Origin of the sequence: Hymenobacter sp., from assembly GCF_036387835.1 — a bacterium.
GTDB lineage: Bacteria > Bacteroidota > Bacteroidia > Cytophagales > Hymenobacteraceae > Hymenobacter.
Genome location: NZ_DASVSY010000027.1, coordinates 1 through 57,671, shown reverse-complemented (window position 1 = coordinate 57,671; position 57,671 = coordinate 1). Strand labels below are relative to the sequence as shown.

Below are 57,671 nucleotides of genomic sequence, written 5' to 3'. Positions count from 1 at the left end.
CACGTAGCAGCTGGGCGGCTAGCCGAAATAGTAGGCCCGGCCCGGCTGGAAACCGACCGGTTTTTCCGGCGTATGGGCTTGCCGTTCGGGGCGCGCAAGTCGCTTGATTCGGCCATGACCGACCCGGTAATCCGCACCGTGCTGACCTCGTACTCCGATGGGGTAAATGCCTATATCAACACGCTCACGCCCAGAACGATGCCTTTCGAGTACAAGCTGCTCGACTACGCGCCCGAGCCCTGGGAGCCACTGAAATGCTCGTTGATTCTGAAATACATGGCCTTCGATTTGAGTGGTCGCTCCGACGACCTGCGCATGAGCAATGCGCTGGCTAAGTATGGCCCGGCAGTCGTGAAGGACCTGTTTCCTGATTACCCCGTGCAGGAAGAGCCCGTTGTACCGGTAGGCACCCCGCTGGATTTCAAGCCGCTACCGCTACCAGCCACGCCGCCCGGCTTCACGGGGGCTATGTCGGGCAAGGTGCCGCAAAATGAGCCCGATCCGGAACTGGGCTCCAACAATTTTGCGGTGAGCGGGGCAAAGTCGGCGACGGGCTACCCGATACTGGCCAACGACCCTCACTTGCAGCTGAATCTGCCCAGCATCTGGTACCAGGTGCAATTGGCGGCGCCCGGCGTAAACGCGTACGGCGTGAGCATTCCGGGGACGCCGTTTGCCATTATCGGCTTCAACGAACAAGTTGCCTGGGGCAACACCAACGTGGGCTCCGATGTGCTGGACTGGTACCAACTCAAGTTCAGGGACAACCGCCGGCGTGAGTATTGGCATGATGGTCGCTGGAAACCGGTGCGCCGCGTGGTGGAGCGCATCAAGGTGCGCGGTCAGCCTGATCAACTCGATACGGTGCTCTACACCCACCACGGCCCCATCGTGTACGATAAGCCGGAGAAGCCTTTTATTGCCGGCCAAACGCCCATCGCCCACGCCATGCGGTGGACTGCGCACGATGCGGCCAACGAGTTCCAGACGTTCTACCGCCTCAACCGCGCCCGCAACTACCAAGATTATACAGAAGCCCTAGGTTTCTACGGCACGCCCGCTCAAAACTTCATTTTCGCCAGCGCCGACAAAGACATTGCTATCTGGCCCAACGGCCGCTTCCCGTTGAAATGGCGCGACCAGGGCAAGTTCATCCTCGATGGCACCGATCCAGCCTACGACTGGCAGGGCTGGATTCCGGCCGCCCAGAACCCGCACGTTAAAAACCCGCCGCGCCAGTTTGTGGCATCCACCAACCAGTTTTCTACGGGTCCTGACTACCCCTACTACCTGAACTGGAACTACGGCGACGGCAGCTACGACCGGGCGCACCGCATCAATGAACGGCTGACCCGCATGAGCCAAGCCACACCGGACAGCTTACGGATGCTGCAAAACGACAACCTCAACGTAACGGCCCAGCTGCTGCTGCCCCGGCTCCTGGAGCTGGTAGAGGGGCCCGCCAACGGCGACACGCTGGTAACGGCGGCCTCGCCCGAAGCCCGCGTACTCACCGAAATGCGCCGCTGGAACTACCAGTACACCGCCAACGCGCTGGCCCCGAGCGTGTACGAGCTGTGGTACGGCAACCTGATTAAGCGTATATGGGCAGATGATTTCGGGCTGAAAGCGACCGGCCTGGAAATGCGCGTCCCCGCCCGCGACCGAAGCAAAGTGCTACTTCTGCACGAAGAAAACAGCCGCTGGATTGATGACCGCCGCACGCCGCAGCGCGAAACCCTGCCGCAGCTGGTGCGCCGCAGCCTACACTTCGCCACCGACTCCCTCACCCGCAAATACGGACCCATCGGCCCCCAATGGGCCTGGAAATACCAGAAAAGCACCGACATTCTGCACATGCTCCAGCTACCCGGCTTCGGCCACATGGACCTTGATTGCGGCGGCGGTGCTGGTATTGTGAATGCCACTACGGAGCGTACGGGCCCATCGTGGCGCATGGTAGTGGCACTGGGGCCGCAGGTGAAGGCCTACGGCGTGTTTCCGGGTGGGCAGAGCGGTAACCCTGGCTCGGTGGCCTACGACGACTTGCTGGAAACCTGGCGCGTAGGCAAGCTCAACGAGCTGGTATTTCTGCGTAGCGCCGGCGAACCGAACCCGCGCGTGCACACCGCTTGGACCCTGGCCCGATAGCCCGGCAGGGCTGCTTATTTTCTAGTACAAAATTTTACTATCGTGTTGCTACCACTCCAAAATCATTCAAGCCACTGGCTGCTGCTAGGGTTGCTGGCGTCTTTACCCCCACTGCCAGTAGCAACTCAACCCCGCACTACCACCGAGAAAAACGTTACCAAAACCACCATCAAGTCAGGTGCTGCCGTTGCCGAAACGGTCTATGACGCTTATCAGGTCCAGATTAGGTTGAATAGCGACAGCAAAGCCCTGCTCCTTAAAGCTCATCGCGCATGAAATCCTTTGGCTGGCTGTTTGCGCTGATCTTGATTAGTGGGGTCCTACTGCAACTCTTCTTGCCCTGGTGGGTGATAACGCCCTTGTGCTTCGTATTAGCCGCTTGGCAGCGACAGTCCGGCGGGCGGTCGTTTCTGGCGGGCTTTCTGGGCATTGGACTAGGCTGGCTGGTTATGGCTGGCTGGCTGAGCTTGCGCAATGATGGGCTTCTGGCGCACCGGGTAGCTCAGCTGTTGCCCCTGGGTGGACAAGGCTGGCTCTTGGTGTTGGTTACTGCAATAATAGGCGGCTTGGTGGGCGGCCTCGCGGCGCTGGCTGGCACCTGGGCTAGCCAGGCCGTGGCACCCAGAACATCCGCAACAGCAGCCTGAATCAGTAGCACAAAGCCGGATTTTTGCGCTCTGCCGGCTACCCTAAAGTACGGGGGCAGCAACGCGGATTTCCTGTGGCTTCCGCGTTGCTGCCCCCGTCGTATTTTACTACTACACTTTAATACTGCGAGATAAACCCTAAGGCTTCCAGCGTGTACTGCGTAACGGAAGTGAAGTGGTTGCCGCCCTGGATGGGCCGCAACGTTACTTGTGTTGCACCGCGGGCTTGCATGGCTTTGTAGGCATCTTCCGAGTTGAAATACGGCACGTAGTCGTCGGCGGTGCCGTGAAAGAGGGCAAGCGGCGCCTTGGGCTTCCAGTCATAGATGTCGTTGTCGCGGAAGGCGGCGGCCATGGGAGCATCTGTGTTGCTGAGGATGCCGGTCCGGAAAGTGCTGGTGAACAACTCACTTGGCGTTTCTGGCACGTCGCTGAACGGATTAGCCTGTAACTGCGTCGCCCAAGGTTGATTGAAATAGTAGCTCGGCGCCCGGTTGATGCTGTACACCCGGTTGTAGGTATCGAGCACCCACACATAAGAGCTGAGGAAGCTAAGCTTCTGGTTGGAACTCAGAATGTACTTGGCAAAGGCCGTTTTGTGGTAAGCCCCGGCACCCGGCGCACTGGCCGTCACGGCAAACTCGGTTGGGTACTTCTCCTCGATGAGCTTGTGCAGCGCCATCGTGGCATAACCACCTTCCGAATACCCGAGCAAGTAGTTCTTCTTGTTGAGAACCACTTTCTCCTTCTCACAAAATTCCTTGGCGGCCCGCATCATGTCCAACGAAGCTGACGCCAGCGACGACGCATGTTCGTAAGGGTGCGGCAAGGCTTTGGCAGCGCCGTAGCCAATATAATCGGGAGCCGACACGATGTAGCCCGTAGAAGCCAGCACCGATACCGCCGAATACACTTCACTGCTGGCGCTGTAGTAGGAAGGAGCCCGCTCTTCGGCGTCGGGGCTGATGGTACCGTGCTGGTAGCTGAGCAGCGGCAACGCCTGGGTAGCTACGGGCACCAGCAAGGCCCCCGAAGCGGTAATCTGCTGGCCGTCGGGGTTGCGCGTGGTATACGTCAGCTTGTACACGCGGACGGGGTAGCGAACCAGTGCCCCCGCCAGCGGAATGCCCGATACGCGGCTGGCCAGCACCGACGGGCTGTATTCCCCGATGAGGGTGCTGTTGACCAGGTGCGTTTCAACGGCGGCTGGTGCTTCGGGCTGGGGTGAGTTGTCTTTGGTGCAGCTGCTGCCAGCTGCTACGCCCAAGCCCGCCCACAGCAAGAAGGTGAGGCGCAGCCGGCGGAAATCAATTTTTTTCAGGAACACAGGAAAAACTTAGAGTTGACTATCACCCCCATAACACCGCCTACAGCAAAAGATTTCCGCAAGAGACCACCAAATCAGAGGTCCTTGCCTTACTACCAGTTTATACACTAAAACTCCTACTCCGGTGGTGAACGTAGCCAACGCAATGCCTTGATGGTTACTAATTTCTTGTCTATACCTAAAGAATTAGTTGTGTAACTAAATAATTAGTTATACCTTCCATTCATTAATCTCTCGCTTATGCAAACCTTCCCCGAACTAACCCGAGCCGAAGAGCAGGTAATGCAGGTGCTCTGGCAGCGCGGCCCTTCTTTCGTGAAGGACGTGCTAACCGAAATGCCGGCCCCGCCGCCCGCCTACAATACCGTATCCACCATCATTCGCATTCTAGAGCAGAAAGGCTTTGTGGGCCACGAAGCCTTTGGGCGCACACACCGCTACCACGCCCTTGTCGCACAGGACGACTACCGGCGCTTCTCGTTGCGCAAGCTGCTCGGGGGCCATTTTGGCGGCTCGTTCAGCCGCCTGGTGTCCTTTTTTGCCAAGGAAGAAGACCTCGATGCCAAGCAGCTGGAAGAGTTGCTCCGGCACGCACAGCAAGACCTTACCTCTGATGACGATGCTGCTCTTCCCAACGACAACCGCCCTACTTGATTGGATGTGGCAAAGCACGCTTTGCCTAGGCGCCTGCTGGCTGCTCTATCGGCTGCTGCTGCGCCAGGAGTCGTACTTCCACTACAACCGCCGGTTCCTGCTTTTCACGCCCTGGCTGGCCCTACTGCTGCCGCTGTTGCTAGCGGGTGCGGCACCCTGGCTAAGCAGCTGGCTACCTTCCGACGCCACCTCTACGCCCCTGCTTACCCCGTCGGTTACGCTGCCGGTCTTAACCGTGGGTAGCGCGGGTGCGGCTTCTGCTTCCTGGTGGACATGGCTGCCGCTGGTTTACATGGCTGGTGTGCTAGCGTGGCTGGTGCGGCTGGGCGGGCAGCTAGTGGCCTTGTGGCAGCAAACTCACCAGCTCCCCCGCAACACACGAGAACATTTCACCTTAGTCACAACCAGTGGCAAGCTGCCCGTCAGCTCCTTTGGGAGACTGGTGTTTTGGGACGAAACTGCCAACCTCACACCTGCCGAAGCCCATCAGGTGCTTCAGCACGAGCTGGCGCACGTGCGACAAGGCCATACTCAGGAGCGGCTACTTCTAGAGTTAGTGCGGACGATGCTCTGGTTCAACCCCTTCGTGCACAGCTACCCCCGCGCCCTGGCCCTGACCCACGAATACATTGCCGATGCGGCCGTCTTACAGGCTATGCCCGCACCGGAAGCGCCCACTGCTTATGCGGCGCTACTAGCTCGCCTCACGCTGCGCCAGCTGCATCCTCACCTATCACTTACCCATTCTTTCACCCAATCGCACACTTTAATTCGTATTGCCATGCTTCAATCTTCTCGTTCCGGGCGCCGCTGGAAACAGTGGCTGCTGCTGCCGGTAGGTACCGTGCTGCTCTTCACCTTCGCCTGCGAGCAGGCTGCCGAACCTACTGCGCCGGAGGCTGCGGCGGCCAACACCCGTCTGACACCGCCCCCACCCCCCGCTCTGCATCCGTATACCGAGCAGAAACCAGAATACATAGACGGTACCGCCGTGTATCAGTATGCAGAGCAGATGCCGGAATACCCAGGCGGCATGACACAGCTCTTGACTGATTTAACCCAACAGTTGCGTTATCCGCAATCAGCATTGGCCGCCAAGGTGCAAGGCCGTTTGTTCCTTTCGTTTATTGTGGCCAAAGATGGTAGCGTGCAGGCAGTTAAAATTCAGAAAAGTCTGACAGCCCCTAATGCTTCAGCAGCAACTATCAAAGAAATGGAAGACGCCTCTGTGGCGGCCGTACGCAACTTACCCGGCAAATGGGCGCCGGGCAAACAAGACGGCAAAGCTGTAGCCGTTTCTTTCACAATACCTGTGAGCTTTGCCTTGCAGCAAGCGAAGGTTACTCTCCCCGATAAATCTGTTGTACCTATCACGTATCCGGTATCACAGCAACAATAACGACCTTCCCAACACAGCAGCTAAACTGTGCAGCCAAAAAGTAAATAGCGCTTTAGCTCCAGGAAAAGGGCGTTACACCGTGGTAGTAAAAGGTTGGGGCGTAACCACAAAACCTACCTGGACGCATAGAAACCAAGTTATTGGCTTAACCCTATGCAGCAGGCCAGTCACTAATTCACCAACTGCCGGTAACTAGTTGGCTTTATTGCGGCTATAAAATTTATTCGCCTTTTCTTTGTCTTAAAGGCCTTGGCAACTGTTTACCCTTTTGCCACCAAAATACTTGTTCTTGATTTCTGCTATTGTATCTGCGGCCCGTGTGGCAGCCTTTCTCCTTTACCCGCTGTGCAGCTTGCTGCTTGCTTTATTTTTAGAGAACTGCGAAGCCACCCGCCCTCAAATTAATGCAGCAGTAGTGGCCCTAAGCAAGCTCGAACTTGTTCGCCTCGACTCGCTGCGGGCCGACTCAGTGGGCCGGGCCGGCGGGCAGCTGCCAGGCGCTATCTTACCCACCAAGCGGATTGTGGCGTTTTATGGCAACCCATTGCACAAAGGCATGGGGGTTCTGGGGCAATACCCCAAAGACGAGATGCTGCGCCGCTTGCGAGTACAGGTGGCAGACTGGCAGAAAGCGGATACTCTGCCCGTGAGGCCAGCGCTGCACCTGATTGCCGTCATTGCTCAGCGCGACTCCGGCGCCGACGGCAAGTACCGCATGGCCCTACCCGATACCACCATCCAACGAGTGGTAGAATGGGGCCAGGAGCAGAACACGCTGGTATTTCTGGATGTGCAGGTGGGCCTAAGTGACTTGCAGCACGAGCTGCCGAAGCTGGAAAAATACCTGCGCCTACCCTATGTGCACCTAGGCATCGACCCGGAGTTTTCCATGAAATCAGGACGGCGGCCAGGGACCGAAGTTGGCGAGTTCGACGCTGATGATATCAACTATGCCCGGTGGTTTCTGGCGCGTCTGGTGAGCGAAAATCAGCTGCCGCCGAAGATACTGGTCGTGCATCGCTTCCGCCAAGACATGGTAACCAACTACCAAAACATCAAGCTCGATCCGCGCGTGCAAATTGTGATGCACATGGATGGCTGGGGCACGCCTAGCATCAAGCGCAACTCCTACCGCAAATTTATCAAGCTTGAACCCGTGCAGTACACCGGGTTCAAGCTTTTTTATAAAAACGACCGGCGCGCCAACTCCCGCCTGATGACCCCGCAGGAGGTAGTTGCTCTGCGCCCCGTGCCGCTTTACATCCAGTATCAATAGCCTGTTTGCCAGCCATTTACTGGCACTAAGCAAGCCACTACCCGGCCCGCTCTAGCGGCTGACTAACCTTGCTTGCCGCGTGCTGGCTTGGCAGCAGGGTCTAAGCGGCTGCCAAGCCAATGGTTTCGCTCAGGCCACTAAAAGCAGGTCTCGGATGGCGTTGGTTGTAGCGGGAAAACAGCAGGCAGCCTGGTCAACAACCTGGGTGAAAGAAACCGGTGCTGCTGCTTTAAACGCCCCGCAACCAGCCCCTTTCTTGCTACTGTCGAGGGAATAAAAGTGTAACTTTCCGCCAAGTTTCTCTTTCATTCTCCTGTTTTCTGTGCGATACATCTCTCCTCTAAGCATCCTATTGTCGGGTTTGGGCCTGGCCCTTACGCTCACCACTTTGCCGGGCTGCAATTCCCCCTCCGGCTCTGAAACCGGTAGCTCTAAAGCCGCTGCTGACTCCGCCAAACCCACTGTAGTCGATACGTTGGCGCTGAAGCGGACCGCCATGCGCCGCGACTCGCTCCGGGCCGATTCTATTACCCGGGCCGGCGGCCAGCTACCGGGGGCCATTTTGCCGGGCCACCGCATTGTGGCGTTCTACGGCAACATCCGGGCAAAAGGCATGGGCATTCTGGGCCGTGAGCCGAAAGACCAAATGTTCCGCAAGTTCGAGAAGGTGCTGAAGGAGTGGCAAGATGCCGACCCCTCGTTGCCTATTCAGCCGGCCCTGCACAACGTAACCATCACGGCACAGGGCGCGGCGGGCTCCGATGGCAAGTATCGCCTCATGAACTCGAAGGCCACCATCGAGGAAGTTATTTCCTGGGCCAAAGAGCATAAGTGCATCATCTTCCTGGATGTGCAAGTGGGCCTCAGCGACCTGGAGCACGAACTGCACAAGCTGGAACCCTACCTCAAAGACCCCATCGTACACCTGGGCATCGACCCCGAGTTTGCTATGGCGACCAAAGGCGTGCGGCCGGGTAAAAAGATTGGCACCTACGACGCGAAGGACGTAAACTACGCCATCAACTTCCTGGCCCGCATCGTGAGCGAAAACAAGCTCCCCCCCAAGGTGCTAACCGTGCACCGCTTCACGCAGGGCATGATTACCAACTACAAAAACCTCAAGCTCGACCCTCGCGTGCAAGTAGTTATGCACATGGACGGCTGGGGCAATCCGACCCTCAAAAAGGACTCGTACCACGACTACATCCAGACGCAGCCCGTGCAATACACCGGCTTCAAGCTCTTCTACGAGTACGACATCAAGCCCAAGGGCTCACACCTGATGACGCCGCCCGAGGTGTTGGCGGAGCTTACGCCCAAGCCGCTGTACATCCAGTATCAGTAGCGCCGAAGCCGCCAACCGGCAATGCGAATTTGACGAGCGGACAGTTCGGGTACTGGTATCGAGTCAGATTATCCAGCCATCTTGCCGGAGTCACCCTTTAATTGACCAAAAAAAATGCCGCTTGTGGCTACGAACGACATTTTTTGTCAACTGTAGCAGCCGTTAAAGGTGTCCTATCTGGCCCAGCACAGCCAGCGACTTAAGCTTTTTAACCGCTACTTTTTTCCGGTTAGCCACCTTTCGGGCCATGCAATACAAGACTAGGCTAAACCCTACTTTGTTGAACACATCGGCGAAGTTGTAAACCAGATTGCGGTTGAGGTGCAGATTTTCAAACAGGTTGAAGGGCATAGTCAGGTAGCCTAGTGGGTAGATACTCCACCCAATCAAAATAAAGTAGCTCATGTAAGCAAAAGCCTGCCCCACATCTTCGTTGGGGCAGCTATCCACGAGCTTAGCCAGGGGGCCAAACCAGATTTCGTGGACAACGGCCATGTAGCCAAGGGTGGAAACGGCGCCCCACAAAATAGACCAGTACGAGGAAGAAGACTCGCCGAAATAGCCGAAGCCGACCATCCAGACGGCGCCTAGAAATAGCCGCCACAACGAGCCGGGCGTAGCGCCTTCAGGCCGCATTAACAGATAGAACTGCGTGCACATCAGAGGCACCGTAAACAGCCAGTCGATGTAGCGGAAGCGGGTAGGCGTGATGTGCAGGTTCAGATACATGCCCTGCATATAGTAGTAACTGATACCGGCAATCAAACAGATAATGCCGGAAACCGTCATGTTTACGCGCCAGCGTCGGGGCACATTGCTACGCTCCGTAAAAAAGAAAATAGCAGCTCCTAGCAGAGCAAACATGCTGAAGAAGAAGGTCGCCCCCACTAGGTCGTGCTCGGCTACATAATAGTACGGCAGGCTAACACCCGGCGACAACGTATTGCTTTGTAGTAATAGAGCTGCTGGCATAGTGCGGCAAATCAGAGATAAATAGAAAAATACAAAATTATAGCTGGCAATACTAATGCCTGTTAACTCTGCAAGATACCGCAAGAGAGCAACTTTTATTGTACCTACACAAATAAAAATGCCCCGTAACAGCTTACTGTTCAGATTTATTAAGTGCAGCTAGTTGTTTTAGGCTGATTGTAGCTTGTAGGGTAGAACCTTACTCCGGTAAAGCAAACAGGAAGTTTATCTTAGCTAAAGGCAAATAATAAGCCGGACCCCATTACTGGAATCCGGCTTTTGCGCTGGTTACTGATAAGGATGGGCTAGTGCGCCGCGTTGAGGTCGATTTTCTCGCCGGTCCGGGCGCGTTTAATTAGAAATACCAGCGGCAGACAGGCCAGGAAGAAGAACCCAAGCATCGAGAAGATCTGGCCGTAGGTGATGATAGATACTTGCTTCATCAGGATACCTTCGAGAGCCGCGTAGGCTTGCTGACGGGCCTGATCGGCCGAGAAGCCACGCGACATAAAGTTCTGGGTGAAGGCCTGAATCCGCTGCACGGTTTCGGGGTTGTAGAGCGAGATGTTAGGCAGCAAGCCCACCCGGTTGTGCACGATGCTCCGCTCTAGAATTGTACCTACAATGGCTACTCCGAACGAGCCGCCTAGCTGACGAATCATGCCGGTGAGGCCAGCGGCCTGGCCGGCATCCTTGCCCTGCAAGCCCGCCAACGACATAGTCGTGATGGGCAGGAAGATCAGGCCAAGGCCAACCCCGCGCACCATCAGCGGCCAGAAAAAGTCGCTCTCGCCGGCAGTGGGCGAAATAACTTTGCTCATCCAGAAGGTGAAGAAAAAGAAGATGGTGAAGCCCACCGGAATCATAAACTTCTGGGGCACACCGGCTTGTAGCATCCTGCCAATCAGCGGCATCATGAAGCCCGAGGCCAGAGCACCTGGCAGCAGCAAGAGCCCGGTTTGGGCGGCCGTGAAGCCGAGAATGCGCTGGGTGAAAATCGGGAATACGAATACCGAAGCAAACAGCCCGAAACCCAGGATGAACGAGAGGAAAGCGCCAACAGCCAAGTTCCGGCTCTTGCCCAGCACCCGCAAGTCTACAATCGGCTGCTTGGCCGTCAGTTCGCGCCAGATAAAGCCGAGCAAACCCGCCGCCGCCAATATGGTGAAGCTGATGATGTAAGTACTCTCAAACCAGTCTTCCGTTTCGCCCTGCTCCAGCACCAGCTGCAACGAGCCTACGCCCATAACCAGCAGGAAAATACCGGCCCAGTCGATTTCGCGCAGTGGCCGCGGAATGGCGTTCCGAATCCGCTCGGGGTCCCGAATGAAGAGGATGGTGAAGATGGACGCCAAAATACCCACCGGCACGTTGACGTAGAAAATCCAGGGCCACCCGAGGTTGCTATCCACAATGTAGCCGCCCAGAGTAGGGCCAATGGTAGGGCCGATAATTACGCCCATGCCGAACAATGCTTGGCCCAAGGCCAGTTGTTTCGGCGGAAATGTGTCGATCAGGATGGCTTGCGAGGTAGCCATGAGTGCGCCGCCGCCGATGCCTTGGATGAAGCGAAACGCCACCAGCTCCCAGATGTTGGTGCTCTGCCCGCAGGCAATAGAGGCCAGTGTGAAGATGACCACCGAGACGAAGTAGTAGTTGCGCCGCCCAAACTGCTCGGCCAGGAAGCCGGTCATCGGGATAACGATAACGTTGGCAATGCCATACGAGGCCACCACCCAGCTTACTTCCTGCTGCGTGGCCGATAGGTTACCCATCATCTGGGTCAGGGCCACGTTTACAATGCTGGTATCAATCAGCTCCAGTAGGCAACAAAGCACCACCGTGATGACGATGATCCACTTGGTAAATCCGGTTTCCATTCGTTGGTGAAATTGTGAAGTTGTGAAGTTGTGAAGTGGCCATTTCTATATTGCAAAAGCCTACTCTCACTTATCACATTTCGTATTATGAGCAATGAATTACAAAATGAATCGACATCGTTTAATGATCATATTCGCACACGAACCAAGCAAGCTTCACTACGAGTGATTCGGCTGTACCAGCAGCTACCACGCACAGGGGAGGCCACCGTGTTAGGTAAGCAATTGCTACGATCTGCTACTTCAGTGGCAGCCAATTTTCGAGCGGCTTGCCCGGGCCGTTCAGCGGCCGAGTGGTATGCCAAACTCTGCATCTGCGTTGAAGAAGCCGACGAAACATTATTCTGGCTAGAGTTACTGGGTGATGCCGGCATACTGTCAAAAGCTCGTCTAAGCGAACTAGAGCAAGAATACCTGGAGCTTGTTTCCCTTCTGGCCTCGACCCGCAAGAAGGCAAAAGCCAATCTTGATAAATGAAATTGTGAGCCGATCAGCGTTTTGCCGTCTCTACTCACAACTTCACCTTTCACAATTTCACCTTTACTTTACCTTCACCGTTGCGACCACACTCATACCGGCGCGGAGGGGATGCTGAGGGTCCACTTCGTTGAGCACGATTTTGACGGGTACGCGCTGGGTTACTTTCACGAAGTTGCCGGAAGCGTTGTCGGGGGGCAGCAGGGCGAAGCGGGCACCGGTAGCAGCGGAGAGCGACTGGATTTTACCTTCGAACTCACGGCCGGGGTAGGCATCTACTTCCACCTTAACGGGCTGGCCTTCGCGCATCTCGCCGAGCTGCGTTTCCTTGAAGTTGGCAATCACCCAAGTCCGCTCGCTGGCTACCAGGCCCATGAGTTGCTGGCCGGGGCTAACTACCTGGCCGGGCTGCACGTTTTTCTTGCTTACTACGCCGTTGCCGGGCGCCGTGATGGTGGTATAGCTCAGTTGCAGCTTGGCGTTGTCGAGGTCGGCTTGGCGCTGCTTTACTACGGCTTGCGCTACGGCCACCTGCTGCTCAGCGGCAGCTACTTGCTGGCGAGACACTTGCACCTGCTGCTGCGCAGTGGAGCGCTGGGCGCTGGTTGCCCGCAAATTGGCTTGAACGGCATCGTACTCGCTTTGCGGGATGATGTCTTCTTTGCGCAGAAACTCGCTGCGCTTCAAGTCTCTTTCCAAACGGGTACGGTTGGCTTCACTAACGCCAATAGTGGCCTGCGAGCTACCTACGTTGGCTTGCGCGGTTCGTACGGCTGCCCGGGCAGCTACCACGTTAGCCTGCGCGGCGGCCAGTGCTGCCTCGGCGGCATTCACGCGCTGCTGGTAGTCGGCCGGGTCGAGGGTTACGAGTACGTCACCTTTCTTTACCTGCTGGTTGTCTTGTACTTTCACGTCCAGCACGGGGGCCCCTACACGAGGCAGGATAGGATACACGTCGCCTTCCACTTGAGCATCGTCGGTTTCTTCGTGCGTTTGGGAAAACTGATATTGCTGCCAGCCAAAGTAGCCGCCAACCAGCAGCACCAGGGCCAACACAATAAATAGGATAGGACGCTTAGAACGACCCTCCGCCTGTACTTCCGTTGGCGCCGCAGCAGGAGCTGCGTTCGAATTAGGAGCTACAGTCGGATTTTGTTGAATGATGGGTGCCATATAAAGGAGTTGCTGTTTTCTTGTTTTCTGGGGACTCTGTTTTACGATGCTTGTTGCTGATTTCGTTTTACTTACCTCTTAATTGGCAACAAAACTTCTAGACTTAGGCTGATTTGCGGTAGGCGCTGGATTCGGTCGGCGACTTCACCAGCAGCGTCACGCAAGGGGCGGTCCGCACAATTACTTCGGCGGTGCTACCCATCAGGAACCGGGTAAGGCCCGTGCGGCCGTGCGCCCCGATAACAATCATATCAACTGAATGGCGGCGCGCTTCCGCTACTATCTCGAGGGCGGCATCGGTGCCGTGCACAAGGACGGTGTTTACCCGGGCGCCGGCTAACTCGGCGCTGGCGTGGTAGCGGGCTAGCTGCTGCGCCAAGTCAAGGTCGGAAAGGCCCGTTAGCACGGGCTGCGGCTCCAACACGTGCAGCAGCCGGAGAACCGCGCCGGTGCCGGCCGCCAATGCCGCCGCATACGCCACCAACGGCCCCGTCGCCTCCGAAAAATCTATCGGACAAAGAATGGTGGAAAGGGTCATGAAAGGAGATTGTGAAGGGGTGAAATTGTGAATTGATGAAGTTGCTAAACAGGCAGTCGACGTTCTATTGGTCGCCAGGACCAACCAAATCATCAACCTCACTATTTCACCACTTCACAGTTTCACCGTTACCAGATCTGTTCACCAACAGCGCGCTTGAGCTGGTATTGGCCGAGGGTGTAATTGTAGACAGCTTGCAGACGAGCCAGGCGAGCCTGAGCCAGCGACGTTTCGGCGTCGAGTACGTCGAGGTTGGTGCCAACGTCGTAGCGGTAGCGGGCTTTAGCGCGGGTAAGCGCTTCGGTTGCCTGCGCAATCTGAACCACCGAGTTGTCGTAGCGGGCGGTGCTGGACTGTATGTTGTTGGTAGCTTGGCGCACATCGGAGCGGATTTGCTCTTGCGTGTCCTGAATGCGCGCCTGCGAGCCGCGGATGTTCGCCAAAGCTTCTACCCGCTGGTTTTTGTTTTTATTACCATCGTAGATGGGCACCGAAAGCTGTACCACGCCTACCGAGTTAGGACGCACTCTGTCGAGGTTGGGCAGGTAGCCGTTCTTGGCTCCGAGCTGCGCGCCTACCCCAAGCGTCGGGGTGTTGGCACGCTCAATCAGCTTCAGGTTCAAGTTGGCCGTATTTTCGGCGTCGCGGGCCAGCTTCACTTCCGGCCGTTTCTCGATGGCTTGCGCCAGCGCGGCGTTGAGGTCAAGAGGCTGAGGCTGGTACGTGAGCGCGCCCCGAACGGGCACCGCTACGTACTCGGGCTTGTGCAGCAGCCGAGCTAGTTGCACCTGTTGGTTGTGCAGTTGATTTTCGAGGTCGATTTTGGTGTTCTGGGCCTGCGTAATACGCACTTGCGTAGTCGTCACGTCGAACCGGGTGCTGACACCGCCTTGCACCCGCTTTTCCATCTCGCGCTGATGCTGCTGCAACGAAGCAATCTGCTCGTCTTGCACCTTGATGCTCTCGCGTACAAAAAGGATATTGTAGTAAGCTTGCACGGCCGAGAAAGCCAGGTCGCGGCGAGTAACCACGATGTTATCGGTGGCCGTGAGGCGGCGGCTTTCAGCCAAATTAGTGGTCGCTTCTTTCTTACCGAAGTCCAGAATGCCGTATTGTAGCGTTATGTGGGCGTCGTAGTTGTTGTTAGGAGCGAGTTGAAATACTGGCGCATCGGGGGTGAGCTGCAACTTCACGACCGGATCGATGCGGGTGTACGTGGCCGTACCCGTTACCTGGGGCAGGAAGCCGCCGCGGCTTTGCGTTACGCGGCTGGTAGCGGCATTCACTTCCTCTTCCAAAGAAGTGATGGCCGGGTTGGCATCCAGCACCGCCTGAATAGTGCCAGTCAACGATAAAGAGTCAGCCACTACTTGCGCGCGAGCCGTAGTAGCTCCCGTAAGCAGGCCAGCTGTTATAAGCGAAGCGGTAAGAGTTGATCGGGAAAGCATTGTGAAGTCAACTTGTTGTGGATGTCTTCTTACCCAATGATGTGCCAAAGGATTAAAAAGCCTTTAATACGCATAAAAAACCTTCTCAGCTGCCTTTAAACGCATAATAATTTTTTTATATTTCAACGGATGAGCTTGCGCGAACAGTCTTAATATCCTGTTATTTGAGGAATTTCTCATTATATTTTCTGATATTTAAGGAATATTTGCAGGCTCCTTCTTTAACTGAACCATGAATAATCAGGACGAATCTTTGCTGCTATATCTCAACGAGGCTATTGCAACCACGCGCAGCAAAGAGGCTTTATTTAAGATAGTAACGGAAAAGCTGCGCCTAATCTTTCCCTTCGACAGCATCGCCATCGTTACGTTCGACAGTACCATGCAGCAAAAGCGCATCTTTTTGCGCGACTTATTGGACGGCGCGCCACCCTTGATGCCAGACGAGTCGGAAGTAACCCCGGTAGTCGGGACGCCCATTGAGCGTTTTTTGCGTGACCCCCGGGTGCAGCAAGTCGACACTCTGGCACTTCTGGCTGAATACCCTGACTACGAGCCGTTTCAGAAAATGCAGAAACGCTCGATGCCGTATTTGACTATTGCGCCGCTTCGCACGAGTGGGCAATTGGTGGGGCTACTGGTTATGGCAGCGCGCCGCCGCCCCACCTTCTCCCCTGATGACTTAAGCTTGCTAGGCAAAATCGGGAGCCTGATAGCCGTAGCCGTCAGCAACGCGCTGGCGTTCGAGGAAGTAGCGCGGCGAGAACAGGAAAAATCGGTGCAGCTAACCATCAACAACGCGCTGCTTAGCAGCAAAAACCGGGAGCAGCTCTTCCATACCGTGGCCACCGAATTAGACCGCATCGTGCCGTGCGACTATTTTGGCTTGCGTATTCAGCGCCAATCTGCGGCCACCGAAAGCTTCGCTGAATTTGCCAAAGCGGACGACGGCACCTTCTATTTTTTAAGCGAAGAGCGTTGGGAAGGAGTGGAAAACCGGACGGCCATGCAGGCCGAGACTTTTGGCTTGTTCAGGGAGCCCGCCATTCACAAGGGCCCTGATTTCTTGTCTATTACCACGCAATACCGCATGCTCCGCCACGCCGCCGAGCAGCACGGCACCCGCTCGATGCTCGGCGTACCGCTGTGGGTGGAACACGACCAGATGGCCGTGCTGGTGCTGGCCAGCCGCAACCCCGACAACTTTACCACAGCAGATCTGGAGTTGATTAAGAGCTTGGTTCCGCAGATTACGCTGGCCATGCAAAACCTGTTTGCCTTCGAGCAGATTGAGGCTTTGCGGGCACAGCTGGAACAAGAGAAAACCTACCTCATCGACGAAATCAACACCACTGCCAAGTTCGAGGACTTCGTCGGGACGAGTACCGTGATGCAGCAGGTGCAGAACCGAATTCGGCAAGTGGCTCCCACCGATACCACCGTGCTAATCCAGGGCGAAACGGGTACCGGCAAGGAGTTGGTGGCGCGCGCACTGCATAATCTGTCGCCCCGGAAGAACCGCGCCCTAATCAAAATCAACTGCGCGGCCTTACCCGCGCAGTTGATTGAGAGCGAGCTGTTTGGTCACGAAAAAGGGGCCTTTACGGGGGCTTTCGACCGACGCATCGGCAAGTTCGAGCTAGCCGACGGCGGCACTATTTTCCTGGATGAAGTAGGCGAGCTGCCTCTCGATCTGCAAGCCAAGCTGCTGCGGGTGCTGCAGGAAAAAGAGTTCGAGCGCATTGGCGGCCGCCGCGTCATCCAAACCGATGCCCGGGTAGTGGCGGCTTCCAACCGGATACTGGAAGACGAGGTAGCGGCTGGCCGCTTTCGCGCCGACTTGTATTACCGCCTCGACGTGTTTCCCATTCGCCTCCCTCCCCTGCGCGAGCGGCCCGACGACATCGAGCCGCTGATGCGGCATTTTCTGGAGCGCTTCACCAAGCAGATGGGCAAGCCGGTACGCGGCCTGCGCGAACGAGACTTGCGGGCGCTACGGCAGTACACCTGGCCCGGCAACGTGCGCGAGCTAGAGCACGTGCTGGAACAGGCCGTCATCGTTAGTCAAGGTCCTTTCCTGGAATTTGCGGGGTTCTCGGCCGCCCGCCCCACCACCGTCCAGCCCGATGCTGGCGGCCCCCTAAAAACGCTTAAGGATCAAGAGCGCGACCACATTTTGGCGGCTCTGCGCCGCACCGGCGGCCGGGTAAGCGGCCCCACCGGCGCCGCCATTCTGCTCGACATCAATGCCAAAACCCTGGAAGCTCGCATGAAAAAGCTAGGCATTCAGCGCACAGTAGGGGTGGCCGAGTGAAACCGGGCGTTAGAGGGTGCGGCTCTTGATTTTGCGAAGTACCTCCTGGTACTGGTCAGTAGGCTGGCCCTCCCGCTTGGCTTGCGCTATTGCTTTCTGCTGCGTTACCTCGGCTTCCGTGGTTAGGTGCAGCGCGTAAAGCAAGTGGGCGAGCGTATCGTAGTAAGGTGCCCGCGGGTCCAGACTTATGGTGCGCTGACTCCACCGCATGGCCTGAGTGAGGTATTCGCTACGCCGGGTGCCAGAGGTATAGACAGCCCACGCCCCATTATTGAGGTCCACTGCATACATATCCGGCATCTGGTCTTTCGATTCCACCCAAACCATTTTCACTGTCGAATCGGGTTTTGCTAAGTTGGGATAAGGCTGTGGGTTTTGAAAGGGCCCTCTCATAGCTTGTTGCGCCGCTTGCTGACGCCGTATAGTGTCTGGCACGCCGGCCATGTAGTGCCGCTCATAAAACCGAGTCAGCATCGGCAAGTATTGGGCAGTATCGCGCAGCGCTTGGTAATAGTGCAACATATTCTGCTCGTAGACGCGCGCCCCCCGGCTGTAGTCACGCGCCGGCCAGGTTCCTCTAGCAAAATTAGCGCCCTGCATGGCGAGGCTCTGGTCGCGGCGAGTTATGGCGGCTCGCATTGTGTTGCTGATAATGAGGTTGTTGAATACCGACCGCCGAGCCAAGGGCAACGTAGCGTACATACTATCCACCAATTTTTTGTTTAGCCGCGCCAGCTTGTACGCTCGGCTTTCTACTATCGGACCGCATTCGTACACGAATACCACTTCCGAAAAATCATCGAAGGCCTTAACTGGAAGCTCCTGCACATACGCATCGAGCAATTCGGGGCTGATGGGCGCGCCCACGCTCCGTTTAGTGGTCAGATATTGACGAAGAAACTGCACGTTTCGCTCCCCCTGCGTGTAGCGCTTCTCCAGCGCACTTAGGTTGTCGGGGCTGGCGAGCTTTTGGCGAAAGGTGGTAATATCACGCAGGTAGCGCTCTGCTTCATGCGTGTTGCCGAAGCTGCGGTGCAGCACGGTGCCATCAGGATGAAGGTAGAGGTAAGTAGGGAATGTGTTGATGTAATATCGGCGCGCCAGCCGCTGACTTTGCAAGCTTCCAAAAGGTGCTTTTACCAACAGGAAATCCCGCTCCAGCACGTCGGCTACGGGGGCATCATCTAGCCCGGTCCCGTATTTTTTCTCCACTTGTTCCTTCGGCTGTCCAGGAGCTGGCGGGGCAGAAGCAAAAAACAGAAACACCGGTTTTTGAAGCCGCTGGGCCCGCTGCAGAACGGCGCCTAGTGAGTCTTTTTCGAATTTAAGTTGCTGAGCTGAAATGGCCCTAGTCGCTAGCAGCAGGAATAACACCGCCAGCTGGCGGAACAACACCGTTTTCATCTGTTGAAAAGATAGCTTAACAGGAGTGGATAACCCGAAAGTACAAACTCTCCATAGAAATGGAATATTAACCTTCGTGTACCTCACATAAGAACTGAAGAAAGCTCGGCAAAACCCGTCTACCCTTTTCCTTCTCCCGTAGTACAGTTTATAACTCATCCATTACCACCTATTTCCATGGCACAGCCCACTGTTACACCCCAGCATACCGACCCTGTTACCAAGAACAAGGAAAAGAAGAACGAGGAAACGGTGAAGGACAAGCCTGATGGCAAGAAGAAAACCACGCAGAGTAAGTAGTTCAACTAGATCTAAGAGCCCGGTCTGCGCCTTGCAGCCGGGCTTTTTCGCGTTTAAAAAAGCTGGTGGCGGGAGCTAACAATGGCGCAAATTGGTTTTACTTGTACTTTCAAACGCATGCCCAAACCAGAACCCGACCTTAGCCTACTTACCCGCGAGCAAGTGTTGCGCGCCCTGCGCCAGCTAGACCGTGAAGGGCCGCGCATGCCGCTGAGTACCGTCTACGACCTTGTGTACCGGGGCCGCCGCTACGCGCCGCGGGCAGTAGCACAGTTGGCCTACCGTTTGGCTACGGAGCAGCCGGAAGCTGCCTGGCCTCTACCCGCCGGAGCGCCCACCAACCGGGTGCTAGAGCAGCTTGATTTCACCATTGCTACCAAGCGCCCCACACTGGAAAACTCGTCGTTGCTGGATGGTGATGTGGCCGCGCAAGACGCCATGCAGGAACTACACACCGGCATTACCCGCGAAAAGCCTCCTCGAAAGAAAGCTGGCGCTGCGGAAGCCTCGGAAGCCTCAGCCCCTGTCCTCGTTACTAGTGAGGCCCACGAACCAGCCGTTGCTTACGACCCGCCGCCTGCTCAGCCTTACACCGCCGGCATGGCGAAGCAGGAGCTCTTCATTTCCGACGAGCAGCTGGATGCTGCCTTGGCTGCTTTGCACCGCCGCCGCAACCTTATTTTGCAAGGCCCGCCAGGAACCGGCAAAACGTTTCTGGCCCGCCGGCTAGCTTGGCTAGAGCTTGGTGCCACCGACGCCGCCCGCATAGAGCTAATTCAGTTTCACCCAAGCTACAGCTACGAAGACTTCGTGCAAGGCTTCCGGCCCGATATGCAAGGCACGTTTCGGCTACAGGATGGTGTGTTGCCCGCGTTCTGCCAGCGGGCGGCTTCCGACCCGGAGCGGCCCTATTTCCTGCTGATCGACGAGTTGAACCGGGGCAACCTGAGCCGCATTTTCGGGGAGTTGCTTTTGCTGCTGGAAGTCGACAAGCGCGGGCCAGCCCACGCCGTGCGCCTGCCCTACGCCCCCGCCGATGCGCCCCGTTTCTACGTGCCCACCAATGTGTTTGTAATTGGCACTATGAACCTGGCAGACCGGAGCTTAGCGCCGCTGGACTATGCCCTGCGCCGCCGTTTTGCCTTCGTGGAGCTAGCCCCCGAATTTGGCGCGCCATTTCAAGAGTTTCTGGAGGCCCAGCACGTGCCGGCCACTGTTATCGAGCGCCTCGTAGCCCGCCTCACCGACCTCAACCTTACCATTGCCGACGACCCAGAACTCGGTCCCGACTTTCGCATTGGCCACAGCTACTTCTGCCAGCCCCCCACCAACCCCGCCACCGCCGATTCGTGGCTGACCTTGATTCTGAAACAAGAAATAGCGCCTCTTTTGGATGACTATTGGCTCGATCAACCCGCTAAAGCAACCGCCCAGAAGAAGCGGCTGCTAAGCTAAGAGGTGAAGTTGTGAGACGTGAAGCCGTGGTACCACTACCGTTGCACGACATCGGATGGGGCCGCATTGAGCAGCCATCAGCCACGATAGTGGTACCACAACCCAAACAGTCGTGGACTATTCCTTGAACCTAGCGTCAACAACTCCACCGCTCCGTAACCTCACTACTTCACCTCCGTGATACCTATCCAAAACCTTTACTATTTGCTGTGCTACGCCTGGAACCGGTTACCGGAGCAGTCGGAGTTGCTGGCGGCGAAGGCGGAGACGTTTCATCGGCCACTGGAGTTGCTGGCGCACGTGCTTCTGACGGGCACTCGTCGTTTGTTGCGGCAGGGTTTGGCAGTGGCTTATGCTGAGCGAGAAGAAGAACTAACAGAATTGCGAGGGCGGGTGCAGCTAGCCCCTAGCCTCTCCCGCAACCTGCTGCGGCGGGGCCGGGCATTATGTACCTACGACGAGCTTGGCTTCCAGACGCCGTTCAACCAGTTGCTGCTTGGCACCCTGCAACAGCTTAGCCGTAGCCGCACCCTGCCTAACGATTTGCGCCAAGAACTCAAGCTAACACAACGCCGCTTTCCGGTGGGCTTGCTCCCGCTGCCGCTTTCCTCCGAACTGTTGCGCACCGTGCACCGCCTACGCCCAACCGGGCTACAAGGGTTCTTACTGAATGTGTGTGAGCTGGTGTACCACAGCGCCATGCCCGAACCCGATGCCAATGGCCGCCTCCGCTTCCGCGACTTTCGCCGCGACGAGCGGTTGATGGCCCGCCTCTTCGAGCAATTTGTGCGCAACTTCTACCGCCTAGAGCAACAACGCTTCCGGGTATTGTCGGAAACTATCCGCTGGCAAGCTACTACGGCTACGCCCGAAGCGCTGGACCTGCTCCCGGCCATGATTACCGACACCACGCTGGAAGCTCCTGAGCGCAAGATTATTCTTGATACCAAGTACTACGCGGCGGCTCTGCGGCAGCGCTACGACCAACAAAAGCTGATTTCGCCTCACCTATATCAGCTCTACGCCTACCTCCAGAACCAGCCCACTGCTCCTGGCCAAGCGCTTGAAGGCGTTCTGCTTTATCCAACTGCCACGCAAGCGCTTGACGTGCGATACACCCTCGGTGCGTACCCGGTTCGCATTGTCACGCTGAACCTGGCGCAGCCTTGGCAAGGCATCGCTACTGCTCTGTTAGAACTGATTGCTTAGCTGTTGTCTCTACTGCTAGCAGCTACAGCAAGGCAGAAGCAGCAAACTAAGTAGCCATCTTTTGCTTTCCTGCGGCGAGGCTGATTAACGCAAGTAAGCTGTTTTCTGTACGGCATGAATATTCCTTATCATAGTTCAATTAGTCTTTAAAAATTACGGTAAGTGTGTGGTCACTAGACAGATGGATTAAAAAATTTTAACAATTTATTCCGTAATCCTAGTTTTTATTGAAGAAACAATAACATATACTTGCTAAAATTGCCAATACAGTTGATTCTCAAAACATCTAGCAACATCTCTTTTTTTCACTTCTTTCTAACACATGAGAAAAGTCTTACTCTCATTGCCTCTTGCAATAGTTGCGCTTACTGGCCACGATGTGCAGGCCCAGACGCGCACTGTCACCGGGCAGGTACAAGGTGCAGACGGCGCAGGGCTTCCGGGCGTTACAGTTGTAGCTAAAGGCACCTCCGTCGGAACTGCTACCGATGGCGAAGGCCGCTACAGTCTGGCAGTACCTGCTACAGCCTCTACACTTGTTTTTTCCTCAGTCGGATTCGATTCCAAGGAAGTAGTATTGGGTACGCAGTCAGTTGTTAACGCTACACTTGGTTCGGCTACTACGGGCCTGGATGAAGTGGTAGTGGTAGGCTACGGCACTCAGTCGCGCCGCGACCTGACGGGTTCGGTGGCTACTATCAACGCCGCACAGATTGCCAACAAGCCTGTACAAAGCTTCGAGCAAGCTATACAAGGCCGAGCTTCGGGAGTGAATATAACTACTCCTAACGGAGTGCTAAATGCGCCGCCTGTAGTGCGTATTCGCGGAGTGAACTCTATCAGCCTGAGTTCGGCGCCACTGTATGTTATTGATGGTATTCCGGCCTATAGCGGTAACAGCTCGGCTGTTGGTAGCGTGCCGAACAACCCACTCAGCAACATCAATCCCAACGATATTGAGAGCGTGGAGGTGCTGAAAGATGCTTCGGCCACGGCTATCTATGGCTCGCGCGCGGCGGGCGGAGTGATTTTGGTGACCACCAAGCGCGGCCGCAGAGGCCAAAGCAAAATCTCGGTGGACTCGTGGGTCGGCTGGACCGAGCCAGTACGCCTCTACGACGTACTGAAGACTGAGGACTACATCAACATCAAAAACGAATCGGTCCGTAACCTAAACGCCAACCTTGTGGCCTTGGGACAGGCTCCCACGGCCATTGAAGGGTTCAGGCCGACGCTCGATGCCGACGGCAACACGGTGGATACCCGCTGGTATGACTACATCTACCGCACGGGCTTCTCGTCATCCAATAACCTGAACTTCAGCGGCGGCACCGAAAAAACCACTTACTACACATCGGTAGGCTATACCGACCAGAAGGGTATGCTGCAGGGCAATACCTTCAAGCGAGCCTCCGGACGCCTCAACATCGACCACAAGGTATTCTCCCGCTTTACAGTGGGCCTCCGGGCAGGCTACACCAACTCCCGCACGGCCTCGCCTAACTCGGGCTCGGTAGGCGACGGCGCCTTTGGTACGGCTGGCCTGGGCCGCCTACCATTGGTGTTGCCTCCCAACGTACCGGCCCGCAATCCTGATGGCACGTACAGCCTAAGTGGGGCCGGCATCGGGCCGGGCGCCAATATTAATCCTACCTCGGCTACTGTCGCTAACCCTAACGGCTCCCCATTACTGCCGGGATATTACAACCCGCTGGTAGATCTGGAAAACAACTATTTCCGCTCGGAAGGCAATGAAATTCAGGGGAGTGCGTATGCCAACCTGGAAATAATCAAAGGCCTGAACCTGCGGACCACGTACGGCATCTACAACATTGCCTTCGAGGACCAAGCGTACTACACGAGTATTGCCGGCGACCAATACAACATTGGCAGCGCCTCCAACTTCTACCGCACCAACAAGCGCTGGAACTGGCAGAACACGCTTCAGTACGATGTAACGCTAGCTGAAAAGCACAATCTCTCCTTCCTTCTCGGCAACGAAAACCAAAGCACTACCATCGACCGGTGGGGTGCCAACCGCACTAGCGTAGCTGACCCGTTCTTCACCACCTTCCAGGGCGGCTACGTCAACGTAGCCGTTTCGGGTAACTCCCAAGGGGAAAACTTCCTGACTTCTTATTTCGGCCGCCTCAACTACAACTTCAGCAGCAAGTACCTGGCTACCCTAAACGTACGCCGCGACGGGTACTCGGCCTGGGCTCAAAAATGGGGTAACTTCTACGGGGCGTCTTTGGGTTATGTTATCTCAGAAGAGAATTTCTGGAAAAACTCTTCGGTGCTCAATAACTTAAGCTTTCTCAAATTTACGGGTAGCTATGGCGAAGTGGGCAACAACCAAGGAGTTTCTGATTTTGCCTCCTTACGTCTGTACAACGCCGGTTTGTACGGCCCAAATCCGACCTTCTTCCTGAGCGACGTCGGCAACGTGAATTTGACCTGGGAAACGAGCAAAAAGACCGACATAGGCTTGTCTTACGGTTTACTTGACAACCGGATTGAAGGCGATGTGGCCTACTACCGCAACTTAGTGGACGGTCTGATTCTCGATATTCCACAGGCTCCCTCCCGTGGTATTCCAAACAGTGTCAACGGCAATACTATTCCCGCCAACGTGGGCTCTATGCGCAACACAGGAGTTGAGTTGAATCTGCGCGTGGAGGCTATTCGCAAAACAAATTTTTCTTGGTCGGCAAACGCTAACCTGACGACGCTGAAAAACCGCGTATTGGCTTTGGCTACTGAGGGCCAGCGCATTGGCACAGCCACTTCGGGCCTTGAAACGGTGAACTATACTACGGTGGGCCGTTCGGTAGGTGAAATTCTGGCGGTTCCTTCGCTAGGCGTAAACCCGGAAAATGGCCGCCGCATTGTCAGCATCAAAAACGCGGACGGCACTACAACGCCCGTACAGTATAACCACCTGGGCGGCGGCTGGACCACGTTGGAAGGCGTAGCAGCTAGGACCCCTTCGCAGTTGGCGGATGGCGAGTACTACGGACCCGTATTGCCCACTTGGTATGGCGGTTTCGACAACACCTTCCGCTACAAAAACTTCGATTTGGGCGTGTTCGTCCAGTTCTCGGGGGGCAACTATATCTACAACGGTACCAAAGCCGGCCTGCACGACCAGCGCTTCTGGAACAACGACGTGGATATTCTGGACCGCTGGACGGAGACCAACACCGATGCTGAATGGCCGCGTGTGGTATACAGCGACAACGTGTCGAACGGATCGGCTCTCATCTTATCTACCAACGTGGAAAAAGGCGACTTTGCCCGCTTGCGGAACGTGTCGCTGGGGTATAGCCTCAATCCTACCCTGCTTAAGCGCTTTAGCATGAGCACTGCCCGTTTCTACGTGCAAGTGCAGAACGCAGCATTACTAACCAATTACTCTGGTATTGACCCTGAAATATCAACCAATGGCGGCTCCAACACGGGCGCGGGGGTTGACCGTAACTCGGTAGGCCAGGCCCGCACCTACACAGTAGGTTTCAATATTGGTTTCTAAATTCTTGTAGTTAATGAAAACTTTCAAACATACTTTTAAAGTGGGGCTAGTTTCGGTCCTGCTAGGGTTGGGCACAGTTTCTTGTGAAGACAACCTTAATCCGGCACCTAAAGCTTCTTTGAATAGTGCTGCTGCCTTTGATACGCCCTCGCGCGTGCTGCTGCAAGTCAACAATATGTATGACTACGTCAAGGCGGGCAACTTCCTGGGGGGCCGTTATCAGGTGTATGGCGACATTCGGGCAAATGACTTCCTGAATCGGACCTCGAACTTGGTAACCGGGGCTGCCGTGTGGCAGCACACGCTCACCGAATCGTCGCAGAACGACGTAATTAGCATGTGGGGAGCTGGCTACGCTGCTATCAACCAGATCAACGTATTCCTGGCTGGAGCAGAAGCCAATGCGGCAAAGTTCACGGCCGCTCCTTTTCCCTCCGACTTTGCTGCTACGGTTACCGCTTATACTGCTGAAGCCCGCTTCCTGCGCGCCCTTAGCTACTACTCCCTGCTACAATTCTATGCCCGGCCTTATACCGATAACAACGGTAGTAAACCCGGCTTACCGTTGCGCCTGGGAGCGGAACTCGACTTAGGCAACAATGACCTGGCTCGTGCCACGGTAGCACAGGTATACGATCAGATTCTGACCGACCTGAAATTCGCTGAAGACAACCTGCCACTCACCAATAGCGCTTCTAACGTAACGCGGGCTCACCGCAACACGGCTATTGCGCTGAAGACCCGCGTATATCTGAGCATGGCCCGCTACGGCGACGTAGTAACGGAGGCCAACAAAATTGTGTCGGCAACGGCACCCTTTCGGGCTACTACTGGTGTCGCTCATGCCTTGCAGCCTTCCATAACCACGGTGTTTGTGGGCAACCAAGCCAGTACCGAGAGCATTCTGTCTTTTCCGTTTACCACTCAGGACGGGCCGGGCACTCAAAACCAATTAGCCTACTATTACTTGCCTAGCTCCCAAGGTGGCAACGGCGAGTATAGCCTTAACGCCAACGGGGTACTTAGTGATCCGCACTTCTTGGCTACGGATGAGCGCAACGTAAACCTTATAACGCGGGTCAGCAATGTGCCTTATCTGCGCAAGTACCAAAATGGCGCAACTTCTCCTGCTCCTTACACCGACAATGCCCCAGTTATGCGCTACTCTGAAGTGCTGCTGAATTTAGCGGAGGCGCTGGTTCGCACTGAGGGCGCAGGTAGCACCCGGGCACTAGCACTACTAAACGCTGTGCGAGTCAGATCCAATCCAGCGCCCAACGCTACCACCCCTTCTCCGGCTGAGTACAACGCCGCAAGTTTCTCTGCGATGTTCAGCATCCTGGATGCTATTCTACTCGAGCGCCGCATCGAGTTTCTGGGGGAAGGCCTACGCAATAATGATCTAATGCGCTTGCAACTGCCTATTCCGGCTAAAAGTACAGTAGGTGCTGTGCTCCCCACCGCTACACTTTATGTATGGCCTATTCCGGCCACAGAACTAGCTACCAATACCTTAATAACGCGCAATTAAACTTGGTAAGCCATGTAGAAAGGGGCTTTTTCTATCCGAGAAAGCTCCTTTTTGCTTTTGATAACCAATTTGATTCCTTACTTAGAGAATTGCCTTTTTCAGCTTTGACCACTACTGCCAATACAAGCTTAACTTAAAAACAACCAAGTGAAGATAGCTTGCTGAAGCAGCCCTGCCAGATAGCTTCTGTCCTTGAGTTGCATATGGTAAGGCTTCTGCCTAAACTGCTCTTTCTTCTCCTTCCTTTGACCAAACCTTTCCTTGATTTGAAAAGACGTGATTTTGTGGGCCTCACCAGCCTGGCTACCGGGGCGCTGTTCTTACCCACTTTCCCGAGCCTGGGCGGCAACCCCGTCGATCCGGCTCGGCTGCTGGAGGCAGCAGACCCTGCTGTTAACAAGCGCCTGGCCGATGCGGCCTTGAATGCGGCAAAGGCGGCCGGTGCCACCTACACCGACGTACGAATTGGGCGTTACCTCAATCAAAGCATCTTCACCCGCGAAAAACAAGTCCAAAACATAGCCAGTGGCGAGAGTTTCGGCGCGGGGGTTCGAGTTATTGCCAATGGCACCTGGGGTTTTGCGGCCACTAATACCGTGACCGAAACGGGCCTAGCCAAAGCCGCACAGCTGGCCGTGCAGATTGCTAAGGCCAATTCCAAGGTGCAGAAAGAGCAGGTGCAGCTAGCCCCGCAGCAGGGCTATGGCACCGTAAGTTGGAGAACCCCACTTCAGTTGAATGCTTTTGAAGTGCCCGTGAAGCAGAAAGTGGAGCTGCTGCTGGCCGCCAACGCCAAAGCTCTCGAAAACGGAGCCTCCTTTGTGAATTCCTCGTTGTTCCAAATCAACGAGCAGAAGTATTTTGCCAGCACCGATGGCTCGTACATCGACCAGGACGTGCACCGCATTTGGCCCACCTTTACGGCTACGGCTATTGATAAGGCTTCAGGCAAGTTTCGCACCCGCGACGCTATGTCGGCGCCTATGGGCATGGGCTATGAGTACCTGACGCCCAAAGCCGCCGACAAGATTCCGGGCCCGACGGGCTCCGACGTCATCGGCTACAAAAACAGCTATGACATTCTGGAAGATGCGGCGGCCGCGGCCAAACACGCTCGCGCCAAAATCACGGCCAAAAGCGTGGTGCCCGGCAAATACGACCTGGTGCTCGACCCCAACCACCTCGGCCTCACCATTCATGAAAGCGTCGGACACCCCACGGAGCTGGACCGGGTGCTCGGTTACGAGGCCAACTACGCCGGTACCAGCTTCGCCACTCAGGAATGGAAGGCGAAGAACATTCCGTTTGGCTCGAAGCAGGTCAATATCGTGGCTGACAAGCTGCAACCCGGCTCGCTCGGCGCGGTCGGCTACGACGACGAAGGGGTGAAGACCAAGCAGTGGGACCTTATCAAAGAAGGAAAGCTGGTTGACTATCAAAAGATTCGTGACCAAGCGCACATCGTCGGGCAGAAAGACTCGGACGGGTGCTGCTATGCGGATTCGTGGAGTTCGGTGCAGTTCCAGCGTATGCCCAATGTGAGCTTGCAGCCTGGTAAAGACAAGCTGAGCGTAGACGAGCTAGTGAGCAAGGTGGATAAGGGCATCTACATTGCCGGCCGCGGCTCCTACTCAATTGATCAGCAGCGCTACAACTTCCAGTTCGGCGGGCAAGTGTTCTATGCCATCGACAAAGGCAAGATCACGGGCATGTTGGAAGACGTAGCCTACCAGGCCAACACGCAGGAGTTCTGGAACTCCTGCGCCGGCTCCTGCGACCAATCCGACTACCGGCTGTTTGGGTCGTTCTTCGACGGCAAGGGCCAGCCAAGCCAGGTGTCAGCCGTGAGCCACGGCTCGGCCACCACCCGCTTCAACGGCGTCAACGTCATCAACACGGCCCGGAAAATCGGTTGATGGCAGCCTAAACCTGTCATTCCGACACAGGAGGAATCTGAGTTAGTTCTTTTAATGATTTTACTCAGATTCCTCCTGCGTCGGAATGACAGGCAGGAGCACTAGGCCCCACCCAACAATTCAACAATCAGCAATTCAACTAGCAATCAATGGCAATTCTTTCCCAAGACGAATCACAGGCCATCCTTAAGAAGGTCCTCAGCTTCAGTACCGCCGACGAGTGTGAAATAACGCTCAGCGGCAGCAACGGCGGCAACGTCCGCTCGGCTCGCAACGCCATCAGCACCAGCGGCGCCGTCGATAACGTGAGCTTGGCCGTGGAATCGCGCTTCGGCAAACGCTCGGGCGTGGCTACTTGCAATGAGTTCGACGATGCTACGTTGCGCCGCTGCGTGCAGCGGGCCGAAGAAATTGCCAAGCTGGCCCCCGAAAGCCCGGAATACATGCCCTTGCTCGGCGCACAAACCTACGTGGCGGCACCTAAGTCGTTTGCCGCCGCTACGGCCGGCATTACCCCCGACTACCGCGCCACGCAGATCGGCAAAACCATGAAAATCTGCGACGAGAAAAAGGTGTCTTCCGCCGCTTTCCTTAACGATGAGGCCGGCTTCGTAGCCAAGCGCAACAACAAAGGGCTGGAAGCCTACCAGCAGTACACCAACGTGGAGTTCAGCATCACGGTGCGCACCCCCGATGGCACGGGCTCCGGCTACGCTACCGCCGACTTCAACGATGCTTCCACGTTTGACGCGGGTAGCCTGACGCAGGTAGCAGCCGACAAAGCGGCTATGTCGCGTAGTGCCAAGGCCATTGAGCCGGGCAAGTACACGGTTATCCTGGAGCCCGCGGCGCTGGTTGCCAACTCCGATGCTTCCTTGATGGCCGCTCTGATGAACGCTCTCGACGCCCGCAACGCCGACGAAGGCCGCAGCTTCCTCAGCAAAAAAGGCGGCGGCAACCGCAAAGGCGAAAAGCTGTTCGACGAGCGGGTCACCATCTACTCCGACCCAACCAACGCCGAAATTGCCAGCCTCACGTTTGCCGGCGACGGTCGTCCGCAGAAGAAGATGACCTGGATTGAGAAGGGCGTAGTAAAGAACCTTTACACCTCTCGCTTCTGGGCCCAAAAAGCCGGCATCCCTGACATTCCGCGGCCCGGCGGCTGGATTATGGAAGGCGGCACGCAGAGCGTACAAGACATGATCAAGGGCACGGCCAAGGGCATCCTCGTGACACGCCTGTGGTACATCCGCCCCGTCGACCCGCAGACGCTGCTTTACACCGGCCTCACCCGCGACGGTACCTTCTACATCGAGAATGGCAAAATCAAGCATCCGGTGAAGAACTTCCGCTTCAACGAATCCCCAATCATCATGCTCAACAACCTGGAAGCCATCGGCAAGCCAGTGCGCGTGAACGGCAACCTCGTACCGCCACTCAAGATTCGGGACTTCACGTTCACCAGCCTCTCCGACGCGGTGTAAACTGTCATCGCGCCGTCTGTCATTCCGACGCAGGAGGAATCTGAGTGAAATCGTTCAACGCTCATACTCAGATTCCTCCTGCGTCGGAACAACAAACTACTCGGTTATATCGGGGTGCAAATCCTGCCATTCCGGGTTGCTTACTGCTATTAGCGCATCCTTCTTTTCTCGTCGCCAGCCTTTGATTTCCTTCTCCCGCGCAATGGCTTGTTGAATGTCGCCAAACTCTTCCCAATGCACGAGCAGATTGCAGAAATATCGACCTGCAAATGTGCGTTGACGGCCTTCGTTTCCAATATGCTGCTCTAATCGACGCGTTAAATCATTGGTAACGCCGATGTAAAGAACAGTGCGTTTGGGATTTGTGACGAGGTAGACGAAGTAATGATGATAGCGCATAGCTTTTGGTTTGATGAAAAATACCATTTTCAGCTTTCTCCAGCACTGTCATTCCGACGCAGGAGGAATCTGAGTGAAGTCGTTCAACGGTGATACCCAGATTCCTCCTGCGTCGGAATGACAGTGCTGGCGCTCCTTCCTCCCTCCATCTTATGAAAAGACGTGACTTTGTAGGGCTTACCGGACTTGCTACCGGCGCTCTGTTTATACCTAGTGTCCCTGGTTTCGGCAGCGGCAACCCCGTCGATGCTATGCGCCTGCTGGATGCGGCGGTGGACCCGGCTGTTAAGAAGAAGCTGGCCGACGCGGCTATGAATGCGGCGAAAGCGGCGGGCGCTACCTACTGCGACGTGCGGATTGGGCGCTACCTCAACCAAGGCGTTTTCACTCGCGAAAAGCAAGTGCAGAATATTGTCAGCACCGAAAGCTACGGGGCAGGCATCCGGGTTATTGCCAATGGTACCTGGGGCTTTGCTGCCACCAACACCGTGACGGAAGCCGGCCTGGCCAAGGCCGCGCAGCTAGCCGTGCAGATTGCCAAGGCTAACTCGAAAGTGCAGAAGGCGCAGGTGCAACTAGCCCCGCAGAAAGGCTACGGCGAAGTAAGCTGGAAGGCTCCTATTCAGTTGAATGCCTTCGAAGTGCCCATCAAAGACAAAGTGGATATCCTGTTGGCGGCCAATGCCAAGGCTATGGAAAACGGGGCCTCGTTTGTTAACTCAGTGCTGTTTCAAGTGAACGAGCAGAAGTACTTTGCCAGCACCGACGGCTCCTATATCGACCAGGACATTCACCGCATCTGGCCCACGTTTGGCGTAACGGCTATCGACCGGGCGTCGGGCAAGTTCCGCTCCCGGCAGGCCTTGAGCGCGCCTATGGGCATGGGCTACGAATACCTGACGCCCAAAGCCGCCGACAAAATTGCCGGCCCCGCAGGCTCCGATGTTATTGGTTACAAGAACAGCTACGACATCCTGGAAGACGCCGCCGCCGCCGCCAAGCAGGTGAAGCAGAAACTGACGGCCAAGAGCGTAGTGCCCGGCAAGTACGACCTGGTACTCGACCCGCACCACCTCGGCCTCACCATTCACGAATCGGTGGGCCACCCCACGGAGCTAGACCGGGTGCTCGGCTACGAGGCCAACTACGCCGGCACTTCGTTTGCCACGCTGGAATGGAAGGCCAAAAACATTCCTTACGGCTCCAAGCAAGTCAATATCGTGGCCGATAAGCTCCAGGCGAATTCGCTCGGCGCCGTCGGCTACGACGATGAGGGCGTGAAGACCAAGGAGTGGGACCTTATCAAAGAAGGCAAGCTGATCGACTACCAGAAGATTCGCGACCAGGCCGCTATGGTTGGGCAGAAAGAGTCGGATGGGTGCTGCTACTCGCAGTCGTGGCAGGATGTGCAGTTTCAGCGCATGCCGAATGTGAGCTTGCGCCCCGGCACCACCAAGTTGACCGTGGACGAGATGGTGAGCAAGGTGGATAAGGGCATTTACATTGCCGGCAACGGCTCGTTTTCTATCGACCAGCAGCGCTACAACTTCCAGTTTGGCGGGCAAGTCTTCTACGCCATCGACAAAGGCAAGATTACCGGCATGTTGGAAGACGTGGCCTATCAGGCCAACACGCAAGAGTTCTGGAACTCCTGCGCCGGCTCCTGCGACCAGGCCGACTACCGGTTTGCGGGTTTCTTCAACGATGGTAAAGGTCAGCCTTCGCAAAGCTCCGCCGTGAGCCACGGCTCGGCTACCACCCGCTTCAACGGCGTCAACGTCATCAACACCGCCCGCAAGATTGGCTAGGGTGGTGTGAGGGTGTCGGAAGGCAACACAAATGCTTTTCTTTTCACCACAGAACGTTGCCCGTCTGGCTTATGCCGGGCGGGCTTCTTCTTTTATTATGGCCTTTCCTGAATATTTAGTAATCTGCGTGCAGCCTGCATTTCGCAGCTTGCATCTATGACTTGAGATGGATGGAAAAGAAGTTAAAATAGAAGCGCCAGGAGCGGCTTGAAGCACACTGCCTGTGTTTTATGAGGCTAGCCTTTAAATACCTGTCTCTTATTTCCTGTCATCACCTCTTTACCGGTCACCTTCTCACTCTAGCTATAATCTTCTCACCTTTTAACCCCCAATCACCTTGAAAAGACGTGACTTTATGGGGCTAACCGGCTTGGCAGCCGGGGGCCTGTTGCTGCCGGGCATACCGAGCCTAGGCGGTATTCTCGTGGATCCCGAGCAGCTGCTCGAAGTCATGGACCCGGTTTTAAAGAAACGTCTGGCCGATGCCGCCCTGAATGCCGCCAAAACGGCGGGCGCCACCTACTGCGACGTGCGGATTGGGCGCTACCTCAACCAGTACGTTTTCACCCGCGAAAAGCAGGTGCAGAACATTACCAGCACGGAGAGCCTCGGCGCGGGCGTACGGGTGTTGGTGAACGGCGCCTGGGGCTTTGCTTCCACCAATACCGTGACGGAAGCTGGCGTTGCGGCGGCGGCCCGCTCAGCGGTGGCCATTGCCAAAGCCAATCAGAAAGTACAGAAGCAACCCGTGCAGCTGGCACCGCAAAACGGCTACGGCGAGGTAAACTGGAAAACACCCATTCAGAAAAACGCCTTCGAAGTGCCGGTCAAGGAAAAGGTGGAGCTGCTGCTGGCTGCCAATGCCAAAGCCCTCGACAACGGCGCCAACTACATCAACTCGGCCCTGTTTCAGGTGAACGAACAGAAATACTTTGCCAGCACCGACGGCTCTTACATCGACCAGGACGTGCATCGCATCTGGCCTACGTTCACTGTCACGGCCATTGATAAGGCCTCGGGCAAGTTTCGCTCCCGCGAGTCGATGTCGGCGGCCATGGGCTTGGGCTACGAGTACCTGACACCCAACGCCAGCGACCGGGCAGTTGGCCCGACTGGCACCACGGTGGTAGGCTACAAGCAGCGCTACGACATTCTGGAAGATGCCGCGCAGGCAGCCAAACATGCCAAGGAAAAACTCACGGCCAAGAGCGTAGTACCCGGCAAGTACGACCTGGTACTCGACCCCGCTCACCTCGGCCTGACCATCCACGAATCGGTGGGCCACCCGACGGAGCTGGACCGGGTGCTGGGCTACGAGGCCAATTTTGCCGGCACTAGCTTCGCTACGCTGGAGTGGAAAGCCAAGAACATTCCCTACGGCTCCAAGCAGGTTAACATTGTAGCCGATAAGCTGCAACCCGGTTCACTTGGCGCCGTTGGTTACGACGATGAGGGCGTGAAGACCAAGCAGTGGGACCTTATCAAAGAAGGCAAGCTGGTGAATTACCAGAAAATCCGCGACCAGGCCGCCGTAGTAGGGCAGCAAGAATCAGACGGGTGCTGCTATGCCGATGCCTGGAGTTCGGTGCAGTTCCAGCGTATGCCCAACGTGAGCCTGCAGCCCGGTAAAGACAAGCTGACCGTGGACGAAATGATCAGCAAGGTGGATAAGGGCATTTACATTGCCGGGGCCGGCTCCTACTCTATCGACCAGCAACGCTACAACTTCCAGTTCGGCGGGCAGGTCTTCTACGCCATCGACAAAGGCAAGATTACCGGCATGTTGGAAGACGTAGCCTACCAGGCCAACACGCAAGAGTTCTGGAACTCCTGCGCCGGCTCCTGCGACCAAGCCGACTACCGGCTCATGGGCACTTTCTTCGACGGCAAAGGCCAGCCGAGCCAGATTTCGGCCGTGAGCCACGGCTCGGCCACCACCCGCTTCAACGGTGTCAACGTCATCAACACGGCCCGGAAAATTGGTTGATGGTTGATTGCGGATTGTTGAATTGCTGCTGGTTGAATATCCAAATCAACTTTCGGCAACCAACAATTCAACCATCTAACAACCAGCAATCAACAATTCAACAATCAACTATCAACTAATGGCAATACTTTCCAAAGACGAAGCGCAAGCCATCTTGAAAAAGGTGCTCGGCTTCAGCACCGCCAACGAGTGCATGGGCCAATTAAATGGCCGCACTACCGGCAACATTCGCTACGCCCGCAACAATGTGAGTACGGCCGGCTTGTCCGATAATGTGAGTTTGGCGGTGGAAGCCCGGTTTGGCAAACGCTCGGGCGTGGCCACCTGCAACCAGTTCGACGATGCTACGTTGCGCCGCTGCGTGCAACGGGCCGAAGAAATTGCCAAGCTGGCTCCCGAAGACCCCGAATACATGCCCATGCTCGGGCCCCAACAGTACCTTACGCCCACCAGCTACACCGCCGCTACGGCCGGCATCACCGCCGACTTCCGCGCTCAGGTAGCCGCCGACAGCATTGCGCTGTGCGAGGCCCGTAAGCTCACCGGGGCAGGCTACCTCGAAGACGGCCCTAGATTCACTGCCATTCGCAACAACAAGGGGCTGGAAGGCTATCAGCAGTCCACGCAGCTGGATTTTTCGGTGACGGTGCGCACGACCGATGGTACCGGCTCGGGCTACGCCGTAGCCGACTACACCGACGTAAGTAAGCTTGATGCCAAGGCTCTTACGGAAATTGCGGCCCGCAAAGCTGCGGGTTCGGTGGCAGCCAAGGCCATTGAGCCCGGCAAGTACACAGTTATTCTGGAGCCGGCCGCCCTGGTTTCCGACGAAGGCGTTTTGAACCGCTTGATGTACGCCCTCGATGCCCGCGAAGCCGATGAAGGTCGCAGCTTCCTCAGCAAAAAAGGCGGCGGCAACAAGCTAGGAGAAAAGCTGTTCGACCCGCGCATCACCATCTACTCCGACCCGCTCAACCCCACCGCCCCCGGCCGCGTGTTCGATGGCGACGGCCTGCCCGTGAAGCGCATGAACTGGGTGGAAAAAGGCGTGATAAAAAACCTGTACTACTCCCGCTACTGGGCCGAGAAAAGCAAGAAGCCCGCTACGGCCTTCCCAAGCGGCTGGATCATGGAAGGCGGCACGCAAAGCGTCGACGACCTCATCAAAGGCACGGCCAAGGGCATCCTGGTTACGCGCCTCTGGTACATCCGCGACGTCGACCCGCAAACCCTGCTCGTCACCGGCCTCACCCGCGACGGAACCTTCTACATCGAAAACGGCAAAATCAAGCACCCCATCAAAAACATGCGCTTCAATGAAAGCCCGGTTATCATGCTCAACAACATCGAGGCCCTTGGCAAACCGGTGCGCCTGGGCGGTAACCTCGTGCCCCCGCTGAAAATCCGCGACTTCACGTTTACCAGCTTGTCGGACGCGGTGTAGAGTCAACGATACACAACAGCAAAGCCCTGTATGCCTATAGGCATACAGGGCTTTGCTGTTGTGTATTAAGCTTGGTAATCAGGTTGATTTCTTTCCGAACAGATACCCAATTGTAACCTGCCCAACGCGGTTGTGCACTCCACCAATACCCAACCGTCTGCGGAAAGCACGCTCATCCGAATCACCTACAATATCAGATAAGCCATAGTTCAACCGCAGATCCACAACGAAGCCGTTAGGAGTTTCCAAACCAACACCACCTACTACTGCACCTTCCACTGACTTATATTCCCCTTTACTCGAACCCAAGAAAAGGCCTAATTGTGGCCCTGCATTCACATAAAACTTGCCGCCAATGTATTGGCGCAGCAATACAGGTACATTCAGATAGTACAGCTTGTAGGCTTCGGTTTCAGTCATTGTTTCCAGGTCCGCCCCCTGCCCACTAATCAAAGCTTCTAGCTGCACAGCGAAGCCTTGCGAAGAGGGTTTTAATCGAAGCATAGGACCAGCCACAAAATCGGTACGAGCTTGTGCTGAAGCATTGAGTGCGCCATCAAGAATGGCAACCGACATTCCACCTTTTAGTCCCAAGCAAATACCACCATCGGTTTGTGCTTGGCTGGTTGCTGCAAAACCGAACAACACGCCGAGCAGCAGAGTAATTTTTTTCATAATAATGGAAGAAGCTAAAATGGAATATCCTGCAAGCAATAGAATTGCCTGGGTACTGCCAAAATACCCCTCCATCATCCACTACTTTCCTAATTTAATACCTACAAAGGCTTGAATAACGCGGTTTTTGAGGCGGGGGTCGTTGGCGCCGTTCAGGTCGTCAACGTCGTTGATGTTGTTGAGGCCAGCGGTGTAGCGGGCGCCGATGATGAGGCTGCCTACTTCCAGACCGGCACCGGCGGCCAAGGCAAAGTCGTTTTTCTTGTAGTTATTGTCGGCACTGCGGTCTACAGGGCCGTAGCCGTCTTCTGCACTAATGCGGAGCGTACCGTTTTCACGGGCGCCGAGTAATACGCCAAACTGGGGGCCCGCCTCAACATAGACCGGGCCTACTTTCACGTGGGCCAGCACGGGGATGTTGAGGTAGTGCAGCTTGGTATCGTAGTTTGCCACCGCCGACTTGAACTCCGAGCCTTGCAAAGAGTAAAGCACCTCCGGCTGGATAGACAATGGGCCTAACACCGGCAGCCGCAGGAAAGCGCCCACGTGGTAGGAAGTTTTGTAGTTGGTGTCCATGTTGATGTTTTGCCCATCGAGTACAGCCTTGTTGACGCCGGCCTTGATGCCGAATTGAGCTTGCGCTTGGCTGGCACCAGCCAGTAGCAAGAAAAGTATGGCAAGAAGTTGCAGAGGTTTCATGGTAGGAAAGGAAGATTAGTTATACATAAACCTAGTAAACGCAAAATCATTGCCATACTAGTGTCCCTGCCGACATAACTTTTTGGCAAGAGCGTAGGCTTGCCTGAATTCGCGGTATTTTTCGGCAGCCAGTTCCTTACAAGCCACCTTCACGCCTTGCGCTGTGTCTGTAACTTGCCGCCTAGCCCTCGCGTTCGGGCCTTACTCAGCTACTTCACTTACTCAGTTACTCTTTCGTGCCTGTTCCTTTCACTTTCGTGCGCTTGCAATACCGCTCCGGCGACTGGGACGGTGTCGATGAGCGGATGCCGACCAACTTGCTGCACTCTCTCATTCAATACACCAAAATTCCGGTCAACCAGAAAGAGAAAGTGGTAGCGCTGGACTCGCCCGAGCTGTTTCGGCATCCGTTCTGCTACTTGTCGGGGCACCGGCTGGTGCAATTTTCGGCGCAGGAAAAGGCAAACTTCACCCAGTACGTGCGCAACGGCGGCTTCGTATTTGTGGATGACTGCAACCACGACATCGACGGCCTGTTTGCCCGCTCTTTTGAGGAGCAGATGCGGCAGTGCTTCGGCGCCGGGGCCCTCAAGAAGATTCCCAAGACCCACATTATCTACTCGCAGTTCTTCAAGTTCCCCGACGGTCCACCGCCTACTTCGTTCGAGCTAAACGGTTGGGGCGACGACTTGGTGCACGATTACCTCAAAGGCATCGAAATCAACGGCCGCCTCGGCGTGCTCTATTCCAACAAAGACTACGGCTGCGAGTGGGACTACGACTTCCGCAACAAACGCTTCCTGGCCGAAGACAACACCAAGTTTGGCGTCAATATTTTGCTGTACGCGCTAACGGCGTGACCCCCTCCCCTCTCCCGGAGGGGAGGGGGTGGGGTGCTACCGAAACGCCCGCGGCAGCTGCTCCAGCAGCAACGGTTGCTGCGGCGCGGGCAGCAGCCGCCCCTGCGCATCGAACACGCCGAGTTGTTGCAGCCAGGCCTCGAACTCCGGGGCGGGGCGCAGGTTGAGCACGCTCCGGATGTAGAGGGCGTCGTGGAAGGAGGTGGACTGGTAGTTGAGCATGATGTCGTCGGCGCCGGGGACGCCCATGATGAAGTTGCAGCCTGCTACGCCGAGCAGCGTGAGCAGAGTATCCATGTCGTCTTGGTCGGCTTCGGCGTGATTGGTATAGCAGATGTCCATGCCCATGGGCAGGCCGAGCAGCTTACCGCAAAAGTGGTCTTCGAGGGCCGCCCGAATGATCTGCTTGCCATCGTAGAGGTATTCGGGGCCGATGAAGCCTACTACCGAATTGACTAATAGCGGCCGGAAGCGGCGGGCCACGGCGTAGGCCCGGGCTTCGCAGGTTTGCTGGTCGAGGCCATGGTGAGCGTTGGCACTGAGGGCGCTGCCTTGGCCGGTTTCGAAGTACATCACGTTGTTGCCCACCGTGCCCCGATTCAAACTGAGGGTAGCTTGCCAAGCTTCCTCCAACAGCGCCAGATTGATGCCGAAGCTGGCGTTGGCCGCCTCAGTACCAGCAACCGACTGAAACGTGAGGTCCACTGGGGCTTGCTGCTCCACTAGTTCCAGTGTGGTCGTGACGTGGCATAGTACGCAAGACTGCGTGGGAATGGCGTATTGCTGCCGGATGGCATCGAGCATTTCCAGCAGGTTGCGGACTGCCGCCGGACTGTCGGTAGCCGGGTTGATGCCAAGTACGGCGTCGCCGCTGCCGTAGAGCAGGCCATCAAGCAGGCTGGCCGCAATACCGCGGGCATCGTCGGTGGGGTGATTGGGTTGCAGGCGGGTGGCCAGGTGGCCGCGCAGCCCGAGCGTATTGCGGAAGCTGGTGACGACCTCGCAACGGCGGGCTACGGCAATCAACTCCTGGTTGCGCATAAGCTTACTGACGCCAGCCACCATTTCGGGCGTCAGGCCAGGGGCGAGTTGCTGCAAGGTGCGTGTGTCGGTGGTATCGGCCAGCAGCCAGTCGCGCAGCTGCCCCACCGTGAAGTGGCTGACCGGTACGAAAGCGGCGGCATCGTGCGTATCCAAGATCAAGCGCGTTACCTCGTCTTGCTCATAAGGAATTAGGTCTTCCTGCAAGAACGCCCGCAGCGGCACATCGGCCAGCGTAAGCTGCGCGGCAACCCGCTCCTCATACGTCTCCGCTGCCACTCCCGCCAGCACATCACCCGACCGCAGCGGCGAAGCCTTCGCCAGCAACGTTTTCAGATCAGCGAATTGGTAAACCCGGTTGCGGATAGTATGATGGTAAGCCATGTTTTAGAGCCTAGACTTGAGACGTTAGATTACGTTCTGCTACTCTGGTTCAAGGGAAAAGACGGCTATGCTGAGTGTGTAGCACATCAAGCCAGGAACCGGAGGCGAAGCATATTTCATGTGATAAGCTCAACAGCAGTACGTGAGACGCTCTAGCAAGCTTAGCACGACTGCTATATCACCCATACCAATGCCGCTAACTGCCGTTTTGCGCCGACATTGCTGCATCATTCTTAGCTAAACCAAGCAGCATATACAGCCCTAGCAACGCTCCTAGGCCCACAAAGAACACCAGACTTAGCAACCAATTGTAATACACAATAGCCCCCAAACTCACCACCGACAACACCGTAGCGACCAGCGGAAACCAAGGATAGAACGGCGTTACGAAGGGCCGCAGCAGCTCCGGCTCTTTCCAGCGCAGCACAAACAAGCTAACCAGACTAACCAAGTACATCACCACCGCGCCTAGCACCGACAGAACGATGAGCTTATCGGTGGTGCCCGTCAGCAGAGACAGGCAGCCCACCACGCCCCCGGCCACCAACGCCCAATGCGGGGTCTGGAACCGGGGGTTTACGCGAGCCAAAAAGCTCGGCAAGTAGCCACTGCGAGCCAGCGCAAACACCTGCCTTGAATACCCAATGATGGTGCCATGAAATGAGGCCACCAAGCCAAACAGCCCGATGCTGGCAAACACCTTGGTCCAAGGGCTGCTTTTACCGAGGGCGTAGCTTAGCGCTTCAGGCAAGGGATAGTCGATGGCGCTGAGGCGGTGCCAGTTGGTGACGCCACCGGTCAGCACCATCACGCCCAAAGCCAGCACAACCAGCGTGAGCATTCCGTAGGTGTAGCCAATGGGGATGGTGCGCTGAGGGTCCTGCACTTCTTCGGCCACCATGGCCACGCCCTCAATAGCCAGATAAAACCAAATGGCAAATGGCAAAGCCGCAAACACACCCGCCGCCCCAAAAGGCATGGGGTCGGCGAGGAAGTTGCTGGCCTTGAAGTGCGGCGCCACCAGCCCCATAAACACCAGCAGCTCGGCCACGGCCAGCAGCGTGACTACCAACGAAAACAGCGCCGACTCCTTGATGCCTAGCAAATTGATACCAATAAATAACACGTAGCTCCCCAACGCCGTAGCCAGCACCGGCACACTGGGGTACAGGAAATGCACGTAGCTGCCCAAAGCAAACGCAATGGCTGGCGGGGCAAACAGAAACTCGACCAATGTAGCATAGCCCGCCACGAAGCCCCCTACAGGTCCCATAGCCCGATGCGCGTACGCAAACGGCCCGCCTGCATGGGGAATAGCCGTCGTTAACTCGGTGAAGCTGAATATGAACGTAACGTAAAGCACCGTAATCAGGAGCGTTGCCACCAGAAAGCCCACCGTGCCTGACACCGCCCATCCGTAGTTCCAGCCGAAATATTCGCCGGAAATAACCAGCCCCACGGCAATAGCCCACAAGTGCAGCGGCTTCAATACTTTTTTTAAGGCCGACGGCGGAGCAGCATCCTTCATACACGAAATCGAACAAGCAGCTAAACCCTTAACATAGCGCTAATTGCGCAGAATATCCTGCTTCTGCTTCCTTGAAGTGAATTCTGGTAGCTTCGCGTCGAAAAGCCACTTAAAAAATCTTGTTTTACCTTGTGCAAATAGGCGCTAAGTGAGGTGCCTCAGTCACCTTGCGGCATTTAGGAGCAGGATAGCTGGTTTTCCTTTCGTGACCGGGAAACTTTAGCTCTTCCTTGGCTGTAATACTTTATTACAGATTTCAAATGCTTAGCTTTATAAGTGAAAGCCATCAACTAAATCATCAACACATGGGGAAATCCCAAGCAAGCTTCGGCAAAAAAGAAAACGAGAAAAAGCGCCAAAAGAAAAAGCAGGAGAAGGAGGAGCGCAAGGAAGAGCGGCAGGCAACAGCCAAAAGCGGCCAGAGCCTCGATGAGATGCTGGCCTACGTAGACGAAGATGGCAACATCTCCTCTACCCCTCCTGACCCGACCCGGAAGAAGAAAGAAATCAAGCTCGAAGATGTCCGTATCGGGGCACTAAAGCAGGAAGACCAGGAGCAGGAAGACCCAATCCGCAAGGGAACAGTTACCTTCTTCAATGACTCTAAGGGCTACGGTTTCATCAAAGACCAGCAAACGCAGGAAAGCGTTTTCGTGCACGTCAATAGCCTGGGTGGCATTACGATAAAAGAAAACGACAAAGTAACTTTCGAGGTGGAGATGGGCCAGAAAGGCCCGAGCGCCGTCGGGGTGAAAAAGGCTGAGTAGATTGGCAGCAACAGCAAAGCGGCGGCAGCTCCTAGGAGTTGCCGCCGCTTTGCTGTTATAGCAAGGCCTGTGAACAACCCACCCAACCTAGCGCGTAAGCCAGCGGAAACCATAGAAAACCACAGGAAATCCGTTCCGCGCTGCCTTGCCCTACAACAGCAGCACGTCGATGCGGTGGGCGTGCACCATTTCTTGAGTAGTCGACCAGGCAAACACCGTGAAGTAACCATCCTGAGAAGCCACCAGCGCCAGCGCATCGCGCTGATCATACACGAACTGGGCAGCGGCCAGGTGGCGGGTACCACCGTTTTGAGCCGGATGCAGGTAGCGGGCGACGCTACCGACAACGGGCTCCGTTAGCACCATTTTATCGACGGGGGTGCTTGATTCGGCCCGGGCAACTTTAACACCGAAGGCGAGCAGGTGGTAGTCGCGCGTGATGACGGTGGCGCCATCTACGGCCGTGAAGCCGCCCACAATGCCAATGGCCAACTGAATTTCCTCGCGCCACTGCCACTTGGCTTGCTCTTGCTGCCGACCTTCGGCAATGCCCATGTAGGCGGGCAGCACGGGGTAGGTAATGGGTTTCACAATGGATTCTTGCCACTGTGTGGAGTTAGGCGGCACTACCAGCACTAGGCCACCCCGCCCATGCGCCCGCATTACGGCGGCCAGCTCACCGAGCACGTTATCGGTTTCGCCGGTGCTGGTGGGCAGGTTGCGGTTGGGCAGGAAAGCCTGCAATGCCGGACAGTCTTGCATGGCAGCGCTTTCGGCGTCTACTAGTTGCAGTTGGTCGCCGCGGAGGATGGCTACGTTCACAAACTTGCCGAAACCGTCGGCCCGGCGGTGTTTAACTACTAGTAGGCCGGGCTCCACTACTTCTATCACCAAGCACAAGGGCGGTATGCCCGTGGCGGTGCCCCACACGTAGAGGCCTTCCTCGTCGTGCCACACGCCCAAATGAATACCGGGCAGTTCTACGGCGGGCGCCAGTTTAAGCAGGTTGTAAGGAATAAGCCGGCGCTTGCTGAACACCACGGGCTGCGTGGCTTTGGCGGGCTCCAGCAAGGCCAGCGAAATTTTGGGCGGGTATCCTTCTTCCCGGCGCAGACTAGCCCAAAACGCGGCATCAATCATCACTTCCACTATATCTGCCGGTGGCGGCGCGGCCAGCAGAATGGCATCTTGCGCGGTGTCAGGGCCTTGGGTGGCCGCCGCATGGTGCCGGGCAAAGTGGGTTTCAATCATGGGCGCGACCACACGGGCCGCTAAATAGGTAGGTTCGGAAAGCATGACCGGTAAGTACGGAGCTTTTGCGTTTGGATGCTACTCTTTGTACCACCTGAGCTACCAAGTTGGCTGTCACTCAGCACCGCTTCGTTTCTGTAGCATGCTTTGTTCTTACCGCTTTGCAATACGTGCTGTTCCTCTTTCGAGAAACAAAAAAAGCCCCTTAGCGCGAACTAAGGAGCTTTTCTAAGCTGTAAAGCAACTTCTTGCTTTTAAGCGGTCCGGACGGGACTCGAACCCGCGACCTCCGCCGTGACAGGGCGGCATTCTAACCGACTGAACTACCGAACCGTTTTCCTTTAATTGAAAAGCCAGTGCTTTTCGTTAAAGTGCTGCAAAGGTAAGGGTGTATTCGGAACTTACAAGAGAAAACAGCTTCAAAATGCCAGAAAAGCTTCTTTTGCTGTCGGCAGCAGAAGCTCCCGCTCAACCGAAACCAACTTTATCGTATTCGCTAGCAACGCATTAGATGTGGTACTCAGACAATGATCTTGCACCGCAAAGCGCTAGTCCGGCATATGCTTGCTTTTCTTGCTCCGGGGCGGGCTCTTCCGGAGCAGAGGCTTTTTAGGTTCATCTTCACCCGTTAGCTTGGCAAGGTTGGCCTCGGCGGCTTTAGCGTCGGGCGAATCATCGGAGGCAGAACCGGCGTCGGCTTGCTGCTTGGCCAGGTAAGTAAGGCCTGCCGCCAGCAAGGCTACGCCGCCTACTATTTTCTGGCCGGTACTCAGCTTGCCGATCTGCTTGGTGACTTTACGAAACTTCTTGAGCGACACAGCGGCCTCGTCCAGCAAGTCGTTCGACTTGTTGTCTTTCTTGGAGTGCTTCTTCTTGTCTTTGGCCATGAGAGTGTAGAGAAAACTGAGAACCGGGTCCGCTACAAGCACAAGGTTGAGTAATGCCTGCGCTCCTGCGGGTTCGTTATTCGCAAGGTTTGCCGTTAAGGTTTCCTTTTCCGCCCACTGCTTTTCCATATCCTATCTTCTATTGCTGAGCTTGTTAGGTGCTTTATGGCTCTGATCCAAAGGCGCCGACAAGCTACTATAACGCACTAACTGCTGGCACAATACAGGTGCTCTGCCGTGCTTGAGCCAAACGCAAGGGCACTTGAAGCGTTAGCCTTATATGTAGCCAGAGCCAGAGGGCAGGCATTGGCAGTTCCTAAGGCTCGTTAATCACGGTGCTGCTACGGCTTCGGTTCTGCATTATCCACATTCGCAGGGCCACGCCGAACACGGCCAGCCCCCAAACCCCTACGCAAACCAGGCCCCATTTCAGCAAGCTGGTTAGCTCCCCAAACTCGTACCGCATCTGGCGGGTGTGCATGAAATGCAAGGCAATAGCCAGAAAGTAGAACGACCAATACTGCATGTAGACGAAGAAAGCAGCGGATAGCGCGAAGAAAACAGCTACTGTTGCCTTCTTCTTGAAGAGCACGGCCGATAGGGCCATAAAGCAGGCATAAAGTCCCGCTCCGATCAGAATTCCTCCAATTCCGCCTTGCAAGAGGAAGGCAGCCTTCACCTCTTTCTCGCCGGCATAGGCCACCACCGGCCAGCCAAGGCAGCAACACAGGACGATACAAGTAAGTAAACGCTTCATTGGTGCCACATAAAAAAGGCTAGAACTGCTGGCATACAGTTCTGGCCTTTTACGTGTTCAAAATGATACGGGGAAGGTGCGCAGCTCGATGGCCATATGTTGCATCACGGAACCTGGATATGGCGGTTTGTCAAGAAACGCGGTTGAAGCTGGCTGGCAACTTAGAGTGGAACGCGGATATAGCTTTCAGTGGCCAAGCCTGCAAAAATGCACCGGTAGTCTGGCCAACGACCATCCCATTGAAAGCAACTCAGATCAGCAGCGGCACTCTATTCTCCTGACTGACGGATGGTGGTAGCCGCGTAGCGCTCCACAGACGGAGCATAGTAAGAGGTTAGGGCTTCCACTACTTTACATTACTGCCCAAGGCCCGAAACCGTTTTGGTTTCGTATTTTACCAACGCAACCCCACGGTTAGTTTGTTATCGGCCTAGGCTGCGCTTCTCTGGTGTATACTCGTGTTTTCTTGGTATTTCGCTATGTCAGTTACGCCCGAACTCGTTACCTAGTTTTTCCAAGGCCAGGCCTATCAGGTGCTGCGGGGTCACTGTGGCTTCGAGCAGGCTCTCGACCATGCGGGCCGGCCCAGCACCACGGTGCGTGTCCGGGTTGTGACGCTCACGCTCGATGCCTCCGACCCAGATGCCCGCCTGAGCAGCTACATGCTCGACCCCACCATGCGGGCCGGCAGCCAGCTAGAGCAGCGTCGACCCGATGGCTCCCTGCTGCACCGCCTCCACATTCAGGCGGCCCACTGCGTGGGGCTGCGCAGTCACTTTGCCCCCACCGACCCCAGCGGCTGGCCCGGCGAGGTGCTGACCTTGCGCCTGACGGCTGCCGCCCTCACCCTGGATGGGCTGACCGTGGAGGCACACAGTGTGTTGCCCTGGCAGGCGCCCGAGGAAGTACGCCGCCGCGCCCGCCTGCTGGGCGACGCCACCAACCTGGCCGCCGCTCAGGCCATGCAGGAAGCTAAAGGCCGGCTCCGCGTGCAGGCCCCGCCCGCCGCCGCCCCGCCCACGCTCACCGGCAACGCCGACAAGGGCGTGTACGGCGAGCATATCTCCGAAGCCTACATGCGCGCCCAGGGCCACACCAAGCTCAACGACGGCGGCCTGGTCACGCCCCCGCCCCCTGGCGGTACGGCCCGTGGCACTGGCATCGATGGCGTGTGGAAGCACGGCAGCCCGCCGCCCGACTACATTATCACCGAGGCCAAGTATGGCAAGAGTCGCCTCGGCATGACAAATGATGGCCTGCAGATGAGTGATTCTTGGATAACCGGAAGCGAACGGTTGAAAAAAGCAGTCGGCTCACGGGAAGCAGGACGAATCATCACTGCAATGGCATTAGGTACAGTGGAAAAAATGCTGCACAAAATAGACGCGACAGGCAAGCTGATTGAAACCATTTTGCTATAGAGCTACAAACAAAACGAGATGGACAAAATCAAGCGAGAACCCCTGCTGACAGAAGCCTTCTTCGACGAAGAAATAAGCATCGCGCAGGAGAATATTACTCGAAATACAGACTACTTGCAGCAGCGATATGCAGAGCTAGCCAAACCTGAGATTTTGCTGTTCAGTAACTTTTCAGAGCGCTATTCCTTGTTTGCGCTAGAATACTCCCGAGGTCAGCGTGTTGAAATACTGAAGAGTGACTTTCTACAGTTAGTGGAAACGCTGGAGCGGTACAAGCAACACCCGGCAGCGGAGAATTTCTTCTTCAATGGCGAGCAGGACGAGTACATGCAGGCGGTAACCTTGGTGTCCATCGCGCTGCTGCTACACGTTGAGGTGGACGTATTCCGCCGCTTGGTAGAGGCCATCGGGGCCAATGGGCAGGACTACGTACTTGAGTGGCTCATCGGCCGCCGCCTGCTGGGCCGCCCCCAAACTACGCAGCTGCTCTTTCCCAAGACCTACGCCCGCCTGCGCGACGCCATTCAGGCACCCATCGATTTGCAGCCGCGCCTATTGCAAGCCTTTCTGGCCGGCTGGTACGAGAGCCTCAACACGGTCTGGTACAACATCCACGCGCACCGCACAGATGCCGCCGGCTTCACCGGCTACTGGTGCTGGGAGGCAGCGGCAGCGGCTTACGCACTTGGCGTAGAAGATGCCGAGCTGCAAACCCTGCGCTACTACCCCACCGACCTGGCTGACTATGCCTTCGGCCGGAAGCCCAAACTGGCATAAGCCCACCCAACAAAAAGCAGCGGAAGCTAGGGTAGCTCCAGCCGCTTTTTGTTTCTGTTGTAGGGCCGAGAAACTATGACATGCTTTTGCGGCGGGCCACTAGCCAGAAGAGCAGCAAAAAGACCTCCGTAATAATGGTGGCTACCGCCACGGGAGTAGCGTATTTTGATGAACATGCCGGACAAGGCCTAAACTCAGAAGGGCACGGTTCACATTGCGTCCCCAAAAACCTGAACCAGCAGTATCCCCCAATGCATGCTATCAGCAAGGCAAGCAGCAAACATGTCTTTGTAATCCTTTGCATGTTGTAAAACAACAAAAACGCCTTTGCTAAAACAGCAGAGGTATTTTTGTTTCTACCGCAAGCACACATTTACATATGAATAGCGCGGTTCTCCGTAGCAGCCAAACACGCTTCCTTCATGGCTTCGGCGTAGGTGGGGTGGGCGTGGCTCATGCGGGCTACGTCCTCGGCGGAGGCGCGGAACTCCATGGCCGTTACGGCTTCGGCAATCAGGTCGGCGATGCGTGGGCCGATCATGTGCACACCTAGGATTTCGTCGGTTTCCTTGTCGGCCAGCACTTTCACGAAGCCGTCGAGGTCCATGGAGGCGCGGGCACGGCCCGAGGCGCGGAACGGGAAGTTGCCGGTTTTGTAGGCCTTGCCCTGCTCCTTCAGCTGCTCTTCGGTGTAGCCGACGCCGGCCACTTCCGGCCAGGTGTACACTACCCCTGGGATGAGCAGGTAGTTGATGTGCGGCTTCTGGCCTACAATGGTTTCGGCCACGAACACGCCTTCTTCCTCAGCCTTGTGGGCCAGCATGGCGCCCCGAATCACGTCGCCGATGGCGTAGATGCCGGGCACGTTGGTTTGCAGGTGCTCGTCTACCTTGACGCGGCCGCGCTCTTCCATGGCTACGCCAGCGGCTTCCAGGTTAAGGCCCGCGGTGTAGGGCACCCGGCCCACGGCTACCAGGCAGTAGTCGCCTTCAAACTTCACTTCCTCGCCTTTCGGGTTGGTGGCGGTTACGGTCACGGTGTCGTCGGCGCGGGTGGCCCCGGTTACTTTGTGGCTCAGGAAAAACTCGATGCCGATTTTACCGAGGATGCGCTTCAGCTCTTTGCCCAACGCGCGGTCCATGGTCGGAATGAGCGAATCCATGAACTCGACCACGCTCACCTTGGCGCCAAGGCGGGCATAGACAGAGGCCATTTCCAAACCAATGACACCACCACCAATCACAATCATGTGCTTGGGCACCTCCCGGATGTTGAGGGCCTCGGTGCTGGTGATGATGCGCTGCTTGTCTTGCTGAATAAAGGGCAGCACGGTAGGCTTGGAGCCGGTAGCTATGATAACGTTTTTGGTTTCAATCTGCTGCTCCTCGCCGCCGGCCGCAGGCTGAATTTTGATGTGATTTTTATCCACGAACGAACCGACGCCGTGCAGCACGTCGATCTTGTTTTTCTTCATCAGAAACTGAATGCCATCGGTGTTGGCCTTCACGACGCCGTTTTTGCGGTCTATCATCTGGTTCATGTTCACCTGCAGGTTGCTCAGCTCAATACCGTGCTCCTTGAAGGTGGAATGGGCGTTGTGGTAGTGCTCGGTCGAGTCGAGGAGGGCTTTGCTAGGGATGCAGCCTACGTTGAGGCAGGTACCACCAAGGGTGTCGTATTTCTCGATGAGGGCCGTTTTGAGGCCAAGCTGGGCGCAGCGGATAGCCGCCACATAACCGCCGGGGCCGGAGCCGATAACGGTAACGTCGTATTGGTTCATACTCAGAGAGTGAGGTCGGTGGAAATCAACGGCCGCGAAGGTACGAACGGCGACGTTGTGAACTGACGAAATTGTGCGATATGCCTTTTGAAGTGCAGCTTAGCTAAAACAAGCTTCTGCTGTTTTTGTGCTGGCGGCTGCCGGCGCAGGACCTTCTCCAACAGAGCCAGCAGGTGCCGTAACAACTCGTTGTGGCTTCGCTTCTAAGTAGCCCTTGTCTGGCTACATGATAAGGCACAAGATGATAAACGAAGTCTGTTTGTCGTTTTTGTCACTCCGAAGCTGTTTAGAAAGTCAGCCGACCTCCTCGATCTGGCGTCCGCATATGGCGCCTCAGGCCAGGGTGCGCAGCCGGGGAAGCATCTCGCGTGCTGAGGTTGCAACGGCAAATGGGTTTACTATGACTAGCGAGATGCTTCGACTCCGGCTGCACCTACGCGGACGCCAGATCAAGCAGGACGGTCGAGCAACTTCCTAAAACAGCTTTCTGGTGGATGCATCAGCTTGCGCAACCGCTTCTTACAGCAAAAAACCCCTCCTCATATGCTGAGAAGGGGCTTCACCTATATTGAACATGCTGTGCTACTGCACTTGTAACTGGCCAACTTGCGCCCGCAATACCTGACGGGCAATGCCGAGGTTGGTATTCTGAGCCGATACGACCAGGTAGATAAACCGGCGGCCATCGGGCGTTAGCTGGAGCAGATGCAATTGGCTGGACAGCGTAATGAGAATATCATCAATGCGTTCATCGGTGAGCAGCAAAGCAGCCATAGCCTTCTGCTTCTGTTTCACTACTTCGGCATTGTAAGTAGCCGCCGTGTCGGGGTTGATGGTGGCGGTGGAATGGGCGGCCAGGCTCATGCCCGAGGCCACATCCACTACGGCCACCGCTAGTAGCCCAGGCAGCTCGGCTAGCACCTGCTGCACCACTTGGTTGGCCAGCGGGTCAGGAGTAGCCAGTCCGGTTTTCGATACTTTAATCGAAGTAGATGCTTTTCGGCGGTAGTTTTTCGGTTTCACCCAAGCAATATACGACTATCACACTCCACTACTAGCCCCTAGAACTGCCACCAGCGCCGCTTCTGCTCTTTTTCTTTTGGGAGCAGGGTTATATTGTTGGTAGTGCTGCCTTTCACGGCTAGTTCCTCGTCCTGGTAGCCACCGTAGCCGTACTTGAGGGTGCTGGTACCAACCGGAACCTGCATCACATATTCGCCTTCGGCATTGGTAGATACTCCGTGGCGGCTGCCTGGATTCATAACGGTAGCCCCAATCAGTGGCGCGCCATTTTCGTTGAGAATACGGCCTCGTACCGTAACCATCCGCATAGAAGAAGCGGAAGCGGCTGCGGCCGATGTAGAAGCGGCTTCGAACGCCGCCTCGGCGGGTAGGGCCATGGTTTCGGTGGGCACGCTTTCAATGGTACGGTCGGTGGGCAAGCTGGTGCCGGCGAATACCATGGTGCCGAGCAGGGCCGTCATGGCTACCATGGTGGTGGCCCGACGACGGAAGCGTACCGGCTCGGCCCGGATAAACTGCACTTGCTTTTGCACCCAGGTAGGTGTGATGGCAGCGCTTGGTTCAGCGTTGTGCAGCTGCTGCCAGCGGTTGAGGGTTTCGTGGGCCTTATCGGCATCCCGATGCAGATATTCTTCTACTGCCTTGGCCGATGAGCGGCTCAAATCACCGTTGAGGTAGGCATCACGATAGACGGGTAGTAATTCGCCGGTCTTTGTATCGAAAGGAGAAGCGGTCAATTTCATAAGAGTAGGAAAAAGGGGGAGTGAGAGAAAGAAAAGGGAGAAGCTAACTAAGACTGCCGGGTGCGCACTTAGGATTTACAGGTGCGCAACACGGCCCGGGCAATGCCCAAATTTGTATCCCGGGAGTCGACGACGACATACAAGAAGCGTTGACCATCGGGTAGCAGCCGCAGCAAATGAAGCTGCGTCTGGAGTGTAATCAGGATTTCCTCCAACTGCTCCTCGGCTGGCAGCAACAGCGCCTGCATAGCAAGATGCTGCTGCCGAATCACTTCGGCGTTGAACCCTACCACTTTGCTGAGGCTGAACTCGCGCGCGGTGGTATAAGACGCCAAAGCCTGTCCCGAATCCATCTGCACTACTGCCGCTCCTATTAGCTCCGGCAGCCCTGCCAGCACTTGCTGAAGTAGCCGCTCGGCCGCCAAAGATTCCGGACTAGAACCTGTGGGCACTACTTTATCGACCGTTGGCCGGGCTAGTGCCTGTAAGCGTTGAAGAAATGGTATTTGCATAAAAGGCCTATCAGTTATGCTGGTGCTCCTGGCACCCACGCTAGGCGAAGAATATGTTCAGTTTCCTAGTGAAACTGCCCCTCCTGCTCTCCGCGCATCACAACCGACAAGGCCAGTGGCGACGCGCGGAAATGCATCAAATAATTTAGTTGAGCTGGCTGGCGTGCGTACGGAGCACATCCCGGGCAATAGCCAAGTTGGTATCGCGTGAGTTGACCACCAGATAGATAAACTTGGTGCCAGCGTCGTTGAGCCGGATCAGGTGCAGCTGGCTGGATAGCGAGATAAGGATATCCTCAATCTTTTCGCCCGTTAGCTTTAGCGCGGCCATAGCTTTTTGCTTCTGCTTCACCACTTCGGTGTTGTAAGCGGCTGCCGTGTCGGGGTTGAGGTTAGGCGAATTGGTGTGCGATGCGAGGCTCATGCCGGAGGTGGCATCTACTACTGCAACGGCGGTTAAGCCTGGCAGATCTGTAATTACGTCCTGGACTACTTTACCAGCGGGATTGTTAACTGAATAAGCCATGATACTTTAGAGGGAAAAGGGGAGAAAATGTTAATTAACCAAGTCTTCTGTCGAGTTCCGCTACCAGCAGCAGGCCCACGCGTTGGCCTATCATGGGGGTAGAGAGCAGTAGCCGGTATCTCTTCAAGGGAAGTTCTGAAGTCCGGTTCGTTCGCCGTAGAAATAGGCTGACTTGGTTTACAAATCTCTTTGGTTTGTCCTCTAAAAAAAATGACTGTTATTGGCTATAAAAATGATTGTTATTAAACTTTTCCCACGCCAAAAATTGTGGGAGACCATTATGGGATGAGTAAAATTATATTTATGCTAGCTTACACCACAACTACGAATAAAATAAGTCTCCCCACCCGGTTTTATTCCGAGTGGGGAGATACGAGGCAAGAATTTGATTGGTTTTGGAACGTCGAAATTAATTTTCGTCAGCTGATCTAATCATGTTCTGAAGCTAAGAATCAATCGCAGACAGCAGAAATTTGGCGGAGCTTCTCAACATTCAAAATGGTAATACGGCTGCCTTGGGTTACCACTAACCCCTCGTCGCGGAACTCGGAGAGAAGACGACTGGCCGTTTCTTTTGCCGTACTGGCGAGAGCCGCCAAATCGTCGCGGGAAACCGGAATGCTGAAGACGGTATTCGTCTCAGGCTGAAACACCTCGTGGAGTAGCAAAAGCGCCTCCGCCAACCGCTCGCGCACCGATTTGTAGGCGGTGTGTAGCATACGCTCTTCGGCTTGTCCGAGCGACTTGGCCAGCAGGAGCGTCAAAGAATCAGAGAATTGTGAGTTCTGCTTGATGATGCTAAGGAAATCGAGGCGTGGCACCTGGCAAATAACACAGTCGGTGAGGGCTACCGCGGCCGTAGAGTAGGTGTTGCCAATCATCAGCGAGCGGTAACCGAGTACGTCTCCCTCCTTGGCCAACCGAATGATCTGCTCTTTGCCATTGGCACTGACCTTCGAGACTTTCACCTTGCCCTTGTTGATACAATGCAAGCCACTAATACGGCTGCCCTGCTGAAAAATCAACTGGCCCTTGTGGTACGACTGATGAACCTTTCCATCCGAAATCATCGCCAATTCACTGAGTTGGCAGGTACCTAGCAACGACTTGTGCAGATGAGGGCAATTTTGGCAATTGGCGGGGACAGTTGGTATTACCATGTTCGTGTGCTCTTATAATTGTTTTTCGACCTTGTAAGTCTCTCTGGCTACTACCTGCTCCACACCTCGTGGCTCGAAGGCAACACTGTAATATTGCAAATGCAGCTTAATCGCCTTCACTGATGAGATTTCAGTGCAATATTACTATTTTGCAAATCAACATCAAATCCATTTAACAGGTTGCGAGGCTTGAATTAAATAATTTTAATGAATAAAATTACTGCATAACAGCTTATTACGCAAGCATAACCATTACTAGCTATTAAAGAGTCTGTATTCAAGACAATATCCACTCGAATACCGGCTCTATATTTTTTAATATTGATAAGATATTCCCAAATGTTAGGATGCGTATAACGTTACGTTCCAGAACCAGCTTATATGCTATTAATCAGCCCACTCTCTCTGCTTAGCGGTGTTGTTAGTTAGCTGCTACTCCACCAGCACTCCTATAAAAGAGTTGAACGTATCTACTTCCAGGTTTTCCTTAGTTAGGCCAGGTACTTCCAGGGCTTGAAAGCTGGTGGTAGGCGTAATGAAGCGACACTCGCCTCCTTTGGCACGGATGCGCACGGGCATATCGAAGCTAGGTACGTCGGCAATCCAACGGGCTAAGGCTTTGCCGTCTTCGAAGCGTAGCTCCAGCGTGGGTATGCCGGGGTAGCGCAGGTATTGGTCGAAGATCGGAGTTAGGTTGCGGCCACTTTGCTGGTTGATATAGCCCACTACCTGCTCGGTGGTGACAGTTTGATGATAGAAAGTTTGAGAGAGGCCGCGCAGTATTTGCCGCCACTTGGCGTCGTCGTTGATGACGATGCGGACCATGTTAAGCAGGTTGCTGCCTTTGTCGTACATGTCGCCGGAGCCTTCCTTGTTCACGTTGTACGGTCCGATGATGGGGCCATCGTTGCGGGTATTGCGCCGCTGGCCATGGATGTACTCCTGGCCGGCTTGTTTGCCAAACTGAGTTTCCACGAATAAGGCCTCCGAGTAGGTAGTGAAGCTTTCGTGTATCCACATGTCGGCAATGTCTTTGGAGGTGATGTTGTTGCCGAACCACTCGTGCCCGCTTTCGTGGATGATGATGAAGTCCCACTTTAGGCCCCACCCGGAGTTAGAGCGGTCTTTACCGAGGTAGCCGTTCAGGTACTTGTTGCCGTAGGCTACGGCGCTCTGATGCTCCATACCGAGGTGCGGAGCGTCGACCAGCTTGTAGCCGTCCTCGTAGAATGGATAAGGGCCAAACCACGCTTCCATGCTTTTGAGCATGGGTTTTACGTTGTCGGCGAACTGCTTTTTAGCCTTCTCCAGGTTTTCTGGCAGCACCCAATAGTCTAGGGTGAGCTTACCTTTCTCGCCGTTATAGATGTCGCTAAAATGGGTGTAGTCGCCCACGTTGAGGGCCACGTCGTAGTTGTTGATGGGGTTGCGCACAAACCAGTCGAAGCGGGTGTAGCCGTCCTTTAAGGTTGTGGTTTTGCGCAGGCGGCCATTCGAGATATCTTTCAGGCCCTTCGGCACCGAAACACTGATTTGCATGCTGTCGACCTCGTCGGCCTGGTGGTCTTTGGTGGGCCACCAGATGCTGGCGCCCACGCCCTGGCAGGCGGTGGCTACCCACGGTTTGCCTTTGGCATCCTGGGTGAAAACCAGACCGCCATCCCAAGGCGCGTGTTGTGCCACGGTGGGCTGGCCGGAGTAGTACACGGTAAACTCGCCGCGGCTGCCTTTGCGGATAGGAGCCGGAAACGTAACAAATACGGCATTGGCTTCGCGGGTATACGGCACCGTTTTGCCTTGGTACTCCACTTTCTCCACGGCTAGGTTGGCAAACAAGTCGAACTGCAGGCGAGTGAAATCCTGAGTGGCTGTGAAGCGAAACAGGTTGGAGCCACTGATGAATTTGCGCGCTACGTCCAGCTTAACATTGAGGTGGTAGTAGTTGATGTCGTAGCAAGTACGCAGCGGCGTGAGGGCGCCCCGCAAGGAGTCGGCCCGGGTGAAGGTGGCCTTTGGCTGCATGAGCTGGGCCGGGGCGAGGTGAGCCAGGCTCATCAGGCCGGCCAGAAGCAAGGAGGAGAAGAAACGCACAAGCAAATAGCTGAGATGTGGATCAAAGAACGGTATTGCAAGTAAAACGCTGCGTCGCCGTTGCTGAAGGGGGGCATGCAGCGTGTGGCTGGTGGTTTATGGATTCAGCATAGCGCTTGGTGGAACTACTAGATGGTTTCTGAAAACACTAGCCCATCATGCGGAAGCGCAGCCGAAGCATCTCGCTCGTTTCATTGCCCGGCTGTAGAGACGCGACACTTCGCGTCTCCTCGTTGAACGACCGGCAAGACACGGTTTAAATAAACAACATCAGCAACGCCGAAACGCTACATCGTTCACAACGAGATAAGCGGGCTGCTCCGGCAAGCAGAAGCCCGCTCAAGCTGAACGGTTATTTTAGAGAAAACAGACCAAAAGACTTTTTAAACATAGTTTGGTTGGTGGGCAACGAGTAGTGGCCCTACGAACGGCTGCACGGAATTCATAGGACCACCCCGACTGTCAGCCCTTGGTGTTCCGTTGAAAAAGGTGTTATTGGCACAGCGCAAACTAGCAGTAGGCTGTTCCTTTGTTGTTCATTCTTGCGGTAGATGTTATGTACATTCAATCGATAGTTGACAGCGAGGAAAAGTCGCTCCGAGATTTTGCGCTCTTCAAAAGTGCTGCCGACCAAAATACGGTTATCAACTCCCGGTCTACGTTCTGCAACTGGCCGACGCACGCCGACCGAATGTCGCTGAAGTTCTCGTTTGCGGGCACCGAAGCCTATTATGTGCGGCACCGCAAGGTGGAAGTGGAGAAGGACCGGTTTCTGGTGGTTAATGCCGGGCAGCCGTATTCGAGCGCAATTCGTTCGGTGGAATGGGTGCACTGCCTGGCTATCTACTTCAACCAACAACTGCTGCAAACCGCCGCCGACACGAGTTCCGACGAAGTTCTACTGGCCAACCCGACAGAGCGCAAAGGGTCGTCGATTTGGTTTTACGAAGACCTGCTCACGGCCACGCCCCGGCTGCGTCAGCAGCTCACGTTGCTGCGGCATCACCTGGAAGCCGGCCCCATGACGGAGCTGGAGCTAGAAGAGCGGCTCTATCACATCCTGCTCGACTTGCTGCTGACGCACCGCCGGGCAGTTTACCATAAAGCAACGCGGCTGTCGGCCATTAAGGCTACCACCCGCCTCGAAATTTACCGGCGCCTGCACTTAGCCCGCGAATTTATTGAGGAGCAAGCCGCCGAGGCACTTACTCTCGATGCTATTGCTGAGGCCAGCATGCTCTCCAAAAACCACTTACTGCGGCATTTTCGGGAGCTGTTTTGCCATTCACCCCACCGATACGTGACGAGTGTACGGCTGGCCAAAGCGTGCCATCTGCTCACGGAGTCGGGGCTGGCGGTGCAGGAAATCAGCTTGCATACCGGCTTTGAGTCGCCTAGTTCGTTTGGCCGGCTTTTTAAATCGGTGTTTACGCTTAGCCCGCAGCAATATCGCCTACAAAATGCTGGCTAGAGCGACTTTTTGGTTGAGGTAGCGTGAAGCCGCTGATGCTTGTGCAGCAACCTAGAAATGGCTTTGAATAGCCAGACAAAAAGAAATAGTAAATGCGGCTGGCTCTTGGGGCAGCCTATGGCAACTACACTTTAGGCTTTAAGCGCTGAGTTACTTCCGCAATATTCAGATGGCAACGAGCCTAGCTGGGCGGTATGTTTGCGCCTCTATCCTTTTCGTATGACTTCTTCTCTTGCACCTTCCCGGTCTTCGGTGCTGCTGGCTTTTGCGGCCGTGTACATCATCTGGGGCTCCACTTACCTGGGCATCCGGTTCGCCATCGACTCTATACCGCCACTGCTGATGGCGGGCACCCGCTATGCGCTGGCGGGAGCCTTGCTGTATGGCTTCATGCGCTGGCGCGGCGAACCTGCTCCTACTGCCCAAGGTTGGCGCAAGGCTTTGGTTATCGGCATTTGCCTGCTAGGGTTCGGCAACGGGGGCGTAACGCTTGGTGAGCAATACATTCCCTCGGGCCTGGCAGCGCTACTGGCCGCTACGGTACCTATGTTTCTGGCGCTGCTGGGCTGGTGGAGCGGCATGGCAGCCCGCCCCACCCTGTGGGTGGCTTTGGGTCTGACGTGCGGATTGCTCGGGGTGTATCTGCTGGCCCGTACGCCGGGAGTTAGCCACGTGGCGCTGCCGGGGCATGAAACATTGGGTATAAGCATGGTGCTGGTGGCAGCATTTTTATGGGCTATTGGTTCGCTCTATTCGAAAAAGAACCAGCCTAGCCCCTCTCCTTTTCTGTCGGGTGGCATGCAAATGCTGTGTGGGGGCTTGTTGATGCTCGTGGTTGGGCTATTGCGCGGGGAGGCAGCGGGCTTCGAGCTGGCGCAAGTCACGCCAAAGTCGTGGCTGGCGTATGGGTATCTGGTTTCGGTGGGCTCGATAGTGGCTTTTACGGCGTATATCTGGCTGTTGCGGGTGGTGGAACCGGCGCTGGCTGGTACGTATGCCTTTGTGAATCCGGTGGTGGCGGTGCTGCTTGGCTGGGCCTTTGCCGGCGAAGCCCTGAACCCACAGATGCTATTGGGTACTGCACTTATTGTGGCGGCTGTGGCGCTGGTGGTGCTCGGTGGCCGCAAAACCAGTTCTTAGAAATAAGTGTACCTGTAACGCGGAAATCCTGTGGCTTCCGTTCCGCGACGAGCAGAGCAAGTTCCTGCGCGTTAACACTATACGGCGCAGAGCCGAATACTCGCGGTG

General features: G+C 55.8%; 46 protein-coding genes, 1 tRNA gene and 1 pseudogene (1 of these 48 running past the window's edge). 25 read left to right on the top strand and 23 right to left on the bottom strand.

The genetic code is table 11. From position 1 onward, the window contains the following. The 3 genes in view from VF639_RS05765 to VF639_RS05755 are tightly spaced (at most 42 nt apart) and all read left to right on the top strand, a layout consistent with a single transcriptional unit that may run on beyond the window. Positions 1-2,151 carry the 3' portion of a penicillin acylase family protein gene (locus tag VF639_RS05765; RefSeq protein WP_331144933.1) on the top strand. The gene continues 318 nt to the left of window position 1, outside the view, so the window shows 2,151 of its 2,469 coding nt (coding positions 319-2,469); the start codon falls outside the window, past its left edge; it ends in the stop codon at positions 2,149-2,151. Positions 2,152-2,193: 42 nt separating this feature from the next. Next, the gene (locus VF639_RS05760) at positions 2,194-2,427 is read left to right on the top strand and encodes a hypothetical protein (protein WP_331144932.1); all 234 of its coding nucleotides are present in this window, start codon (positions 2,194-2,196) and stop codon (positions 2,425-2,427) included. Beyond that, a complete protein-coding gene (locus tag VF639_RS05755) occupies positions 2,424-2,798 on the top strand; it encodes a hypothetical protein (protein WP_331144931.1) in 375 nt (124 codons plus the stop codon). The genes VF639_RS05760 and VF639_RS05755 overlap by 4 nt, the downstream gene beginning before the upstream one ends. Before the next feature lie 118 nt (positions 2,799-2,916). On the opposite strand, the gene VF639_RS05750 is transcribed toward VF639_RS05755, so the two are convergent. Then, entirely contained in the window at positions 2,917-4,125 is a 1,209-nt protein-coding gene (locus VF639_RS05750) for an alpha/beta hydrolase family protein (RefSeq protein ID WP_331144930.1), read from the bottom strand. Positions 4,126-4,365: 240 nt separating this feature from the next. Between VF639_RS05750 and VF639_RS05745 the strand changes: the two genes are divergently transcribed. The 4 genes from VF639_RS05745 (at position 4,366) to VF639_RS05730 (ending at position 8,799) form a co-directional block, all read left to right on the top strand. After that, on the top strand, positions 4,366-4,779 hold the full coding sequence (locus VF639_RS05745) for a BlaI/MecI/CopY family transcriptional regulator (protein ID WP_331144929.1): 414 nt from the start codon (positions 4,366-4,368) through the stop codon (positions 4,777-4,779). After that, positions 4,739-6,178: a M56 family metallopeptidase gene (locus VF639_RS05740; protein ID WP_331144928.1), complete on the top strand. Its 1,440-nt coding sequence runs from the start codon at positions 4,739-4,741 to the stop codon at positions 6,176-6,178. The genes VF639_RS05745 and VF639_RS05740 overlap by 41 nt, the downstream gene beginning before the upstream one ends. Positions 6,179-6,497: 319 nt before the next feature. After that, positions 6,498-7,454, top strand: coding sequence for a hypothetical protein (locus tag VF639_RS05735; RefSeq protein WP_331144927.1), 957 nt, complete (start codon positions 6,498-6,500; stop codon positions 7,452-7,454). Between the two features lie 322 nt (positions 7,455-7,776). Beyond that, positions 7,777-8,799 carry a hypothetical protein gene (locus VF639_RS05730; RefSeq protein WP_331144926.1) on the top strand — a complete coding sequence of 341 codons (1,023 nt, stop codon included), beginning with the start codon at positions 7,777-7,779 and terminating at the stop codon, positions 8,797-8,799. A gap of 162 nt (positions 8,800-8,961) precedes the next feature. On the opposite strand, the gene VF639_RS05725 is transcribed toward VF639_RS05730, so the two are convergent. Together VF639_RS05725 and VF639_RS05720 are read right to left on the bottom strand one after the other, a co-directional pair. After that, entirely contained in the window at positions 8,962-9,771 is an 810-nt protein-coding gene (locus VF639_RS05725) for a bacteriorhodopsin (RefSeq protein WP_331144925.1), read from the bottom strand. Positions 9,772-10,076: 305 nt separating this feature from the next. Next, positions 10,077-11,651: a DHA2 family efflux MFS transporter permease subunit gene (locus VF639_RS05720; RefSeq protein WP_331144924.1), complete on the bottom strand. Its 1,575-nt coding sequence runs from the start codon at positions 11,649-11,651 to the stop codon at positions 10,077-10,079. Positions 11,652-11,738: 87 nt separating this feature from the next. Between VF639_RS05720 and VF639_RS05715 the strand changes: the two genes are divergently transcribed. Beyond that, positions 11,739-12,128, top strand: coding sequence for a four helix bundle protein (locus VF639_RS05715; protein ID WP_331144923.1), 390 nt, complete (start codon positions 11,739-11,741; stop codon positions 12,126-12,128). Between the two features lie 63 nt (positions 12,129-12,191). Here the strand turns inward: VF639_RS05715 and VF639_RS05710 are convergent, their stop codons facing one another. The 3 genes from VF639_RS05710 to VF639_RS05700 all read right to left on the bottom strand — a co-directional run bounded on the left by VF639_RS05710 (position 12,192) and on the right by VF639_RS05700 (position 15,287). Then, on the bottom strand, positions 12,192-13,301 hold the full coding sequence (locus VF639_RS05710; protein WP_331144922.1) for an HlyD family secretion protein: 1,110 nt from the start codon (positions 13,299-13,301) through the stop codon (positions 12,192-12,194). A 103-nt stretch (positions 13,302-13,404) separates the two neighbouring features. Then, on the bottom strand, positions 13,405-13,839 hold the full coding sequence (locus VF639_RS05705) for a universal stress protein (RefSeq protein WP_331144921.1): 435 nt from the start codon (positions 13,837-13,839) through the stop codon (positions 13,405-13,407). 128 nt (positions 13,840-13,967) lie between these two features. Next, positions 13,968-15,287: a TolC family protein gene (locus tag VF639_RS05700; RefSeq protein WP_331144920.1), complete on the bottom strand. Its 1,320-nt coding sequence runs from the start codon at positions 15,285-15,287 to the stop codon at positions 13,968-13,970. 232 nt (positions 15,288-15,519) lie between these two features. On the opposite strand from VF639_RS05700, the gene VF639_RS05695 reads away from it, so the two are divergent. Next, complete coding sequence (locus tag VF639_RS05695) at positions 15,520-17,601, top strand: sigma-54-dependent Fis family transcriptional regulator (RefSeq protein ID WP_331144919.1); 2,082 nt, start codon at positions 15,520-15,522, stop codon at positions 17,599-17,601. A 9-nt stretch (positions 17,602-17,610) separates the two neighbouring features. Here VF639_RS05695 and VF639_RS05690 read toward each other — a convergent pair whose 3' ends face one another. Continuing rightward, complete coding sequence (locus tag VF639_RS05690; RefSeq protein WP_331144918.1) at positions 17,611-19,005, bottom strand: hypothetical protein; 1,395 nt, start codon at positions 19,003-19,005, stop codon at positions 17,611-17,613. A gap of 177 nt (positions 19,006-19,182) precedes the next feature. On the opposite strand from VF639_RS05690, the gene VF639_RS05685 reads away from it, so the two are divergent. The 7 genes from VF639_RS05685 (at position 19,183) to VF639_RS05655 (ending at position 30,432) form a co-directional block, all read left to right on the top strand. Further along, positions 19,183-19,305: a hypothetical protein gene (locus tag VF639_RS05685; RefSeq protein WP_331144917.1), complete on the top strand. Its 123-nt coding sequence runs from the start codon at positions 19,183-19,185 to the stop codon at positions 19,303-19,305. 117 nt (positions 19,306-19,422) lie between these two features. Then, positions 19,423-20,760 carry an AAA family ATPase gene (locus VF639_RS05680; RefSeq protein ID WP_331144916.1) on the top strand — a complete coding sequence of 446 codons (1,338 nt, stop codon included), beginning with the start codon at positions 19,423-19,425 and terminating at the stop codon, positions 20,758-20,760. A gap of 177 nt (positions 20,761-20,937) precedes the next feature. Beyond that, positions 20,938-21,969, top strand: a complete 1,032-nt coding sequence (locus VF639_RS05675) for a 5-methylcytosine restriction system specificity protein McrC (RefSeq protein WP_331144915.1) — start codon at positions 20,938-20,940, stop codon at positions 21,967-21,969. 322 nt (positions 21,970-22,291) lie between these two features. Then, positions 22,292-25,501 (top strand): SusC/RagA family TonB-linked outer membrane protein, encoded by a 3,210-nt coding sequence (locus VF639_RS05670; RefSeq protein ID WP_331144914.1) that lies wholly within the window; start codon positions 22,292-22,294, stop codon positions 25,499-25,501. Positions 25,502-25,619: 118 nt separating this feature from the next. Next, a complete protein-coding gene (locus VF639_RS05665) occupies positions 25,620-27,032 on the top strand; it encodes a RagB/SusD family nutrient uptake outer membrane protein (protein WP_331144913.1) in 1,413 nt (470 codons plus the stop codon). A 266-nt stretch (positions 27,033-27,298) separates the two neighbouring features. Beyond that, complete coding sequence (locus VF639_RS05660; protein ID WP_331144937.1) at positions 27,299-28,948, top strand: TldD/PmbA family protein; 1,650 nt, start codon at positions 27,299-27,301, stop codon at positions 28,946-28,948. A 149-nt stretch (positions 28,949-29,097) separates the two neighbouring features. Further along, positions 29,098-30,432 carry a TldD/PmbA family protein gene (locus tag VF639_RS05655; RefSeq protein WP_331144912.1) on the top strand — a complete coding sequence of 445 codons (1,335 nt, stop codon included), beginning with the start codon at positions 29,098-29,100 and terminating at the stop codon, positions 30,430-30,432. A 96-nt stretch (positions 30,433-30,528) separates the two neighbouring features. Here the strand turns inward: VF639_RS05655 and VF639_RS05650 are convergent, their stop codons facing one another. Next, the gene (locus VF639_RS05650) at positions 30,529-30,831 is read right to left on the bottom strand and encodes a GIY-YIG nuclease family protein (protein WP_331144911.1); all 303 of its coding nucleotides are present in this window, start codon (positions 30,829-30,831) and stop codon (positions 30,529-30,531) included. A gap of 152 nt (positions 30,832-30,983) precedes the next feature. On the opposite strand from VF639_RS05650, the gene VF639_RS05645 reads away from it, so the two are divergent. The 3 genes from VF639_RS05645 (at position 30,984) to VF639_RS05635 (ending at position 36,070) form a co-directional block, all read left to right on the top strand. After that, on the top strand, positions 30,984-32,639 hold the full coding sequence (locus VF639_RS05645) for a TldD/PmbA family protein (protein ID WP_331144910.1): 1,656 nt from the start codon (positions 30,984-30,986) through the stop codon (positions 32,637-32,639). A gap of 337 nt (positions 32,640-32,976) precedes the next feature. Further along, the gene (locus tag VF639_RS05640) at positions 32,977-34,626 is read left to right on the top strand and encodes a TldD/PmbA family protein (RefSeq protein WP_331144909.1); all 1,650 of its coding nucleotides are present in this window, start codon (positions 32,977-32,979) and stop codon (positions 34,624-34,626) included. 118 nt (positions 34,627-34,744) lie between these two features. Continuing rightward, positions 34,745-36,070 (top strand): TldD/PmbA family protein, encoded by a 1,326-nt coding sequence (locus tag VF639_RS05635; RefSeq protein ID WP_331144908.1) that lies wholly within the window; start codon positions 34,745-34,747, stop codon positions 36,068-36,070. A gap of 78 nt (positions 36,071-36,148) precedes the next feature. On the opposite strand, the gene VF639_RS05630 is transcribed toward VF639_RS05635, so the two are convergent. Together VF639_RS05630 and VF639_RS05625 are read right to left on the bottom strand one after the other, a co-directional pair. Beyond that, positions 36,149-36,745 carry an outer membrane beta-barrel protein gene (locus VF639_RS05630; protein ID WP_331144907.1) on the bottom strand — a complete coding sequence of 199 codons (597 nt, stop codon included), beginning with the start codon at positions 36,743-36,745 and terminating at the stop codon, positions 36,149-36,151. Between the two features lie 81 nt (positions 36,746-36,826). Then, positions 36,827-37,444 (bottom strand): porin family protein, encoded by a 618-nt coding sequence (locus VF639_RS05625; RefSeq protein ID WP_331144906.1) that lies wholly within the window; start codon positions 37,442-37,444, stop codon positions 36,827-36,829. Between the two features lie 236 nt (positions 37,445-37,680). Here VF639_RS05625 and VF639_RS05620 point away from each other — a divergent pair, with 236 nt between their 5' ends. Beyond that, positions 37,681-38,304 (top strand): DUF4159 domain-containing protein, encoded by a 624-nt coding sequence (locus VF639_RS05620; RefSeq protein ID WP_331144905.1) that lies wholly within the window; start codon positions 37,681-37,683, stop codon positions 38,302-38,304. Between the two features lie 36 nt (positions 38,305-38,340). On the opposite strand, the gene VF639_RS05615 is transcribed toward VF639_RS05620, so the two are convergent. Together VF639_RS05615 and eat are read right to left on the bottom strand one after the other, a co-directional pair. Continuing rightward, positions 38,341-39,729, bottom strand: a complete 1,389-nt coding sequence (locus tag VF639_RS05615) for an ethanolamine ammonia-lyase subunit EutB (protein WP_331144904.1) — start codon at positions 39,727-39,729, stop codon at positions 38,341-38,343. 196 nt (positions 39,730-39,925) lie between these two features. Continuing rightward, positions 39,926-41,257: an ethanolamine permease gene (gene eat / locus VF639_RS05610; protein ID WP_331144903.1), complete on the bottom strand. Its 1,332-nt coding sequence runs from the start codon at positions 41,255-41,257 to the stop codon at positions 39,926-39,928. A 305-nt stretch (positions 41,258-41,562) separates the two neighbouring features. On the opposite strand from eat, the gene VF639_RS05605 reads away from it, so the two are divergent. Beyond that, entirely contained in the window at positions 41,563-42,024 is a 462-nt protein-coding gene (locus tag VF639_RS05605) for a cold-shock protein (RefSeq protein WP_331144902.1), read from the top strand. Between the two features lie 150 nt (positions 42,025-42,174). Here VF639_RS05605 and VF639_RS05600 read toward each other — a convergent pair whose 3' ends face one another. The 4 genes from VF639_RS05600 to VF639_RS05585 all read right to left on the bottom strand — a co-directional run bounded on the left by VF639_RS05600 (position 42,175) and on the right by VF639_RS05585 (position 44,919). Beyond that, positions 42,175-43,320, bottom strand: coding sequence for a putative sensor domain DACNV-containing protein (locus VF639_RS05600; protein ID WP_331144901.1), 1,146 nt, complete (start codon positions 43,318-43,320; stop codon positions 42,175-42,177). 214 nt (positions 43,321-43,534) lie between these two features. After that, a tRNA-Asp gene (locus VF639_RS05595) sits at positions 43,535-43,608 on the bottom strand. Positions 43,609-43,823: 215 nt separating this feature from the next. Continuing rightward, positions 43,824-44,162 carry a hypothetical protein gene (locus VF639_RS05590; RefSeq protein ID WP_331144900.1) on the bottom strand — a complete coding sequence of 113 codons (339 nt, stop codon included), beginning with the start codon at positions 44,160-44,162 and terminating at the stop codon, positions 43,824-43,826. A gap of 316 nt (positions 44,163-44,478) precedes the next feature. Beyond that, a complete protein-coding gene (locus tag VF639_RS05585; RefSeq protein ID WP_331144899.1) occupies positions 44,479-44,919 on the bottom strand; it encodes a hypothetical protein in 441 nt (146 codons plus the stop codon). A gap of 527 nt (positions 44,920-45,446) precedes the next feature. On the opposite strand from VF639_RS05585, the pseudogene tssD reads away from it, so the two are divergent. Continuing rightward, positions 45,447-46,340, top strand: a pseudogene (gene tssD / locus VF639_RS05580) (type VI secretion system tube protein TssD); the annotation flags it as partial. A gap of 18 nt (positions 46,341-46,358) precedes the next feature. Then, positions 46,359-47,117 carry a PoNe immunity protein domain-containing protein gene (locus tag VF639_RS05575; protein ID WP_331144898.1) on the top strand — a complete coding sequence of 253 codons (759 nt, stop codon included), beginning with the start codon at positions 46,359-46,361 and terminating at the stop codon, positions 47,115-47,117. Between the two features lie 373 nt (positions 47,118-47,490). Here VF639_RS05575 and lpdA read toward each other — a convergent pair whose 3' ends face one another. From lpdA to VF639_RS05540, 7 genes are all read right to left on the bottom strand, one after another. Then, complete coding sequence (gene lpdA / locus VF639_RS05570; protein ID WP_331144897.1) at positions 47,491-48,897, bottom strand: dihydrolipoyl dehydrogenase; 1,407 nt, start codon at positions 48,895-48,897, stop codon at positions 47,491-47,493. A gap of 582 nt (positions 48,898-49,479) precedes the next feature. Continuing rightward, positions 49,480-49,920 (bottom strand): hypothetical protein, encoded by a 441-nt coding sequence (locus VF639_RS05565; protein ID WP_331144896.1) that lies wholly within the window; start codon positions 49,918-49,920, stop codon positions 49,480-49,482. A 38-nt stretch (positions 49,921-49,958) separates the two neighbouring features. Next, positions 49,959-50,663 carry a carboxypeptidase-like regulatory domain-containing protein gene (locus VF639_RS05560; RefSeq protein ID WP_331144895.1) on the bottom strand — a complete coding sequence of 235 codons (705 nt, stop codon included), beginning with the start codon at positions 50,661-50,663 and terminating at the stop codon, positions 49,959-49,961. 68 nt (positions 50,664-50,731) lie between these two features. Further along, positions 50,732-51,175 carry a hypothetical protein gene (locus VF639_RS05555; RefSeq protein ID WP_331144894.1) on the bottom strand — a complete coding sequence of 148 codons (444 nt, stop codon included), beginning with the start codon at positions 51,173-51,175 and terminating at the stop codon, positions 50,732-50,734. A gap of 145 nt (positions 51,176-51,320) precedes the next feature. After that, the gene (locus VF639_RS05550) at positions 51,321-51,701 is read right to left on the bottom strand and encodes a hypothetical protein (RefSeq protein WP_331144893.1); all 381 of its coding nucleotides are present in this window, start codon (positions 51,699-51,701) and stop codon (positions 51,321-51,323) included. A gap of 452 nt (positions 51,702-52,153) precedes the next feature. Then, positions 52,154-52,861 carry a Crp/Fnr family transcriptional regulator gene (locus tag VF639_RS05545; RefSeq protein ID WP_331144892.1) on the bottom strand — a complete coding sequence of 236 codons (708 nt, stop codon included), beginning with the start codon at positions 52,859-52,861 and terminating at the stop codon, positions 52,154-52,156. Positions 52,862-53,293: 432 nt separating this feature from the next. After that, the gene (locus tag VF639_RS05540) at positions 53,294-54,952 is read right to left on the bottom strand and encodes a M1 family metallopeptidase (RefSeq protein WP_331144891.1); all 1,659 of its coding nucleotides are present in this window, start codon (positions 54,950-54,952) and stop codon (positions 53,294-53,296) included. 556 nt (positions 54,953-55,508) lie between these two features. Here VF639_RS05540 and VF639_RS05535 point away from each other — a divergent pair. Together VF639_RS05535 and yedA are read left to right on the top strand one after the other, a co-directional pair. After that, positions 55,509-56,423, top strand: coding sequence for an AraC family transcriptional regulator (locus tag VF639_RS05535; RefSeq protein WP_331144890.1), 915 nt, complete (start codon positions 55,509-55,511; stop codon positions 56,421-56,423). Positions 56,424-56,642: 219 nt separating this feature from the next. Further along, positions 56,643-57,563, top strand: a complete 921-nt coding sequence (gene yedA / locus VF639_RS05530; protein WP_331144889.1) for a drug/metabolite exporter YedA — start codon at positions 56,643-56,645, stop codon at positions 57,561-57,563. Positions 57,564-57,671 lie beyond the last annotated feature (108 nt).

Bases quoted from the DNA above. Each gene is read 5' to 3' on its own strand.
- VF639_RS05705 (WP_331144921.1), bottom strand. From the start codon at position 13,839: ATGACCCTTTCCACCATTCTTTGTCCGATAGATTTTTCGGAGGCGACG.
- eat (WP_331144903.1), bottom strand. From the start codon at position 41,257: ATGAAGGATGCTGCTCCGCCGTCGGCCTTAAAAAAAGTATTGAAGCCG.
- VF639_RS05725 (WP_331144925.1), bottom strand. From the start codon at position 9,771: ATGCCAGCAGCTCTATTACTACAAAGCAATACGTTGTCGCCGGGTGTT.
- VF639_RS05670 (WP_331144914.1), top strand. From the start codon at position 22,292: ATGAGAAAAGTCTTACTCTCATTGCCTCTTGCAATAGTTGCGCTTACT.
- yedA (WP_331144889.1), top strand. From the start codon at position 56,643: ATGACTTCTTCTCTTGCACCTTCCCGGTCTTCGGTGCTGCTGGCTTTT.
- VF639_RS05650 (WP_331144911.1), bottom strand. From the start codon at position 30,831: ATGCGCTATCATCATTACTTCGTCTACCTCGTCACAAATCCCAAACGC.
- VF639_RS05645 (WP_331144910.1), top strand. From the start codon at position 30,984: ATGAAAAGACGTGACTTTGTAGGGCTTACCGGACTTGCTACCGGCGCT.
- VF639_RS05635 (WP_331144908.1), top strand. From the start codon at position 34,745: ATGGCAATACTTTCCAAAGACGAAGCGCAAGCCATCTTGAAAAAGGTG.
- VF639_RS05700 (WP_331144920.1), bottom strand. From the start codon at position 15,287: ATGCTTTCCCGATCAACTCTTACCGCTTCGCTTATAACAGCTGGCCTG.
- VF639_RS05695 (WP_331144919.1), top strand. From the start codon at position 15,520: ATGAATAATCAGGACGAATCTTTGCTGCTATATCTCAACGAGGCTATT.
- VF639_RS05585 (WP_331144899.1), bottom strand. From the start codon at position 44,919: ATGAAGCGTTTACTTACTTGTATCGTCCTGTGTTGCTGCCTTGGCTGG.
- VF639_RS05550 (WP_331144893.1), bottom strand. From the start codon at position 51,701: ATGGCTTATTCAGTTAACAATCCCGCTGGTAAAGTAGTCCAGGACGTA.
- VF639_RS05535 (WP_331144890.1), top strand. From the start codon at position 55,509: ATGTACATTCAATCGATAGTTGACAGCGAGGAAAAGTCGCTCCGAGAT.
- VF639_RS05755 (WP_331144931.1), top strand. From the start codon at position 2,424: ATGAAATCCTTTGGCTGGCTGTTTGCGCTGATCTTGATTAGTGGGGTC.
- VF639_RS05740 (WP_331144928.1), top strand. From the start codon at position 4,739: ATGACGATGCTGCTCTTCCCAACGACAACCGCCCTACTTGATTGGATG.
- VF639_RS05630 (WP_331144907.1), bottom strand. From the start codon at position 36,745: ATGAAAAAAATTACTCTGCTGCTCGGCGTGTTGTTCGGTTTTGCAGCA.
- lpdA (WP_331144897.1), bottom strand. From the start codon at position 48,897: ATGAACCAATACGACGTTACCGTTATCGGCTCCGGCCCCGGCGGTTAT.
- VF639_RS05720 (WP_331144924.1), bottom strand. From the start codon at position 11,651: ATGGAAACCGGATTTACCAAGTGGATCATCGTCATCACGGTGGTGCTT.
- VF639_RS05560 (WP_331144895.1), bottom strand. From the start codon at position 50,663: ATGAAATTGACCGCTTCTCCTTTCGATACAAAGACCGGCGAATTACTA.
- VF639_RS05555 (WP_331144894.1), bottom strand. From the start codon at position 51,175: ATGCAAATACCATTTCTTCAACGCTTACAGGCACTAGCCCGGCCAACG.
- VF639_RS05590 (WP_331144900.1), bottom strand. From the start codon at position 44,162: ATGGCCAAAGACAAGAAGAAGCACTCCAAGAAAGACAACAAGTCGAAC.
- VF639_RS05575 (WP_331144898.1), top strand. From the start codon at position 46,359: ATGGACAAAATCAAGCGAGAACCCCTGCTGACAGAAGCCTTCTTCGAC.
- VF639_RS05605 (WP_331144902.1), top strand. From the start codon at position 41,563: ATGGGGAAATCCCAAGCAAGCTTCGGCAAAAAAGAAAACGAGAAAAAG.
- VF639_RS05685 (WP_331144917.1), top strand. From the start codon at position 19,183: ATGGCACAGCCCACTGTTACACCCCAGCATACCGACCCTGTTACCAAG.
- VF639_RS05655 (WP_331144912.1), top strand. From the start codon at position 29,098: ATGGCAATTCTTTCCCAAGACGAATCACAGGCCATCCTTAAGAAGGTC.
- VF639_RS05545 (WP_331144892.1), bottom strand. From the start codon at position 52,861: ATGGTAATACCAACTGTCCCCGCCAATTGCCAAAATTGCCCTCATCTG.
- VF639_RS05625 (WP_331144906.1), bottom strand. From the start codon at position 37,444: ATGAAACCTCTGCAACTTCTTGCCATACTTTTCTTGCTACTGGCTGGT.
- VF639_RS05745 (WP_331144929.1), top strand. From the start codon at position 4,366: ATGCAAACCTTCCCCGAACTAACCCGAGCCGAAGAGCAGGTAATGCAG.
- VF639_RS05715 (WP_331144923.1), top strand. From the start codon at position 11,739: ATGAGCAATGAATTACAAAATGAATCGACATCGTTTAATGATCATATT.
- VF639_RS05710 (WP_331144922.1), bottom strand. From the start codon at position 13,301: ATGGCACCCATCATTCAACAAAATCCGACTGTAGCTCCTAATTCGAAC.
- VF639_RS05615 (WP_331144904.1), bottom strand. From the start codon at position 39,729: ATGGCTTACCATCATACTATCCGCAACCGGGTTTACCAATTCGCTGAT.
- VF639_RS05690 (WP_331144918.1), bottom strand. From the start codon at position 19,005: ATGAAAACGGTGTTGTTCCGCCAGCTGGCGGTGTTATTCCTGCTGCTA.
- VF639_RS05600 (WP_331144901.1), bottom strand. From the start codon at position 43,320: ATGCTTTCCGAACCTACCTATTTAGCGGCCCGTGTGGTCGCGCCCATG.
- VF639_RS05680 (WP_331144916.1), top strand. From the start codon at position 19,423: ATGCCCAAACCAGAACCCGACCTTAGCCTACTTACCCGCGAGCAAGTG.